Below are 55433 nucleotides of genomic sequence, written 5' to 3'. Positions count from 1 at the left end.
CAGTGGCACCACCACCGGCGATGTTCACCTGGCAACCCACGGTGTAACCCGGGAAAATCTTGCCCCCGGCCGCACCCGACAACTCGACCTGCGCACTACCCGACACCCACGCATTGCGATGCAACGGGGTCGAGCCCATGGACGGGTTGATGTTGGCCGACTCACCGACCAGACGGATGGTCACGACGGTGCCGTCCGACAGCGTCTTGGTCAGCTCCCCGCCCGGCAGCGGAACGAAGGTGTCGGCGTTGGCCGCACCGGTGGAGAACAGTCCCATGGCAATGGTGGCAGCGGCGCCGACGCCGGCCATCCGCGCCAGGTTCTTACGGTTGATCATGGTTGATATCCCTCGAGGGTTGAGTCCGCTTCAGCGGGAGGATGGTTCGTTGGATTCGACAGACGTCAGCCGATGCTGAACGGCATCCCGTAGAGGGTGGTCTTCGAGTAGTGATCGCCGATGATCTCGACGACCGTGTACGAACGCGCCTGCGCGTAACCCGCGCAGCCCTGGATCTGGATCTCCGCATCCTGGTACTCGACGGAGTACACACCCGGCTTCAGGATGTCCTTGTAATCGATCTGAACGAACTTGACCTCACCGGGACCGAGGTTGATACCGATCGAACCACCGGCGCTCGCGCCGCTGAGGTTCACGCTGCCGGACACACCGGCGGAGATCGCGTCATCGGCGATGCTGACCTGGCAGCCGACGATGTAGCCGGTGCTCAGCTGCGACGCGCCGTGCGTCGAGGAGTTGTTGGTTCCGGGGTTTCCGGTCGGACCGTTGTTCGGCCCGATCTCACCTTCCGGGGTGACGGTGACATCGGCGACCGCGTTGCCCGACACCCAGACCACGCGCCCGGCGCCGTTGGCGGCCAGCGACGGCGAGATCAGGGCCCGCTCTCCGTTCCGGGTGATCGTCACGCCGGGTCCCACCTTCTGGCCGTCCGGCAACGGCACGAAGGTGTCGGCGTTGGCAGCACCGGTCGAAAGCAGGCCCATGGCAACGGCCGCGGCAGCGCCGATGCCCGCGACGCGGGCACCGCGGCGCAGACCTTTGGTGCGGTTCTCGCTCATACTTCCCCTCATCAGGTTCAAACAGTCAACCTCGACCGTCGAGGCTGGACAGTGGTCCTCTCAGGCCCAGCTCAGTGTGTCGCTCCTTTGTTGCCGATGTGTAACCGGTTGTTATTTCGGCGCAACGGACTAGCTGACGACGGAACCGAGCCGGGTTCCGCCGAACGGCTTCGTACATGCCGTGTCCCGGGCCTGTGGGGTCCATTCGTCGATTGGCTCGATGGGGAGATTAAACGTTCCATAACGACGCACGCAACGCGGCGTTTCGTAAAGTTCAAGGTGACCTGCATCACAGTTGCGCACATTTGAATATGGCTTGACGTGCATAAATGCAGGCTCGCTACAGCCGAACCGGACGAATTGTCCGATCGATCGGCACAGGAGCGCCAGTGATCAGGTACGGGACACAGCCGTAAGGATCTCGTTCGGATTACTTTCACCCGGAAGCGGTCACCGGGAGATAACGAACCGGGGCCACGCCTAGTACGTAGCTACTACGTAGATAACGGTCTCAGCCGTGATGCGGGGGGACCTGGCGGCGCAGCCAGTCGTCGCCGGACCGGTTGTCGTCACGGTCGTCGCGTTCGTCGCCGGTGGTCTCGGGCAGCGTGTCACCGAAGATCTTCGCCAAGCGCGCGGCATCCCTCGCCCGGCGCGGGGCCGGGCGAGGGTTCTCGGCGGGGGTAGGGGCGGTGATTACTCGACCAATCCGGAGAGCTCGCCGATCACCCGGCTGGCGAGCGGGCCGAGAGTCGCCATGCCGTCCCGGATCGCGGACCGGGTGCCGGGCAGGTTGACCACCAGGGTGCTGCCGGACACGCCCGCGACACCGCGGGAAAGGCCCGCGTCCAGCGAGCCGGCCACCCGGCCGGAGGAACGAAGGGCCTCGCTGATTCCCGGCAACTCGCGGTCGAGCACCTGCGAGGTGGCCTCCGGCGTCACGTCACGCGGGGACATGCCCGTGCCGCCGACGGAGATCACCAGATCGACGCCGCCGATCACCGCGGTGTTGAGCGCATTGCGGATCTCCACCTCGTCGGCCTGCACCGACACCGACGCGTCCACGAGGAAACCCGCCTCGGTGAGCAGCTCGGTGACCAGCGGGCCGAGCGAGTCAATACCTCCATGCGCCGTTCGATCGTCGACGACCACCACCAGTGCACGCCCCGCCACAGGAGCATCGATTTCCATGGTGCTCACCGTAGCGCCTGCGTCGAGCAACTCGGCGGCCGCGCCGAGAACGTCGGCGTCGACATCGATCAGCCGGGCCCGGCCTGCCGGGACCGCGCGGATCACCGGCCGCCCTCCGCGGGCGCGCCGGAGAGGGTCACCTCGACGGTCTTGGCGTTGTTGCCTTGGTCATCTGTGTAGGTGACTTTCACCTTGTCTCCTGGCTGGTGTGAGCGGACCGCGGCGACGAGCGCGTTCCCCGAATCGATCGGGCGGTCGTCGAGCTTCGTCACCACCGCCCCTGGCGGAATGCCCGCGCGCGCCGCGGGCCCGTCCGCCGTCACGTCGCGGACCTTCGCGCCGGAAACCTGCTGCGCCGGGTCCTGCTGACGCGACACCGTGATCCCGATCTGGGCGTAGGTGGCCTTGCCGGTCTTGATCAGTTCGTCGGCCACCCGGCGCGCTTGATCCACCGGGATCGCGAACCCGAGTCCGATCGACCCGGTCTGCCCACCCGCCGTCTCGGTGGGCCCGAGCGTCGCGATGGCGGTGTTGATGCCGACGAGCTTGCCGTTGCCGTCCACCAGCGCACCGCCGGAGTTGCCCGGGTTGATCGCGGCGTCGGTCTGGATCGCGTCGATCACCGGGCTGACCGCGGGACCGGGCTCGCTTCCGTCGCCGGAGGTCACGACGGGACGGTTCAGCGCCGACACGATGCCCGTGGTGACGGTGCCTGCCAGGCCGAGCGGCGACCCGATCGCCACGACCGGCTGGCCGACCTGCAGACTCGCCGAGGTGCCCAGCTCGATCGGGGTCAGACCGGTTTTCCCGGACACCTTGATGACGGCCAGGTCGGAGACCGGATCGGCGCCGACCAGCGTCGCGGGCGCGCTGCTGCCGTCGGAGAAGACGACCTCCATCTTGGCGCTCGGCCCGCCGCCCGCGGCCACGTGGTTGTTGGTGAGAATCAGCCCGTCGGAGGACAGGACCACCCCGGAGCCCTCGCCCTCGGCCTTGCTGCTGGCCACCTTGATCATCACCACGCTGGGCAGCACCTTCTGGGCGACCGCCTGGGTGGAGCCGGCCGGAGCGTTGACCGCGTTGCTGACGTTCGGCTTCGGCGCGTCCAGCGCGTTCGTCACCGGGGCGCGCCCGTCGTCGGCGCGGGTGACCAGGGCGCCGACCGCACCTCCGACACCACCGCTGACCAGCGCGAGCGCGACGGCGCCCACGGCGAGACCGGTGCGGAACGGACGCCGGGCACCGGCGGGCGCGGCGCCGTAGGCCGGGCCGTGCGGTTGCGTGGCCTCCGCCGGACCGAACGACGCCGGATATCCCGGAAACGGCGGAGCCGGATCATGCTGCGGCGGATACTGCGGGGCCGTGTGCGGGCCGTAGCCGTACGCGGGCGCCGCGCCGGGCCCCGGCACGCCGCCGTGCGGCGCCTGGCCGGGCGCACCCGCCGCTCGCGCGTCGGGCCCCGCGCCGCGGATCTGCTCGGTCGGCCGGCGATCGGGTCCGCCGTCCACCGGACCCGGCTCCCGCCGATCCTTCGAATCCTCGGTCATGGACTCCTCGTTTCTGCTCACGTCTCGACCAGGTTGACCATGGCGGCTGAGAGCGGACTGAGACCGTGCTTTCAGTTTTCCGAGATCTGTCCCAGGCGCCGGTACGCGATAGAACCACCGGCAACTTGATGTCTCAAATCCTGCGGCAAACCGATCGGAGCAATGTGCGAAATACCCCGCCGACGATGAATATTCCGCACCGGACCGAACATTATGCGGAAAAGAACTTCGAGTCGCCCGTATTGCGTCAATCGGGCGCGGGCGCGCCCGGCTCGCCGGGCAACACGATGCGGACGACGGTGCCGCCGCGTTGCGAGGTATCGATGGCGATGGTGCCGCCGTGTTTCGTCACCACTTGCTTCACGATCGCCAGACCGAGACCGGAGCCGGGCATGGATCGCGAAGACATGACCCGATAGAAACGCTCGAACACCAGCTCGCGCTCGGCCGCGGGAATGCCGGGGCCCGCGTCGTCGATGGACAGTTCGAGCAAGCCGGGGCCGCTCTCCCGCATCAGGATCCGGACCTGCGCGGCCGCCGGGCTCCACTTCGCCGCGTTGTCGAGCACGTTCAGCACCGCGCGCTCCAGGCCTGCCTCGTGCCCGTAGACGAACCACGGGCGCAGGTCGGCGACGAACTCGATGCCGGTGCGCCTGCGCCGGGCGCGCTCGAGCGCGCGTTCCACGACCTCCCCGAGATCCACGCGCTCGTAGACGGTTTCCGGCGCGTCCTCGCGCGCCAGATCGACCAGATCGCCCACCAGCGTCGACAACTCTTCGATCTGGGCCATCACGTCGGCGCGCAGCCCGGCCATGTCCTCGTCCGGGAGGCGGGGAGCCCCGGGGCGACTCGACGCGATGAGCAACTCCATGTTGGTCCGCAGGGACGTCAGCGGTGTCCGCAGTTCGTGCCCTGCGTCCGCGACGAGCCTGCGCTGCCGATCGCGCGACTCGGTCAGCGCGCGCAGCATGGTGTTGAAACTTTCTGTGAGCCTTGCCAGTTCGTCGTCGCCCGTGACCGGGATCGGCGTCAGATCGTCGGTGCGGGCGATCCGCTCCGTTGCCGCCGTCAGCCGCGCGATGGGCCGCAGACCGGTCCGCCCGACCGCCGTACCAGCCGCGGCGGCGAGCACCACGCCGCAGCCGCCGACGACGAACAGCAGCCAGGCGAGCCGGTCGAGCACTTCCCTGGTGCGGTCCAGTCGCTGGGAGATGACCAGCGTGGCACCCGAGTCGGTGTTGACGGCCAGCACGCGCTGATTGCCGACCGTGCGCAGCGACGAACTCCGCTCGCCGCGCGCCACGGCCACCTCTTGGGCGCCGACCGGCGGATCGGTGGACTGCGGCGGCAGCCAGCGCCGCAGGTCGGGGTAGATCAGCGCGATGCCGGTGTCGTCGTAGAAGGCCGCGGCGACCATCAGATTCAGATTGTTGAACCCGTAGGGATTGCTCGCGATCACGGCCGTGGACCTGCTGCGCAACTGGGCGTCCACGTCGGCGTACAGCGCGCGCGCCACCAACGCGTAGGCCGCGATCGAGGTGACCGCCACCGCGATCGCCACCACGGAGGCGGCCAGCAGCGTCACCCGCCACCGCAGCGAGACCGATCGCGTCAGCGGCATGGGCGGCCGCATGTCCGCGGACTCGAGCGGTCGCTGGCCCAGCGCGGCGACCACGGGACGCTTGGGAACTGTCCGTGCCATGACCTGCGACCTACGGTGGTGTTTCACGCAGCACATAACCGACGCCGCGCACGGTGTGGATCAGCCGCGGCTCGCCCTCGGCCTCGGTCTTGCGGCGCAGATACCCGATGTAGACCTCGAGCGCGTTTCCCGAGGTTGGGAAATCGTAGCCCCAGACCTCTTCGAGAATGCGGCTGCGGGTGAGCACCCGACGCGGATTGGCCATCAGCATTTCCAGCAGTGAGAACTCGGTGCGGGTGAGACTGATCTGCCTGCCGCCGCGGGACACCTCGCGAGTCACCGGATCCAGCGACAAATCGGCGAACTTCATTGCCTCCGACGCGTCACCCGGATCGGCGGTCGTGCGGCGCAACAGCGCGCGCAGTCTGGCCAGCAGTTCCTCCAGCGCGAAAGGCTTCGGCAAATAGTCGTCGGCACCGGCATCGAGCCCCGCGACCCGCTCGGATACCGAATCTCGCGCGGTGAGAACCAGAATCGGCAAATCATCGCCGGTGCTGCGGAGACGACGGCAGACCTCGAGCCCGTCCAGCCGGGGCATCATCACGTCCAGCACGAGGGCATCGGGTCGCTGGACGGTTGCCTTCTCCAGTGCGTCCACACCATCCACTGCGAGATCGACGGAGTAGCCGTTGAAGGTGAGCGACCGGCGCAGCGATTCCCGGACCGCCCGATCGTCGTCGACCACCAGAATGCGCATGTCACCAGTTTGACCGCACCGACTGAGAGGTAACTGAGAGGGCGCTCCCGACACGCCGAGGTGAGCAGGGCCGACAACCCTCGGCGCGTCGCCCGTGTCAACCCCGGGTGACCAGCATCTTCCGTGGCCCAACCGAGAAGTTGACGCGTCCCTTACACATTCCACCGCGAATCTTGTTCTCTATAGCCATATTCGGTAATTTGCGGACGGGCTCCCCCGGATTGCCGATGACCCCTCTGCACGGTATGTTCCGTGCGGTAAAAAGAAGACCTCTAGTTGGTTCTTTGCGGGTTGAATCAATACCGAACAGCCACGCGCGCCCGAGGTCACTGGTGAAGCGGAGGCGACGGAAGCGGATGGAAGCTGCACCGCGGTCCTGGCAATTCAGCCTGTCGAACTGGTCGGTCACCCGCAAGGTTGGCGTGGTGCTGGTGCTTCCGGTGCTGCTGGCCACCGTCTTCGCCGTGCTCCGAATCAACAACGAACTGCGCACCATGGCGCAGTTGGACGCGGCGACCGAACAGGCGATCATCATCCGGCCGATCGTCAAGTTCGGTTCGGCCACCGAGCAACTCGGCGTCACCGCGACCGCCACCTGGGGCAACACCGCCGACCCGCAGACCGACGCGGCGCTGACGAAGTTCGACCAGGCGCTGGCCGAGCTGGAGGCCGCGTTGCAGACCACGAAGGTCAGCGGCCGGGTCACCTCCGAACTCGCCTCGGCCATCGCCACCGGAACCACGATGCGCAACAGCCTGCGCAACGGCTCGCCCGCCATGGTCGGCGAGCAGTCCGACGAGATCATGGTGCGGATCGGCAACGCGCTGGCGCTGTCGCCATCGGTGGACGACCTGGTCATCCAGCGGTACTTCCTGCAGCTGGCGTCGGTGCAGACCGCGCGGCGCGTGCTCACCCAGCAGCGCATGCTGATCGGCTCGCCGGACGCGGGCCGCAACCCGAGCGTGCGGCCCCGCGTGCTGGTCGCCGCAGGCGCCGAGATCACGATGATCTACCAGTACGCGCAGATCCTGCCGGACTACGCGGGCAATATGCGCCCGCTGCTGGACGCGGTGCAGACCCGTCTGGGCACCTTCAGCCAGAACGTCGCCGATCCGGCGAGCAACCCCGCCGTGCTCGACTCGCTCCTGGTCAGCTCGGACACCTACGAGAAGACCACCGCGCAGCTGATCGACACCATCGACGGCGCGCTGGCCCACCGCACCACCGAGGCGCAGACCGGTGCGCTGCGCGAGACGACGATCGTCATCGGCATGCTGCTCGCGGGCCTTGCCTTGGCCCTGTCGGTCGCGCGCACCCTGGTCGTCCCGGTCCGCAGGCTGCGCCGGGACGCGCTCGAGGTCGCGCACATCAAGCTGCCCGACGAGCTCGCCGTGGTGCGCGCGGGCGGCACCACACCGGAGATCACCCCGGTCGCGGTGCACACCACCGACGAGATCGGCCAGCTCGCCCGCGCCGTGGACGAGATCCACGAACAGGCGCTCAACCTGGCCGCCGATCAGGCCCGCCTGCGCCTGCAGATCGGGAACATGTTCGAGACCCTTTCGCGCCGCAGCCAATCGCTGGTCGAGCAGCAGCTGGCGCTGATCGAGGATCTCGAGCACGACGAGGACGACACCGACCGGTTGCAGAGCCTGTTCCGCCTCGATCACCTGGCCACCCGCATGCGCCGCAACGGCGACAACCTGCTGGTGCTCGCCGGTACCGCGCTGCGCCGCGGTCAGCTGCACCCGGTGCCGCTGTCGGACATGCTCTGGAGCGCGGTCTCCCAGGTCGAGGACTACCAGCGGGTGGAGATCGGCGCGGTGCCCGACGGCATCGTCGCGGGCGAACCCGCCGTCGACATCGAGCACCTGCTGGCCGAGCTGATCGACAACGCGCTGCGTTACTCACCGCCGACCACGCCGGTCACCGTGATGGTGTCGCGCGCGGTGGACGGCGGCTACCTGATCGAGATCACCGACCGCGGCCTCGGCATGTCCTTGGAAGACCTGCAGACGACCAACGACCGGCTCGCCTCCGGTGGTGAGGTCACCGTCGAGACCGCGCGCCGCATGGGTCTGTTCGTCGTCGGCCGCCTGGCCAAGCGCCACACCATCACGGTCAGCCTGCGCCGCACGTCCACGATGGCGCAGCAGCCGGGCATCACCGCCAGCGTGCACCTGCCCGGGACGCTGGTTGCGCCGCCGATGGACGTCACCGACCCCGCGGGCAAGCCGCTCGACCTCACCGCCGAGCATCAGCTGCCCTCGGCGGTCCCGCCGCCCACCGGTGCGCAACCGCGCAACCTGGTCCCGGTGCCGAGCTTGCCGCAGCGCGACACCGCGCGGTTCGGCGTGACCAGTTCCGGCCTGCCCCAGCGTCGTCCGGCCATCCGCGTCGCCGACGCTCCCGACCAGCCCACGGTCTCCACGCCGGTCGGCCGGGCGGTCAACCCGGCGGACCAGCCGCCCACCCAGCCGTGGCCGGTACTCACGCCGCGCTCGGACGACCGCACCCCGACCGGTCCGTTCGCACCGGTGACGCCCGCCACCGGTGAGCAGCCCGTCGAGCGGGACCAGCCGCGCACCGATCTGTGGGCCGAATTCAAGGACGACGAACCGACGACCGGTCCCGCTCCGGCCGTGCCGAGTCAGGCGCCAGCGCCGCAGACCACCGCCCGGTCCGGTCTTCCGATCCGGAAGCCGGCCGTCCCCGCCGACCCGCCGCAGGAGGCCGCACCGGAACCCGCGACGGTGACCTCCTCCCGGCTGCAGCCGGTCGCGGGCGCTTCCCCGACCCCGATCTATCAGCGCATGGTCTCGGAATGGCTGGTCGAGCCCTCGACCTCGCAATCGCCGGAGAGCACGTGGTCCTCGCCCGGTGACGCGGGCTGGCTGGCCGCGGAGGACGCCAGCCATCCGACCACGACCGCGCGCACCGTCGGCGGACTGCCGATTCGCAGGCCCGGCGCCCAGTTGGTACCCGGCGGTCTGGCGCAGGCCGAGGACGCGGGCACGCGTGATCCGGAAGAAATTCGCAACAACCTGACCAGGCATCTCAGTGGGGTCCGCAGCGGGCGGGCCAATGCGCAGTACAACGACGGAGGGCTTGCATGACCAACGCGAACAACAGCACCACGGACGAGAATCTGAACTGGCTGGTCGCCCGCTTCACCCGTGATGTGCCCGGCGTTTCCCATGCGGTGCTGGTATCGGCGGACGGCTTGTTGCAGGCCACCAGTCCGCATCTGCCCAGCGATCGCGCCGAACAGCTCGCCGCCGTCACCGCCGGGCTCGCCAGCCTCTCCATGGGCGCGGCCTCGCTGTTCGACGGCGGCAAGGTCATGCAGTCGATCGTGGAGATGCAGCGCGGCTATCTGCTGGTGATGAGCGTCGGCAACGGCTCGCATCTGGCGGTGCTCGCCAACAAGACGCACGATATCGGACGTATCGGCTACGAGATGGCGCTGCTGGTCGATCGGGTGGGTTCGGTGGTCACCGCGACCGCGCGCACCGCTGTTTGAGTGTGAGATGTCCAACCCATACGGCCCCGGACCACGACCGACTACGCGCGTCCGGCCCTACGCCCTGACCTCGGGGCGCACCGAACCCGCGATCGACCTGCCACTGGAGGCGGTCATCGAAACCTTGTCGTACACTGCACATCTCGACTGGCCGACCGGCGACATCCGCACCGAGATACTGCGACTCGGCACGCACCGGCTGTCGGTCGCGGAGATCGCGGCACATCTGGACCGGCCGCTCGGCATGGTCCGAGTGGTGATCGGCGACCTCGTCGTCGACGGCACCATGCGCGTGCATTCGACCCTGACCGAAGAGGCGAGCTATGACGAGCGCCGTTCCCTGATGGAGAGGACATTGCGTGGACTCCGCGCCCTATAGGAATCTGGGGCCCAGTGGACATCCCGGGCCAAGTGGAATTCCCGGACCGGGAAACGCCCCCGGGCCGGACGGCTTCGAAAACCGGGTCGCCTCGACGAAGATCGTCGTCGCGGGCGGCTTCGGCGCGGGCAAGACGACGTTCGTCGGCGCGGTGTCGGAGATCGTTCCGCTGCGCACCGAGGCGATGGTGACCCGTTACTCCGACGGCATCGATGATCTCGCCGAGACGCCGGAGAAGGAGACCACCACGGTCGCCATGGATTTCGGCCGGATCATCCTGCCGGGCAACCTGGTGCTCTATCTGTTCGGCACGCCGGGTCAGCGGCGGTTCTGGTTCATGTGGGACGACCTGATCCGCGGCGCGATCGGCGCCGTGGTGCTGATCGACACCCGGCGGCTGGAGGACAGCTTCGCCGCGGTCGACTTCTTCGAGGCGCGTAAGCTGCCGTTCCTGATCGCGGTCAACCGCTTCCCGGACGCGCCGCGCTTCCCCATCGCCGAGCTGCGCGAGGCGCTTTCGGTGCGCGAGGGCGTGCCGATCGTGGACATCGACGCGCGCAACGCGATCGAGGTGCGCCAAGCGCTCGCCGCGGTCACCGAGTACGCGATCGCCCAGCTGAAGGCGAGCGAACTGGAAGGAACAGCGCGGCATGCGTGAGGTCGCGGTGCAGGCCGCGGGTGGTGGCGCGGGAACGTCCGTCGACCAGTTCGCCCTCGGCTATTGGCTGGTCGGGCTGTCGCTGGGCATTTCGGTGCTGGGCGCGGTAGTCGGTCTCGCCTGCATCCTGCACGGTGCGCGCTCGGTCCAGTTCCGATTGGTGTGGCTGGTTTCGGCGGCGATATCGCTCGGCGGCGTCGGGGCGTGGCTGGCTACGTCGGTGGCCATGCTGGGCCTGAAAGTGCCCGGCAGCGCGATGCGTTACGACACGGGCAGACTGGTCTCGGCCCTGGTGGTGTCGATCGTCTCGGTCTTCGCCGCGCTGCTGATCATCGGGCGCACACCGCGGCTGACGCTGCTGCTGCCCGGCGGCGCGGTACTCGGCCTCGGCATCGGCCTCACGCACTACCTCGGCATCGGCTCGCTGGAGATCCAGGGTTCGGTCGGCGTGACGATGTGGCTGGCCGTGATCTCCGCCGTGATCGGGGTGATCACCGCGACCGCGACGCTGTGGCTGTTCCAGACGATGCGCTTCCCGTTGGCCCGCGCCGCGACAGTGCTGCTGTTCGGCGTCGGCGTGGCCGCGACCTACTACACGGCGCTCGCCGCGTTGCACTTCGACGTGAACCGGTCGGCGAAGGTGCCCGATGGCGTGGAGTTGTTCGACTTCGTGTTCCCGATGTTCGTCATTGGGTTGCTGGCGCTGACGGTGCCGATCTCCGCCGTGCTGATCGCTCCGGACCGCCGGGAGCTGGCCGGGCCGCCGAAGGCCCGCAGGCCGAAGCTGGAGCCCGCCCGCTGATCTCCGCGCTGATTCGAGGCCCCGTCAGGAAGACGGCGGACGGCACCCGAATCGCACGGCCGGCGATCCGGTTTCACGGGGTGCGTCGAGTCTCCTCGACCGTTTTCCGCTGAGCGATCCCCCCGCGCATCCCGGATTCGGCGATGGCCCGAATTCACCTGCCCGGCCGACTTACAGTGGAGGCCATGCGTTTCGGTCTGGACTACGCCGCTGGACGCCCCGGGGGCGCGGCGATTCGGGCGGCGGGGTTCGATTTCGTGGTGCGGTACCTGTCCGACGGTGGCCCGAGTCTGCCCGGCAAGCTGCTCACCCCGGCCGAGGCGAACGATCTGCGGACGCACGGCGTCTCGATCGTGTCGAATTGGGAGACCACGGCCGCGCGGATGCTGGACGGCTACGGTGCGGGCATCGTGGACGCACGCGCGGGCCTCGCCCAGGTGCTGCGCTGCGGCGGACGGGTGGACCGGCCGATTTATTTCTCCGTGGATTTCGACGCTTCACCCCAGGACCAACTACCCATCAACGCCTACCTGGACGGGGCGGCGACGGTGCTGGGGCGCGCGAACGTCGGTATCTACGGCGGGTACTGGCCGGTCAACCGCGCGCTGGACGCCGGATACGCGACGTGGGCGTGGCAGACCGACGCCTGGTCGGGCACGAACGTGGAGACCAGACGCGCCATCCATCAGACACGGCGCCAAGTGACGGTCGGCGGCGTGCGCTGTGACGTGAACGAGGCCGAGGCGACCGATTTCGGCCAGTGGGATTTCGTGGGACGGGAGGATCCGGACGTGACGCCGGAACAAGAGGCAGTGCTGCGCGACATCCAGATTCAGCTGCGCGGACCGGGCTTGTCGGGCTGGCCACAACTGGGCGCCGACGCGGACGGCCGGAACCGGACGCTGGTGGACGGGTTGGCCGCGGCGCTGGCGCGCATCTCCGCCTTGGAGCGCGAATCCGCCGAGTTGCGAACGCAAGTAGGCGAATTGCGCACCGAGATCAGCGAACTGGAGGCGACGACGGCCGAGCTGACCGAGCAGGTGCAGCGCTGGAACGGACGGCACTGGCCGTGGCCGCTGTCGCTGATCGAGGGGCCCGCGGCACTGGTCGGCGAGCAGCTGGCGCGTCTGGAGGCGCTGTTGCCGGACCTTCCCGGACTGCCGGGACACGACGGCGGCCAGCGGCGCGCGGCGAGCGACGACGGCGGACCGGCCGAGTTGACCTCGAAAAACTGAGCCGCACACCGGCGCGACCACCGGACGCGCGCAGTCCGGCAGGGCGAGAGGGAAATCAGGAGAGCGGCAATCGGCGTAACGCCCCGCAGAGTGGCGATGAGCGGGTTCTCCTGGAAACCAGGAGAACCCGCCCTCGAGCACGAGGGTACCTCCCTCCGGCCGCGAGCGCATCCTTTCCGGGGACTTTTCCGTAGTTCAAAAACCAACCGTCAGTGTGCAATTCACCATCTGGCTACCCGGTCGCAATCGCATCCGGCGCAATAGTGCGACGTGATGCAGAGCACATCGGTAGCTGAAAGATAGCTGTCATGGCCGTTGTTCGCGCGAATATTTTTCGCATAACGCCCTCGAGTGCGCGTTTCCGGACGATCGACCGACACCCGGCGCGTCCGGTCGCTCACCAGTATCCGGCGAGCTACCGCCAGTTGGCACAAGGTGGATCCAGCGGCGCTGGTGGTTCGCACAGAAGCGCCACAAGCAACTGCTCGACCCGCTGAAGATAGAGGCGATCGGCGTGGTCGCCGAATACGCAGGTCGACCGACACGCAACGCAGCGAAGCGGGGCCGATCCGGATCACACCGGCGGCCCCGCTTCCGTTTCGCGAGTTTCGGATTACCGGCTCAGAGCCGCTCGACGTCGATCAGTCCGCGCCGCACGGCCGCGACCAACCTGCGCGGCACCTTGTGCACGACGCCCCCGACGGTCACCGGCACCAGGTCCACCGGGGCGGCCTTCCAGTTCGACCGGCGGCTTCGGGTGTTCGACCGCGACATCTTCCGCTTCGGTACCGCCATCTCAGGACCCCTTCCGTGCGCGCTTGCCGTATTTGCGTTCGAACTTCTCCACGCGCCCCTGGGCGTCCAGCACGCGGTGCGCGCCGGTCCAGAACGGGTGCGAGTCGGCGGTGACGTCCACCGTCAGCAGCGGATAGGTGTTGCCGTCGGTCCACTCGACGCTGCGCGCGCCGGTGGCCGTGGACCGGGTGAGGAACCGCTTGCCGGTGCTCGCGTCCTCGAAGACCACCGGGTGATAGTCCGGATGGATTCCCTTCTTCATTTCGCCTCTCCTCTCGGGCTTTTCGCGTCTTCCACGGGCTGGCCGGGCGCCTCGTCGCTCGCGCACGGGTCGGCGTGCCAGTCGCCGAACGGGTCCTCCCACTGGGCCACTCGCTCCGGCGCGCGCTCGACCAGGCGCAGTTCGTCGTCCTCCACCAGGGCCCAGTGCAGCGCTTCGCGGATCTGCGCCGGATCGGCTTCGTGCACCAGGATCGACAGCGAGATGTCCCGGTCGCCGAACCGGTCGTCCCAACGCAGGGCCGCCATCGCGCGGCGCTCCGGATCCGCCTCGGCCAGTTCGGCTTCCGGCATCGCGGCCAGCCAGCGCCCCGCTCCGCCCACCCGCAGTCCACCACCGGCGGATTCGAGCCACACCACCTCGTCGGGTTGGGTGGCCAGCCAGATGCGCCCGCGCGCGGTCACCACGCCGTCGAGCAGCACGTCCAGCGCCTCGTGCAAGCGAGCGGGATGGAACGGCCGCGCCGCGGCGAACTCCACGAGCTCGACGCCGTAGTCGCCGGTCAAGGGCGGTCGGCCGCGCAGCAGCGGCGCGTGCGCGTCGAAGACCCGGCCGCGCCGCGAATCGGCGGGGATGCGGGTGAGCAGCGTCTCGACCAGCGCCGGGGTGAGCCGGGACAGCTCGTCCACCCAGGCGACCGGAGCGCCGGGCACGAGCCTGGCCAAGACCGCGGCCAGCTTGGCCCGTGCGTCGCCGAGCAGCGCTGCGGGAGCGTCGGCGGCGCCGAGGGCGATGACGGCATCGGCGAAATCGACCTGACCGACGGCGACCTGCGCCACCGTGCGGTCGTCGTCGGCGGTGGCGAGGCCGCGCTCGGCGAGCGTGTCGTCTCCCGTCGCGTCGGCGAACCAGGCGTCGGCGTCCAGGCAGGTCAGCACCGCGTCCACGCGCACATCACGCCCGGCGGGTCCGTCCACCCGGCCGTGCACGCCCGCGACCACGACGTTCTCGATGGCCTGGCACACCGCTTCGGCCTCGAACGCGGGGTCCAGCGCGAGGACGATGCGATCGACCGACTCACGCCGGGCGAGAGTGCACAGCAGTGGAAGCAGATCCATCCGCAGCGTGCAGGAGACGCAACCGTGCGCGAGCTCCAGCACGGCCGAGGTCTCCTGCGTAGCGGTGCGCACCGTGCGGTGCACGATGCCTTCCCGCAGCTGGGTCAGGTCGTGACGGACCACGACGGTGCCCGGCGCCATGCCCAGCACCGCGGCCGCGCGATCCACGCCCGCCGCGGCCGGTCCGGCGAAACCGGCGAGCGCCACCACGGGCGTTCGCCGGTCGGACTCGGGTGGGATCTGGGTGGAATCTGCCGAGGCCACCGGACACCCCTTTCAGTAACGATTTTCATTTGCTTTACGGCAACGGTACATTGTGCGGCAGCCATTGTCGAAAATGATTGTCATCTACTGGAGGGAGTCCGCATGTCGGCCCACTGCCAGGTCACCGGGCGCAAGCCCGGCTTCGGCAAGTCCGTGTCGCACTCGCACAAGCGGACCAGCCGTCGCTGGAACCCCAACGTTCAGCGCAAGACCTACTACCTGCCGAGCGAAGGCCGTCGCGTCACGCTGACCGTCTCGGCCAAAGGCATCAAGACCATCGACCGGGACGGCATCGAGGCCGTAGTCGCCCGGATCCGGGCCCGCGGCGACAAGATCTGAGGAGGGACCCATGGCGTCGAAATCGACCGACATCCGCCCGATCGTCAAACTGAAGTCCACCGCGGGCACCGGCTACACCTACGTCACCCGCAAGAACCGCCGCAACGACCCCGACCGCCTGGTCCTGCGCAAGTACGACCCGGTCGTGCGCAAGCACGTCGACTTCCGCGAGGAGCGCTGAGATGGCCAAGAAATCGAAGATCGCGCGCGACCAGCAGCGCAGGGCGATCGTGGCGCGCTACGCCGCTCGCCGCGCCGAGCTCAAGGAGCTCATCAGGAAGCCGGGCACGCCGGAGGGCGAGCGCGCGGCCGCGGAGGCTGAACTGCGACGCCAGCCACGCGACGCCAGTCCGGTACGATTGCGCAATCGGGACGCCGCCGACGGACGACCGCGCGGTCATCTCCGGAAGTTCGGGCTCTCCCGTGTGCGTGTGCGCGAGATGGCCCACCGTGGCGAGTTGCCCGGTGTGCACAAATCGAGCTGGTAGACAACCACTGTTCTCGTGAGAAGGAACTCGTCATATGGCAGTCAAGCGAGCACCGTCGAAGAAGGTTCGCGCCGAGCAGGCCCGCCGTCCGAAGAAGAACCCGCTCATCGCCGCCGGCATCGAGACGGTCGACTACAAAGACGTGAACCTGCTGCGTACGTTCATCTCCGATCGCGGCAAGATCCGCAGCCGCAGGGTCACCGGGCTCACCCCGCAGCAGCAGCGCCAGGTCGCTGTCGCGGTGAAGAACGCCCGTGAGATGGCGCTGCTGCCGTTCACCAGCCGCTAGGCGCACTTCGCGACACCAGCGAGACGAAGAAGACCCCCGAGGCCAGAGCACCGGGGGTCTTTGTCGTCGTCGCTACCGAGCCGACCGGCTCACGGGATGGTCAGCACCTGGCCGGGGTTGATCGCGTCCGGGTTCGGGATGCCACTGGCGTCCGCGATCTCCTGGTAACGGTTGCCGTCGCCGTAGAAGCGCTCGGCGATCGCCCACAGGGTGTCGCCCGGCTCGACGGTGTAGGTGCGCGGCTCGGGGGCGGGCGGCGGAGGCGGCACCTCCTCGGCGGCCGGAGCCGCGACCTGCTCCTGCTCGTGGACCGCTTCCGGCTCCGGGGCAGGCAGCGGGCTGTCGGTATGAGTGCCGGAAGCCCACAGCGCGCTGCCGTCGGCGCCGTACAGCACGACGTTGCGATCGGCCTGCACGACCAGCCGGTCGGCCGCCTGGCCGTTGGTCTCGGTCGCCCACGCGGCGCCGTCGCCCTTGTAGAGGACGAAGTTGCCGTCGTCCTGCAGCACGGCGCGCTCCACGCCCTGATCATGAGTTTGCGTGGCCCACACCACATTTCCGCCCGGCTCGGACAGCACCAGATTGCCGTCCTCCTGCAGGGTGAGGGTGTAAGCACCACCCTGGAGGGACTGGCCCCGTCCGAGTTCTTCGCCTACGCGCAGCGTGTCGACCACGTTGATTCCTTTCCGGAAAAGCTGGTAGAGCATCCGACTGGATGAGCGCCACAACTCCCCTGGCGCGCACCCCCGCCGAACTTACTGCCCCCGAAGGGTTTACGGAGCGATTACGCGCACGGTTCGCGGAACGTTCACTGTGGGGTTCGCCCTAGTGCACGATGCGCCCGGCGTGTGCCGTGCGCAGGGGTGCCGGGACTAGGGTGTCGGTATGGATCGGATCCGGGCCGGACGCGCCGCCACAGCTGTCGCCGTAGTGCTCGCCTGTCTCACCGCAACGGGCTGCGGCGACTCGGACGACAAGGGGGCGGCGCCGGACGCGAGCACCACATCGACCGCCGCGCCCCGCACGCCGACCGAGGACCCACGCGGAAACGAGGGCAAGCCGTTCATCGCCGACCCGACCATCGTCGGCGCGCACCCGATCCCGTTCCAGTCGTGGACTCGGTTGGCGGACAACAAGATAGCGGTCAATTTCGAAACCGGGTCGCCGGAGTGCTACGGCGCGGATGCCACGGTCACCGAATCCGCGTCGACGGTCACCGTCGAACTGCGTTCGGGCAGCCGAGCCGAGGCGGTCGGCCGGATGTGCACGATGATCGCGGTCTTCGGGACCCTGGAGGTACCGCTGAAGGAACCGCTCGGCAACCGCACGGTGCTCAGCGCGGTCTAGAGCGCCACGCAGCACGGTCCGGTGCGGCGCACGGCACGGACCGCCCTGGGCCGCCCACACCGTCGCTCGGGTAGCTGTCAGCTTGCGAAAAGCCGCTATTCGATCTGGGAAAACGAACCGTACTGCGCCACAACGTAGTTCATGGTCCGGATCCGCGAGCATACACCGAATCTCTTGCCTCACTGGGCGATACGGCTTCCGAACATCGTCGCGACAACGCGGAGACGCCGCGCCGGATCATCGATCCGACGCGGCGTTTCGAGCTACCGGTCTCAGTGGGCGAAGTGGCGGGCCCCGGTGAGATAGAGCGTGACGCCCGCCTCGCGCGCGAGGTCGATGGTCTCCTGGTCGCGCACCGAACCGCCGGGCTGCACGATGGCGCGGACACCGGCTTGGATCAGGGTCTGCGGCCCGTCCGGGAACGGGAAGTAGGCGTCCGAGGCCGCCACCGAGCCCTTGGCGCGGTCACCCGCCCGCTGCACCGCGAGACCGACCGCGTCCACCCGGTTGACCTGCCCCATGCCGACACCGACGGAAGCGCCGTCGTGCGCGAGCAGGATCGCGTTGGACTTCACTGCCCGACAAGCGCGCCAGGCGAACGCCAGATCGGCGAGCGTCTCCGCGTCGGCGGCCTCGCCCGCGGCGAGGGTCCAGCTGGCCGGGTCGTCGCCCGGGGCGTCGAGCACGTCGCGCTGCTGCAACAGGGCGCCGCCGCTGATCGGCCGCAGCTCGGCGCCCGCGCGCCGGGGCGGTTCGGCGACGAGGATGCGCACGTTCTTCTTGCGCTGCAACACTTCCACCGCGCCGTCGGCGTAGGACGGTGCGACGATCACCTCGGTGAAGATCTCGGCGACCTGCTCGGCCATCTCCACGGTGACCTCGCGGTTCGCGGCGATCACCCCACCGAACGCGCTGACCGGGTCGCAAGCGTGCGCCTTGCGGTGCGCTGCGGCGATGTCGGCGCCGAGGGCGATGCCGCACGGGTTGGCGTGCTTGATGATCGCGACGGCCGGGGCCTCGTGGTCGAAGGCGGCACGCCAGGCCGCGTCGGCGTCGACGTAGTTGTTGTACGACATCTCCTTGCCGTGCAACTGCCGCGCCTGCGCCAGCCCGAGGCTGCCGTCGCCGTTGGTGTACAGGGCGGCGGACTGATGCGGATTCTCGCCGTAGCGCAGCACCGCCGACCGCTCCCAGGTTCCGCCGAGCCATTCGGGGAACCGGATCGCCGTGTCATCGGCCGCGCCGTCGCCGGTCAGCACGTTGGTCATCCAGCTGGCGACCGCCACGTCATAACTCGCGGTGTGCTGGAACGCCTTGGCGGCCAAGGCAGTGCGCTCGGCCAGGGTGAAGCCGCCGGACTTCACCGCGGCCAGCACGTCGTCGTAGTCGCCGCTGTCGACGACCACGGCCACCGAGGGATGGTTCTTCGCCGCGGCGCGCACCATCGACGGCCCGCCGATATCGATCTGCTCCACGCACTCGTCGGGGGTGGCGCCGCCGGCCACGGTCTGAGTAAAGGGGTAGAGGTTCACCACAACCAGCTGGAACGCCTCGACGCCGAGCTCGACCAGCTGGTCGACGTGCTCCTGCTTGCGCGAGTCGGCCAGGATGCCCGCGTGCACCCGGGGGTGCAGCGTCTTGACCCGGCCGTCGAGGGTCTCCGGGAACCCGGTCAGGTCTTCGACCTTGGTCACCGGGATGCCCGCGTCGGCGATCCTGCCCGCGGTGGACCCGGTCGAGACCAGCTCGATGCCCGCGGCGTGCAGACCGGTCGCGAGTTCCACGAGACCCGTCTTGTCGTAGACGCTCACCAGCGCCCTGCTGATCGGCTTGCGTTCACTCACCGGAGAACTCGCTCATCTGGGATAACTGCCTTTCGTCCGTCGGAGACAATGCCTCGCGTCGCGACGGCGGCGACGACCTCCGCCAGCAACCGTCGCTCGACAATCTTGATGCGCTCGTGCAGGGTGGCCTCGTCGTCACCCGGCAGCACCGTCACCGCCTCCTGCGCGAGGATCGGGCCGGTGTCCACGCCCTCGTCGACCAGGTGCACGGTGCAGCCGGTGACCCGCGCTCCGTAGGCGAGCGCGTCACGCACACCGTGCGCGCCGGGGAAGGCGGGCAGCAGGGCGGGGTGGGTGTTGATGATCCGGCCGCCGAACCGGTCCAGGAAGGCCGGGCCGAGCAGCTTCATGAAGCCCGCCGACACTACGAGATCCGGCTGGTGCGCGGCGACCGCCTCGGTGAGCTCGACATCCCACGCGGCGCGGTCGGGAAAGTCCTTCAGCGACACCCGGAAGTGCGGTACGCCCGCGGCGTCGGCATGGGTCGTGGCGGCGCAGAGCCGGTCGACGCCGACGGCGACGACCTTCGCCGGGTAGCCGGGTGCGGAGGCGGCCTCCAGCAGGGCGCGCAGCAGCGAACCGGTGCCCGACGCCAGCACGACGACGGTGGCCGGCGTCGCTGCGGGCTTCCACGGGGCATGCGGGGACGTCAGCGCTCTACTCCTGCGATCGATCGGATGGCGGACGGATGCGGCACCGCCGGGTTAGAGCCTAACGACCGTCCATCCGGTCACTGTCCGGCAGGTCCGCCTCGACCACCTCGGCGTCGACGATGTCCGGGGTGGCGTGGTGGTGGTATCCGCCGCCGGTCTCGATCGCGGGCTGCTCGTCCACGAGCTCGGCGTCCAGCGGAGCCTCCAGCTCGCGCCGGTCGTAATCGTCGTAGGGGTCGTCGCGGTAGTCGTAGTAGTCGTCGTCTTCGTAGTAGTCGCGGTCGTCCGCCTCGTAGTAGGCGTCGTCCTCGTCGTCGTAATCGTCGTCGTCGTAATCGTCGTACGGATCGGTGTAATCGACCGGCGGGATGCCGACGGGCACGAGGAACCAGCGCGCGAACGCCAGCCCCGCGTAGCCGGGAATCGCGAGCCAGGCGAACGTGATCAGGGGGAAGATCGGCAGGTCCAGGCCCACCCGGCCGACCTCGCCGAGTTCGCCGCCCGCGACCACGCCTGCCACCGTCGTCGCGAGCGCCGCGAGCGCGGCGGAGGTGAGCGTGGCCCACGGCGCGGTGATCCGGTCGGTGGAGGTGCGGGCGAGATCCAGCCCACCGAGCACGCCGACCACCGCGGGGACCAGCAGCAACACCGGCCACCATCCCGCCGCGGGACCGGTCGGTACCGCGGTGAGCAACGGAAAGGCCGGGATCGGACCGCCGACCACGGAGAACACCCCGAAGGAGGCAGCGCCGATCTGCACACTGGAACCGACCAGCACACCGACGGTCTGGATCGCCAGATTCGGCAGATACGCCAGCGAGAGCACCGTCAGCCCGAGGACGCCACCGGCGTTTCCCGCCGCCTGGTACATGTCGCCGAGCCGAGAAATGTGCGCCAGGAACGAGATCACCACCACCGCCGCCGCACAACCCAGCAGCCGAGCCACGGACCGGCCCGCGCCGTAGAGGCCGGAAACCGCCCAATCGGGCAGGCGCAGCAGCACGAACAGCTGCCGCCGCAGACGGACGGCGATACCGATCGCGGCGGCGAGCAGGTACAGGACCGTGACCCACGCGAACGCGGCGAGGGTGTTCGGCGGTTGCAGCGGGAGCACACCGGAGGCGTCTTCGGTGACCGCGAGGCAGACGGAGGTGACCAGCAGCGGACCACCCACCGCGGCGCCCGCGATCCACCCGAGATCCGCCCTCGTGCACCGCGGTTCCACGGCGCGGGCGCATTCCCGCGCGGCCAGCCAGACCAGCAGCGCGGTCGGCAGCAGCGGAAGCAGCCCGAGCGACGTCTTGCCGATCACCAGCGGAACCTGGTGCACGCCGAGCCAGGAGGCGGCGATCGCCCCCGACGTGCCCGCGAGATCACTGCCCGAGGCGAGCAGCGCGCCGAACACGAGGACGACGAGGGTGGTCAGCCCGAAGGCCGACGGACGGCCCGCGACCGCGATGAGAACCCTGGACCGCTCCGGAGTGAGGGACAGAAACCCGGCTTCGTCCGCTTCGGGGTGCGGCTGCGACGCGCGCGACCCGCCGATCCGGCGGGTCGAAGAGTTTCTGGAGGAGCTCATGGCAATTCAGCGTGGCACTCTCCCCGGCGCGAGCGGGTCAGGCGCGCCGCAGGCGCCTGGCCGCCGCGCCGGGGAGGATGCCGCTGAGTTCTTACTTGTTGTTGTCGTCCGAGGGACGGAATGCCTGGGTGGCGTCCGACGAGGGATCGCCACTCTGCTCGCCGCCGAACGGCTTGTTCTGCTGACTCGGCTGGGCCTGCTGCTGCCCGTAGCCCGGCGAACCGTAGGGCGCCTGCTGGCCCGCTTGCTGCTGCTGCCCGCCGAAGTGCTGGGTCACGCTCTCGTCCGGGCGCGGCTGCGCGCCGTACGGCGAACCCGGCTGCTGGGCCGCGCCGTAGGCGGTCGTCGGCTGGCTCTGCCCGTAGGGCGACTGCTGCTGCCCGTACGACTGGCCCTGCTGGCTCTGGCCGTAACCCGGCTGGCTCTGCCCGTAGGGCGACTGCTGCTGCGCCTGGGACGGGAACTGCGGCGGAGCGGACTGAGCGCCGTAGCCGGACTGCCCGTACGGGCTCGCGCCGTAGCCGGGCTGCCCCGGCTGGCCCTGTCCGTAGGACTGCTGTCCGTACGACGGCTGCTGCTGGCCGAAGCCTGCCTGGCCGAAGCCGCTCGGCGCGGTGGCCGGGCGCGGCGCGGGCGCCTTGAGGATGCCCGTCTCGAACAGCGTCGCGGCGATCGCCACCGCGGCCTGCACGAAGGCCAGCGCGAGCAGGATGAACGCACCCGCCTTCAGCTCGCTGCCCTCACCGAAGTTGAACGACTGGAACAGCAGCGCGAGGAAACCCGCGGTCGACGCCGCGGCGGCCGCACCGGTCCAGTTCTGCTTCGGCAGCAGCGACAGCCCGGCGAGCAGACCGCCGAGCAGCAGCAAGCCCAACAGCGGCGAGCCGGAGGCCACCTGGAAGAGGTTGGACGACTCCGGGGTGCCGACCGTGCGGCCGCCGAAATCGATCGGCTTGGTGCCGAGGAACGGCAGGAAGCCGAGCAGGAAGTTGATCACGCCGAGCGCCGCTACGCCGACCACCAGGAAGAACGGCAGACCTTTGGCATCGGAACCGGTAGCGCTCGAACCTGCACTGGCACCACCGGTCGCCGGGCTCTGGCTGGATGGCGCTGAGGGCGAGGGTGTGTTGTACCCGGAGCCCCCGGTCGGGTAGGACATGTCGTCGTCTCCTAAATCGAGTCGTACATGGTCTTCACGGCTGGATTACTTCTGACGCTACTGCACTCCCACGCCCAGGTCACCCCGCCGCGACGGCCGGGACGAGCGAGTTCGCCCATATCCCGGCAGGTCGCGGGGCGTGTCCGGCGCCGAGCCGTCAGCGAGACCACCTACCGCTCATTGAACTGTTGCCCGCGATGGCGCTTTTCACACCACGCGGGTTCTCAACAGCGGGGAATTCCCGGTGACGAGTCGATGAACCATCCGTCCGGCTGTCTCGTGTGGACAGATAAGGGGACGACGAAACCCCGCACACCTTCGATTCCGCACGTGGCTGGTCCGGACGCTCCGCTACTGCCCGAGCCGGAGCCCACCGCCACACATGACGAAGGCCGCCTCCCGAATTCGGAGGCGGCCTTCGTGCGCGGTGGAGATCAGGCGCTGATGCTGGCCTTCTCCAGGATCTCGCGAGCCAGCGCGGCGGTCTCGGACGGAGTCTTGCCGACCTTCACGCCCGCGGCCTCCAGCGCGTCCTTCTTCGCCTGGGCGGTGCCCGACGAGCCGGACACGATGGCGCCCGCGTGGCCCATCGTCTTGCCCTCGGGGGCGGTGAAACCCGCCACGTAGCCGACGACCGGCTTGGTGACGTTGGCCTTGATGTAGGCCGCGGCGCGCTCCTCGGCGTCGCCGCCGATCTCGCCGATCATCACGATCAGCTTGGTCTCCGGGTCCTTCTCGAACGCCTCGATGGCGTCGATGTGGGTGGTGCCGATGACCGGGTCGCCGCCGATGCCGATGGAGGTCGAGAAGCCGAAGTCACGCAGCTCGTACATCATCTGGTAGGTCAGCGTGCCGGACTTGGAGACCAGGCCGATCGGGCCCTTGCCGGTGATGTTGGCCGGGGTGATGCCGACCAGCGACTCGCCGGGGGTGATGATGCCGGGGCAGTTCGGGCCGATGATCCGGGTCTTGGCGCCCTTCTCCACGTTGTAGGCCCACGCGTACGCGGTGTCCTGCACCGGGATGCCCTCGGTGATGACCACGAGCAGCGGGATCTCCGCGTCGATGGCCTCGATGATGGCGTCCTTGGCGAACTTCGGCGGCACGAACGCGATGGACACGTCGGCGCCGGTCTCCTTGATGGCCTCCGCGACGGTGCCGAACACCGGCAGCTCGACCGCGTTGCCGTCCTTGTCGGTGTGCGCGACGGTGGTGCCCGCCTTACGCGCGTTCACACCGCCGACGATCTGGGTGCCCGCCTTCAGCATCAGCGCGGTGTGCTTGGTGCCCTCGCCGCCGGTGATGCCCTGGACGATGACCTTGGAGTCCTTGTTCAGGAAGATAGACATTTCTTTTCGTCCTTACTCGGCCGTCGTTATCGGGCGGCTGCCAGTTCGGCGGCCTTGTCGGCGCCTTCGTCCATTGTCTGCGCCAGCGTCACCAACGGGTGCGCGGCATCGACGAGAATCTTGCGGCCCTCGTCCACCCGGTTGCCGTCGAGCCGGACCACCAGCGGCTTGTTCGCGTTGTCACCCAGGATCTCCAGCGCCTTCACGATGCCGTTGGCGACCGCGTCACAGGCGGTGATACCGCCGAACACGTTGACGAACACGCTCTTGACCTGCTCGTCGTTCAGGATGACGTCGAGACCGGCGGCCATCACCTCGGCCGAGGCGCCACCGCCGATGTCGAGGAAGTTGGCCGGCTTCACGCCGCCGTGGCCCTCGCCCGCGTAGGCGACCACGTCCAGGGTCGACATGACCAGACCGGCGCCGTTGCCGATGATGCCGACCTCACCGTCGAGCTTGACGTAGTTGAGGTCGTTCTCCTTGGCCTTGAGCTCGAGCGGGTCGGTCGCGTCCCGGTCCGCGAACGCCTCGTGCTCCGGGTGGCGGAATCCGGCGTTCTCGTCGAGTGTGACCTTGCCGTCGAGCGCGAGGATCTCGTCCTGCGGGGTGCGCACCAGCGGGTTGACCTCCACCAGGGTGGCGTCCTCGGCGACGAACACCTCCCACAGCTTCTGGATGGTCACAGCCGCGGCGTCCAGCACGTCGGCGGGCAGATGGCCCTGCTCGGCGATCGAGCGCGCGAACGCCAGGTCGACACCCTTGACCGCGTCGACCGGAACCTTCGCCAGCCGCTCCGGCTTGGTGGCGGCGACCTCTTCGATCTCCATGCCGCCCTCGACCGAGCACATCGCCAGGTAGGTCCGGTTGGCCCGATCCAGCAGGAAGGAGATGTAGTACTCCTCCGCGATGTCCTTCGCCTCGGCGACCAGGATCTTCTTGGTGATGTGACCCTTGATGTCCAGGCCGATGATGTTCTGCGCGTGCGTGAGCGCGTCGTCCGGGGTGGCGGCGTACTTCACGCCACCGGCCTTACCGCGGCCACCGGCCTTCACCTGGGCCTTGATCATCACCGGCTTGCCGATTTCCGCCGCGATGGCGCGGGCGTCCTCGGCCGTGTCCGTGACGCGGCCCTCGGACGAAGGCACTCCGTGCTTAACGAAGAGCTCCTTCGCCTGATATTCGAAGAGATCCATGTACTCACCGTCTCGTCTGCGTTGTGATGACAACGTCTTTGTTGGCGGCCCGACGTCGGAAGCGGGTCGGGTCGGACTCTAACCAGTCACATGGAGGGCCAATCGGCCACGTTCATCCTAAGTGGCGCAGGTCACCCGGCGCTGCCGGGAGCGGTAAAACCGCTGGCCACCGCTACTGGCGAGTAGGTTGCCGGCACCGCGCCAGGTAGAGCGGGCGAAGCCGGGAGCGCGCCGCGAACTACTACAATTCGTCGTTGAACGACCTCTCCGGAGTGCCCATACAGCAGTGAGATATTCCGGGGGCTAAGCGTGATCAATCTCACATGTTTGTTACGGACCCGTCGCAGCGCTTGTGGGCACGACATCGTTTCGTTACCGTCATTGCGGTCGATGTCACAACACGGTCACGACTAGGAGGACGGCAAGCTTGACGCAGCACAGCACTCCGCAGCAGGAGAGCCGCTCCGCATTCGACCGATCGACGCCGCTGGTCAGGCGGCATTCGAGTTCCATCCGCTTCACGATGTGGCACCGCCGATGAACCACAGTTCCACCTTCGCTTCCGATGATCGGGTCCGCTCGGGACATCGTTACCGCTCCGACGACGAGCCCTTCGATCCGGTTGGCAGCCACGCCGATCCGTCGTTCGACCAGCACCACGCCGGATACGATGCGCCGCCGCAGGCGCACTACGACTTCCACCCCGCGAGCGGTGGGTACGACTACGCGGCCGATGCGCCCGTCGACCCGAGCTACGCCCAGCCCGCCTACCAGAACGAGTCTTACGCCGCCCCCGCCGCGGCCTACGACAAAGCTTGGGACACGAACAACTCGTGGGCGCAACAGGATTGGGCTCAGCAGGGCACCTGGTCCGATGGCGGCGCCTGGAACGCGGGCGACGCGTGGGCAGAGAACTCCGGCGACGCGTGGGCCGAGAACTCCGGCGACGCATGGGCCGAAGAGGGTTCCTGGACGCCCGACGAGACATCGTGGGTTTCCGACACCGGTTGCTGGGCACCCGAAGAAGCCTGGGCGACCGACACCACCGAGCCCGTCGAGCCCGAGGCCGTCGATCCCGAGCCCAGCGCTCCCGCCTTACCGACCGTGATCCCGGCCCGCCGCGCCACGAACAAGCGTGGCGGCGCGCACCGCGTGCCCGCCCCGCCCGCAGCCCTCAAGGGTCGCGCCGCGGTCGCGGCCGTCGCCGCAGGCGCGGTGGTCGCCGCCGGGCAGGCCGCGTTCGCCTCGCCCGAGCAGCCGTCGCAGGCCGTCGACTACGAAGCCGCGGGGCAGATCCACGAGATCGCCGCGCAGTCGATGAACGTGGCCGACCCCACGGCTTCGCCGGAATCGCCTCAGGTGCTGAATGTCTCGGCCCCGGCCCATCTCGATCAGTTCAACGACATGCTGCAGAAGGGCCAGAAGTACGCGGAGGACCTCGCGGCTCAGGAGTCCGCGAAGCTGCGCCCGCTCTTCCACAAGTTCTTCGCCGCGGGCACCTTCACCTCCGGGTTCGGCGCCCGCTGGGGTGTGCAGCATCTCGGCATCGACATCGCGGGCCCGATCGGCACCCCGATCTACGCCGTCGCCGACGGCACCGTGATCGAGGCCGGTCCCGCGTCGGGTTTCGGCATGTGGGTCCGCCTGCTGCACGACGACGGCACCGTCACCATCTACGGCCACATCGATACCGCCACGGTGTCGCAGGGCCAGCGCGTGATGGCCGGAGACCAGATCGCCACGATCGGCAACCGCGGATTCTCCACCGGTCCGCACTGCCACTTCGAGGTCTGGCTGAACGGCGTCGACAAGGTAGACCCGCTCCCCTGGCTGGCGACCCGCGGCATCAGCCTCGGCCCGCAGCGCGACTGAACGACGCTGCCGCGTCACCGGGTCCGACCGCTTCCACACCCGCGCCGCCTCAGCAGAAGCGCCCAACCGCCTCGGCACGGTGATCACGCAGGTGACCCACCCCGGTTCGGCATCGAGCCCAGGTGTCCCGCCGCGCACGGCTGCGCGACTATCGAGGCGGCCTCGCCGACCAGCTGTTGCGCACGGTGATTCGTCCGTCCGGGCCAGAGCGCATTCTCGCTCAGCGGTCACAGCGGCGGTACATGACGATGCGCACGTTTCCACGACGACGGACGACGGATTAGCGTCGGCTCATGGCTCGACGTACAACGACGTACACGCAGTTCATCGCATTACCCGCCGAACGCATCTGGCAAGTGCTCGCCGACCCGGCGCGGTGGCCGGAATGGAACCCGGATATCACCGCCGTGCGGCTGAGCGGTCCGGTCACGGTCGGCAGCACGGGAACGTACGTGCCGAGCGGGCGCACTTACCGCGTTCTGCACGCGCGCACCGCCCTGCCCTTCCTCGTCGCCGCCGCGCGGACCGGGCGAGAATTCCGGATCGAGCAGCCCGAACCGCTCGGCCGAATGCGACTGTCCTGGACGCTGACCCCGCGTGACGGCGGCACCGAACTCAGTCAGCACCTGACGTTCCTGGGCGCCTCCGCGGGCGTGGCCCGCCCGCTCGCCGCGTTCCCGGAGTCCGAGGTGCGCGTGCGCTTTGCCCGTCTGGCCCGAGTGGCCGGTCTGACGCCCGGTCCCGACGCGCTCACGGTGGTCATCCCGGGCGGCAGTGGAGGACTCGGCAGACACGTCGCCGCCGACCTGACCTGTCGCGGCCATCGCGCGATCATCCTCACCCGCCACCGCGATCCCGAGCTGCCGTTCGATCAAGTGGAATGGGACGGCAAGACGGTCGGCGAATGGGTTGCGGCACTGCGCGATCCAGGGAAAACCGCGATCGTCAATCTCGCGGGAAAGCTGGTCGATTGCCGCCCCACCCAGCAGAACATCGCCGAATTGCGCGACAGCCGAGTGGATTCCACCCGCGCGCTGGTCGCGGCCGCAGCGGCACTCGACGCGCCGGTCGACTACTGGGTGCAGGCGAGCACCACGGCGATCTGGTCCGATGCGGGCGAAACCCGTTGCATCGAAAGCACTCCGCTGCCCATAGGGCTGCCGCAGATGACCGGCGTAGCCGAACCGTGGGAGCGCGCGTTCGACCCGGCCCGCGCCGCGCGCTGGACCGTTCTGCGCACCTCGATCGTGCTCGACGCGCACGCGCCCGCCCTGAAGCGTCTCGGCCAGCTCACCAAAGTGGGGCTCGGTGGACGGGTCGGATCCGGCGAGCAGTGGTTCAGCTGGATTCACATCGAGGACTGGCTCGCGATCGTCCGCGCCGCACTCGGCCTCGATCCGGCAGTCGAGCTGCCGAACGGAGTCCTGGTGGCCGCCACCGACGCCCCGGTTCGCAACCGTGAACTGATGCGCGTCCTGCGCAAGCTCCTGCACCGGCCACCGGCACCGCCGACACCGAAGTTCCTGCTGTCGCTCGGTGCGGTCCTACTCCGCTCCGATCCCGCCCTCGGCCTCACCGGTCGTCACGCCACCTCGGAGGTGTTGCAGAAGGCCGGCTTCACTTTCCGTTATCCCACCCTCGACAAGGCGCTGGCTGACCTGCTACCTCACTGACCGTTCTCTATGGTGGACGGATTCGAGGTGCGAAAGTGCCTGTGCTGCGGGGCATGATGAGGCCATGACAGAACCGATGCCGCCCCTGGAACCGATGCGGCCCGTGGAATCGATGCAGCGCCTGGCGCCAGCCGGATCACGAAGACCCGCATTCGGTTGGCCGTCGGCGTTGGGGATGGCGCTCGGTCTTTTTCTCGGCGCGCTTGTGACCATCGTGGCGGCAGTGGGACTGTTCATGCATCGAACAGACACGGTCCAGACGTATCCGGCGCTGAACAACACGTATGCCGCCGCCGTGAAGCGCTCACACAGCCCCATGGACATCGACTCGTACGAGGTATGGCTCGGACCGATGATCGACGGCGGGGTGCCGCGCGGTCACGTCATCACGATCCCACTCGGCTGGAGTACCGAGCCGCTGATCGACTGGAACAAGGACATGGTCGTCCTGCGTTTCACCCCCGGCGGCGAAATCCGTGTTCCCATGGCGATGGTGCTGGATAACCGCTAGGGAGTGTTTGATGAACAGCGACGATGCCCCCGCCCTCCTGCGCGAACGCTTCGTCGTTGAAATCGGCATTCGACAAGCGTGGCCGTACGTGACATTCGCCGATAGCCGTGACGGAGCATCTCCGCAGGAAGTCCGCCTCTACATCGACAGCAGTTTTACCGTGATACCGGACCCCGCTGTCCTGGGCTCAGGGGAAGAGGACGACGAAAAACTCAGGCTGCTACGCCTGGCCGAAGTACTCGACCTGACCGTTCACGAGGTAACCATCGATGACGACGGAAGCTTGATGGTGAGTTTTCACGACAACGTCTGCTTGCGTGTGTCTGGGCACGGTTCACTCTGGACTACACACGACGTATGGTGGCTCGACTCGTATCCTGCTGGATAACAGCCAAGACGGTCAATGGCGGCGGCATCGGCCGGACCGCTGTCGCCGTGGCATCCGCTGAGCGTTTCCGAAGCGCATCGACACATGCAGCAGCACAGGGCATGCCGCGCGCCGATCAATGCCGCGAAAGGCGGCGGTCCAGCAGACGCGCATTCGGGCGCATGAAGCCGGACACCTCGCGGGAGCCGCATTGACGTATGTACACGGCCGCCCTGCCTGTCCGATCGATTCGGTCGCAGTGGGCAACGCCTTCGAATGGGGGCGGTTACAGACTTCACGAGATGAGACCGGACTGCGTGAAAGGTTGCGGCTGACCGGCCGGTGACGGTTCAGTTCCTTATTCTCACGGGCACATTGGTCCAGCCCGCGACGCTGGTTTGTTTCGCTCTCCGCAGACCCGTGCGATCGAGTTCGTATTCGGGCATGAAGTCGAGCATCGCGTCGAGGGCGATGCGGCCTTCCAGGCGCGCGAGGGCGGCGCCGAGGCAGCTGTGGATGCCGTAGCCGAAACCGAGGTTGTGACCGGAGTGCGGTCGGTCGATGTCGAAGCGGTCCGCGTCGCGGAATGCCCGCTCGTCGCGGTTCGCGGAGGCGAGCAACATGAGCACGGGACTGTGCGCCGGGATGGTTTGTCCGTGCAGATGTACATCGCGCTGGGTGTAGCGCAGGTCGTATTGCACCGGCCCCTGATAACGCAGCAGTTCCTCGAAAGCGCCGGGGATTTTGGAGCGGTTGGCGCGCAGGTCCTGCCATTGCCCGGGGTGGTCGGCGAAGATCACCGCGGCGTTGCCCAGGAGTTTGGCCACGGTCTCGGCTCCGGCGCCGGCCAACAGGGAGGCGAAGCCGAGGATTTCGCGGTCGGTGAGCCGGGTGGGAGTGCCGTCTTCGCGCTCCACCTCGACTTGGGTGAGACTGCTGATCATGTCGTCTCGCGGGTCGGCGCGGCGTTCCAGAATCAGCTGGTAGTAGAACTTCGCGGTCGCCTCTACAGCCAGTCGCCCCTCCGCGGTCGGGCCGATGTGTCCGGGCTTGCGTTCCATCGGCGCCGCGAGCCACAGACGGAGCTGCTGGCGATGTTCGGGCGGTACGCCGAGCATCGTGGTGATGACCTCGATCGGGAACAGCGCCGAGAAGTCCTCGACCACATCGAAATCGGTCGGATCGAGTTGCTCGGCGAAGCGGTGGACGGTGTCGCGGATCATCGACTCGAGTCCGGCGATGGCGCGCGGGGTGAACACCTTGCTCACCAGCTTGCGCATCCGGGTGTGCTCGGGCGGGTCCATCATGATGATCATCGGCGTCGTCCGGTCCGGCGGATCGGGATCCAGAACCATCTCCAGCGTGACCCCTCGCGCCGAGGAATACGTCTGGAAGTCCTTCATCGCCGGTGCGACGTCTTCGTATCGCGACAGTGCCCAGAAGCCGTACGCCGGGTTGTGATAGACGGGGGCGTGGTCGCGCAGCCGCCGGAAGGTCTCGTCCGGGTCGGCGAGGAATTTTTCGGAGTAAGGGTCGAAATCGATCGTGTCGTCCGGGACAAGTGTGTCTGTCATGGGTATCTCTACTGTTCCGGGGAAGGGACCGCACCGCACCGAGTCCGCCGGTGGTATGCCTGGGATTCGGCTGGGAAGCGGCTGGTATGAGAATCTCATTCTCACAAGGAGATGTTACAGTTTTCACGAAAGTTGTAAAGGACGAACGTTGGATGCCGACGGCGGCACGAACTCGGACACCACTACCCGCACGCGGATTCTGCGGGCGACCTTCGAGGTGCTCGGCCGCCGAGGGCACAGCAAGCTGAGCCTGTCGGATGTCGCCGCCCAGGCCAAGGTGTCGCGGCCGACGCTGTATCGGCTGTTCTCCTCGAAGGAGGAACTGCTCGCCGCGTTCGGCAGTTACGAGCAGCGCAACATCGAAGACGGGCTGCGCGCCGCGACCGAGGGACTGACCGGCCCCGACCGGCTGGACGCCGTCCTGCGCTTCATCGTCGATTTCCAGGACTCGTACTCGCTGAGCCACCTGGTCGGCGTCGAGCCCGATCACGTGCTGTCGCAGATCACGCGGGTGCTGCCGATCATGCGCGGGCTCATCGCGCCGATGGTCGACGGCGACGACGCGGAGCTCGTCGCGGGCACGATCGTGCGCCTGGCGGTGTCGCACTACCTCGTCGCGGGCGACGACAAGGCGACGTTCCTCGCCCAGCTACGACATGCGGCGGGCATCGGCACGACCGGCCCGCCGAGGCTGCGGCCGGATCGGTGAGACGAGCGAGCCTACGGCGTCGCCACGATCGCGAGACCCAGCAGCGCGACGACCTTCGCGACCTCGAGGCCGATGTACCAGAAGTGCGCGTGCGAGCGCGGTAGCTCCTCGCCCGCCAGCACCCGATCGGCGCGGCGGGACAGCGGCGGGCGCACCGCGAGGATCTGAACGGCCAGCAGCGCCACTGCGGCGCCCAGCCACAGCCAGGTCGCCGTGCCCGGCGCCGCAATCAGTGCGGCGAGCACCAGCAGTACCGCGAGCACCGCCTCGACGGTGTTCAACGCCCGGAACACGAGACGGCCGATACCGAGACCCAGCGGCAGGGTCACTCCGGGCGCGCGGAACTTCAGTGGCGCTTCCAGGAACGAGATGGCCAGCACCATGCCGAGCCACAGCATGGGCAGAAACCACAGGATGTGCTGCGCAACCGTGTCCATATCGCGGACGTTACCGGCGCGAAGCGACCGCGCGGCAGGGTCGGAAGCCCTCCCGCGCGGACCGACCGCCGCGCAGGCTCAGAGCTTGACCAACGTCCGGCTGTACTGCGGAATCAACCGGATCTTGCCCGCGGTGCCGAAGTCGATGGTCACCGTGGCCAGTGGGCCGAAGCCCTCGGCGGCGATCACGCGGCCCAGACCGTACTTGTCGTCGCTGACCCGATCGCCCACGGCGAGCACCAAGTTCGTGTTGTTGCGGGTCGCGCCGCCGGGAGCGGGCCTGCGCGGTCCACGATCACGCAAGCCGGGCCGCTGCTGCGACCACCCGTCGCCGCGCGTCCAGTCCCGCTCCAGGCCGTCGTCGTCGCCACGCCGCCGGATACCTCTCGTTCCGGGCGATCCGGCCGGCTCGAGCCGCCGCCAATCGATGAGGTGGCCGGGGATCTCTTGCAGGAACCGCGATTCCGGGTTGGACACCGGTTGCCCCCACCCGGATCGCACCACCGCCCGCGTCAGGTACAGGCGGCGGCGAGCCCTGGTGATGCCGACGTAAGCGAGGCGGCGTTCCTCGGCCAGTTCGGTGGGATCACCGAGCGCCCGCATGTGCGGGAACTGCCCGTCCTCCCAACCGGTGACGAACACCACCGGGAATTCCAGCCCCTTGGCGGTGTGCAGCGTCATCATCGTGACCACGCCGGAGCCCTCGTCCGGGATCTGGTCGGTGTCGGCCACCAGCGAGACGCGCTCCAGGAACGCGGCGAGCGAACCGGGATCCGGCTCGCCTTCACCGACTTCGGGCAGCAGGCCCTCCTGCCGGGCCGCCTCCGCGTTGTTGTGCGCCTCGGAGCTGAACTCCCGCGCGACGCTGACCAATTCGTTGAGGTTGTCCAGGCGGGCGCCGTCCTGCGGGTCGTCGGAGGCCTCCAGCTCGGCGCGATAACCGGTGCGCTCGAGCACCGCTTCGACGACGTTGCCCACGTCGGGGAAATCGGATTCCGCGCGTTCGCCCGCGGCGCGGACGTCGTCGAGCAGGTCGAGGAAGCTCGCGATGGCGCGCTGGGCGCGCGTGTTCAGCAGCGCCACCTTGCCTTCGGCGGCGTCGCGCAGCGCGGCGGCGAAACCGATCCCGCGCTGTTCGGCATGGACCGCCACGCAGGCTTCGGCGCGGTCGCCGATGCCGCGGCGGGGGGTGTTCAGGATGCGGCGCATGCTCACCGCGTCCTCCGGGTTCTCCAGCACCCGCAGGTAGGCGACGATGTCGCGCACCTCTTTGCGCTCGTAGAAGCGGACGCCGCCGACCACCTTGTAGGGCAGGCCCATCCGGATGAAGATCTCTTCCAGCGCGCGGGAGTTGTTGTTGGTGCGGTAGAACACCGCGACGTCGGCGTAGTTGGCCTCGCCCTGGTCGACCAGCCGGTCGATCTCGCGCGCCACGAACGACGCCTCGTCGTGCTCGTTGTCGGCGACATAGCCGGTGATCAGATCGCCCTCACCGGAATCGGTCCACAGCTTCTTCTCCCGCCGGTTCTCGTTGCGCGAGATCACCGCGTTGGCGGCGGAGAGGATGTGCTGGGTGGAGCGGTAGTTCTGCTCCAGCAGAATGGTTTCGGCGTCGGGGAAGTCGCGCTCGAACTCCTCGATATTGCGGATCGTCGCGCCGCGGAAGGCGTAAATGGACTGGTCGGCGTCACCCACCACGCACAGTTCGCTCGGCGGGACCCGATCCTCGGCCGCCTCGTCCACGTGGTGGCCGACCAGCTCGCGGACCAGGACGTACTGCGCGTGGTTGGTGTCCTGGTACTCGTCCACCAGCACGTGCCGGAACCGGCGGCGGTAGTACTCGGCGACCTGCGGATGGTTCTGCAGCAGCGCCACCGTCTCGCCGATCAGGTCGTCGAAGTCCAGCGCGTTCGCCGAGCGCAGCCTGCGCTGATACTCGGTGTAGACCCTGGCCACCAGGGCGGGCAGCTCGGTGTCGTCCGATTCCGCGTCCGCGGTGGCCCGGGCCGGATCGATGAGCTCGTTCTTCAGGTTCGAGATCGCGGTGGCGAGCAAGCGCGCCGTGTACTTCTTGGTGTCGATGTCCAGGTCGCGGCTGATCATGGTGAGCAGGCGCCGCGAATCGTCCGCGTCGTAGATGGAGAAGTTCGAGTTCAGGCCGGGCAGCAGCGCCGCCTGGGTACGCAGAATGCGGACGCAACTGGAGTGGAACGTCGACACCCACATGGTGTTCGCGCGCGGTCCGACCAGCCCCGTCACCCGCTCCCGCATCTCCGCGGCGGCCTTGTTGGTGAACGTGATGGCGAGCACTTGGCCCGGCGTGACGCCACGGGCGGCCAGCAGATAGGCGATGCGGCGGGTGAGCACGGCGGTCTTTCCCGAGCCCGCGCCCGCCACGATGAGCAGGGGGGATCCGGTGTGCACCACCGCTGCCCGCTGCTGCGGGTTCAGGCCGTCGAGCAGGCGCTCGGCTTCCTCGGCGCGCCGCTTTTCGCGCTCGACACGCTGCCGCTCGCGTTCGGCGTCCGTCGGCGGCGCCTCGGGCACGGCGGCAGGCCGCGACCCCTCCGCTGCGTCACCGCCGGGAAACGGCGGTTTCGGTGTCGGGTCCGGGTGCGCGATCCGACCGGCCTGCGTCTGGGGAGCCTGTGTCTGGGGAGCCACCGTGATGTCCATCGTCCATCCACGCTACCGGCGGCCACCGACACAGATGAAGCCCCGGGGGACATCGGTATCGGTTCGGCGCCGGATGTCTGAACGCCGCGTTAACTCCCGCTGGTGGGAAGCCGGGGTGAAACGACCTGCGTCTGTCCCGCGATTTTCAAACGTATCCGTTTTGCATACCCCCCAGCCCGTGGCACACTGGCGACATGCTCAGCGCTTTCGCAAGACATCCGATTCGGCTGCCTGCCGGACACCGGGATCGCGGAGCCTGTACCTGAGCACACCTTTCTGGGGGGACAATACAAGGCCCCACCAGGTCTGTTTCACGGTGAAAGAACTGATCGGTAACGAGCCCCGCGCACGCGCCGATCGATGTTCTGACACGAGGAGATGAATGATGAGCACCCCTGCCACGACGACCGGGTCCGAATCCGCGTTGCCGCAGACCGAGGCCGAGATCGACAAGCTCCGTAAGGAGATCGACCGTCTCGACGCCGAGATCCTGGCCGCGATCAAGCGGCGGACGGAGATTTCCCGGATCATCGGCCGGACGCGCATGGCGTCGGGCGGGCCGCGCCTGGTGCACAGTCGCGAAATGAAGGTGCTGGAGCGGTTCAGCGAGCTCGGCCAGGAAGGCCACACCCTCGCCATGCTGCTGCTGCGCCTCGGGCGCGGTCGCCTCGGCCACTGACCTGACAACCACGCGGCGCGCTCGCGAGACCGCCGCTTCCACCAGGCCGCCCCGGGTGTGCGCACCCCGGGGCGGTCGTTTCATGTCCGCGGTCGGATGCGCGAGCGCTCCCCGCCCGGGGCAGAGCGTTCAGGTGAGCGCGATGTACTTGGTGGACAAGTACTCTTCGATCCCCTCGGTGCCACCCTCCCGGCCGAAACCGGACTGTTTGACGCCGCCGAAGGGGGCCGCGGGGTCGGAGATGACGCCGCGGTTGACGCCCACCATGCCGGATTCCAGGCCCTCGGCGATCCGCAGGGCGCGATCGAGGTCGCGGGTGTAGACGTAGCTGACCAAGCCGAATTCGGTGTCGTTGGCGGCGGCGAGCCCTTCCTCCTCGGTGCTGAATCCCACGATCGGCGCGACCGGGCCGAAGACCTCCTCGCGCAGAATCCTGGCTTGCGGCGGGACGTCCCGCAGGACGGTCGCCGGGTAGAACCAGCCGGGCCCGCCGGGCGCCTTGCCGCCGATCAGCACCCGCGCACCGGCCGCGACGGCGTCGTCCACCAGTTCGCTCACCGTACGCAGTTGCTCCTCGTTGATCAGCGGGCCCAGCGTGGTGTCCGGGTCGGCGCCCGGTCCGAGCCGCACGCTGCTCGACATCGCCTCCACCAGCTTGGTGGAGAACTCCTCGAGCACGCTCTCGTGCACGTGGAAGCGGTTGGCCGCGGTGCACGCCTCGCCGCCGTTGCGCAGCTTCGCCAGCATCGCGCCCTGCACGGCGGCATCCACATCGGCGTCCTCGAACACCACGAACGGCGCGTTCCCGCCGAGTTCCATGGAGGTGCGCAGCAGCCGGTTCGCGGACTTCTCCACCAGCTTCTTGCCCACCTCGGTGGAGCCGGTGAAGGTGAGCTTGCGCAGCCGGGGATCGTCGAGCAGCGGCTGGGTCACCGCGCCGGAGCGGCTGGAGGTGACCACCGAGAGCACGCCGTCGGGCAAGCCTGCCGCGCTGCACAGCTGAGCCAGCAGAAGCATGGTCAGCGGTGTCGCCGAGGCGGGTTTGACGATCATCGTGCAGCCCGCCGCCAGCGCGGGGCCGATCTTGCGCGTGCCCATCGCGAGCGGGAAGTTCCACGGCGTGATCGCCAGGCAGGGGCCGACCGGTTGCTTGTGCACCATGATCCGGCCGGTACCGGAAGGCGCGTGCAGGTAGCGCCCGTGCACCCGGGCGGCCTCCTCGCTGAACCAGCGGAAGAACTCGGCGCCGTAACGCACCTCGTTGCGGCTCTCCGGCAGCGCCTTGCCCATTTCCAGGGTCATCAGCAGGGCGAACTCCTCCGCGCGGGCGGTGATCTGCTCGAACACCTCGCGCAGGATCTCCCCCCGCTCGCGCGCGGCCGTGGCCGCCCATTCGTCCTGTGCCGCTACGGCCGCGTCGAGCGCGCGCACCGCGTCCTCCGGGGTCGCGTCCGCGACGTGCGTCAGCACCTCCCCGGTCGCGGGGTTGTGCACCGGGAAGGTGCCCGCCCCGATGGCGTCGACGGGCCGGCCCGCGATCCACAGCTGCTTCGGTACGGATTCGAGAAGTTCACGTTCGGAGCCCATGAGGCCAGACTATGCCTCGCGAGACCCGACTCTCCGCGAACGCACCCGTGCGCGCGACCGTGCCTGCTTGTACTCTCGGCGAACGTGAGCAGCGACATCACCGCGACGGCGGCATGGCGGAAACTGCACGATCATCACGGCACTGTCGCCGATCGACACCTCAGGGAGTTCTTCGCGGACGATCCGGCGCGGGGCAGCGAGCTGACCGTCGGGGTGGGCGATCTGCACATCGACTACAGCAAGCACCGCGTCAACCGGGAAACCTTGCATCTGCTGGTGGAATTGGCGCGCGAGGCGGGTGTGCCCGAGCGGCGTGCGGCGATGTTCCGGGGCGAGCACATCAACACCTCGGAGAACCGCGCGGTCGGCCATGTCGCGCTGCGGCTGCCCGCGGGCGAGACCGTGATCATCGACGGCGTCGACGCGGGCGACGATGTGCACGAGGTGCTGCGGCGGATGGGCGAGTTCACCGACGCGCTGCGCTCCGGCGCGTGGCGCGGGGCGACGGGCGAGCGCATCACGACGGTGGTCAACATCGGCATCGGCGGCTCGGACCTCGGGCCGGTCATGGTGCACCAGGCGCTGCGGCACTACGCCGACGCCGGGATCGGCGCCCGGTTCGTCTCGAATGTCGACCCGGCCGACCTGATCGCGAAGCTGGACGGCCTGGATCCGGCCACCACGCTGTTCATCGTCGCCTCGAAGACGTTCTCCACCTTGGAGACGCTGACCAACGCGACCGCGGCCCGGCGCTGGCTGGTCGCCGCGCTCGGCGAGGACGCGGTGGCCAAGCACTTCGTGGCGGTGTCCACCAACGCCGAACGAGTCGCGGACTTCGGTATCGACACCGCGAACATGTTCGGTTTCTGGGATTGGGTCGGTGGCCGATACTCGGTGGCCTCGGCGATCGGGCTGTCGGTGATGGCGACCATCGGCAAGGAACGCTTCGCCGAGTTCCTCGCCGGTATGCACGCGGTGGATCGGCACTTCGCCACCGCGCCGCTGGAGGCGAACGCCCCGGTGCTGCTCGGCCTGCTGGGGGTCTGGTATTCGAACTTCTTCGGCGCGGCCTCCCGCGCGGTGCTGCCGTATTCGAACGATCTGGCCCGCTTCCCGGCCTACCTGCAGCAGTTGACCATGGAGTCCAACGGCAAGTCGGTGCGCGCCGACGGAACCCCCGTCACCACCTCCACGGGCGAGATCTTCTGGGGCGAGCCGGGCACCAACGGCCAGCACGCCTTCTACCAACTGCTGCACCAGGGCACCCGGCTCATCCCCGCCGACTTCATCGGATTCGCCCAGCCCACAGCGGATCTGGCGACCATCGACGGCACCGGCAGCATGCACGACATCCTGATGAGCAACCTGTTCGCCCAAACCAAGGTGCTCGCCTTCGGCAAGACCGCCGAGGAGATCGCCGCCGAGGGCACCGATCCCGCACTCGTGCCGCACAAGGTGATGCCGGGCAACCGTCCCTCCACCACCATCCTCGCGCCCCGGCTCACCCCGTCGGTCGTCGGTCAGCTCATCGCGCTCTACGAGCACCAGGTCTTCGTGGAGGGCACCATCTGGGGCATCGACAGCTTCGACCAGTGGGGCGTCGAGCTCGGCAAGCAGCAGGCACTCGCCCTGGCCCCGCTGCTCACCGACGCGCAAGAGCCACCGCCACAGGATGATTCGTCGACCGACTCGCTCATCCGCTGGTACCGCGCGCACCGCTGATCGGTCCGCGACGCTAGACAGTCCCGTCGGGCGGGCTTTTGCGCTGCGCCTCGTCGAGTCGACGGATGATGAGCGAAGTGCCGATCGCGATCAAGGTGCCGATGACGCCGAGATCGAAGACGACTTGCACCATGGTGGCCACTTTCGCCGCCGGCCCGACCGCGTGCACGTCGCCGTAGCCGACGGTGCCGAGAGTGACGATCGTGTAGTAGAGCGCGTCGGTTCGCGTGTGCAATCCGTCGAACTGGCCGGGCGCGCGCTGTTCGAGCACGTAGTAGTAGATGGCGAAAAACGTCACCACTACGCAGACCACGAGCAGCACGTCGTTGATCCGCCCGCTGCTCGCCCGCGGATCGCGGAAGTAGCGGCGCACACGCCACCGGGCCAGCCAGATCAAGCCGGCGACTCCGACGACGAAGGCGACCAGCCCGAGCACCGCGGCGGGGCGACCGAGCGGCACGCTCTCCAGCGGCAGAAAGTAGTAGAACAGCAGTGCGCACACCACGGCCGGCACATTGTGCACAACGCGCGATGACCTGCCGACTGCGCGATTCTCCGTCATCGCTCCATCATCTGCCCAGGTAGAGCGCATGAGCCGCCGCACGCGCCGGGACGCGATGCGCGGTCGGCTCGTCGGATGCCGCGGGGCCATGTCTCGGCGTCCCATGGACGTGACCTGGCTCACCAGGCGTCACAACGATCGTTCACGCGGTGTCTTGTGTGCGAAGCCCTCGAACGAAGGAGACGCCATGACTGGAAACATCGATGTGGTCGTGGTCGGCGGCGGATACGCCGGCGTCTTGGCCGCCAATCGCCTGACGCAGCGTGACGACGTGGCAGTGACTCTGATCAACCCGCGCCCGACCTTCGTCGAGCGCGTCCGTCTGCACCAACTGGTCGGCGGTTCGCATCAGGCGGTGGTCGACTACCGGGAGATCCTGGGCGGGCGTGTCCGGCTGATGGTCGACACCGTGACCCGGATCGACGCGGCCGAGCGCAGCGTGGGGTTGTCGAGCGGCGGCACGGCGAGCTACGACTATCTGGTGTACGCGGTGGGCAGTGGCAGCGCCGATCCGGGCGTGCCTGGCGCGGCCGAGTTCGCCTATCCGGTCGCCACTCTGGAGGAGGCGCAGCGGCTGCGGCCGGTCTTGGACGCAACGCCCGTGACGGCCGCGGTGACCATCGTGGGAGCCGGTGCGACCGGCCTCGAGATCGCCGCCGAGCTGGCGGAGCAGGGTCGCCGGGTGACCGTGGCGTGCGGCGGGGCGCTCGGCCCGTACCTGCATCCCCGAGGTCGGCGCTCGGTGGCCAGGCGGCTGGCCGCACTAGGGGTGACCGTCCTCGAAGGCCCCGACTCGAAGGTGACGGGCGTGACGCCGGATTCCGTGCGGCTCAGTGGCGGCCACAAGCTGCGGAGCACGGTGACCATCTGGACCGCCGGTTTCGGCGTGCCGGATCTGGCCGCCCGCAGTGGGCTGAGCACCGACGCGCTCGGCCGCCTGCTCACCGACGAGACGTTGACGAGCGTGGACGACTCGCGCATCGTCGCTGCGGGGGATTCGGCGGCGCCGTCGAACCTGCCGTTGCGAATGAGCTGCCAGACCGCGCGTCCGCTGGGCGCTCACGCCGCGGACACGGTGCTGGCCCGGATCGCGGGCACCCAGCCCGCGGCCATCGACGTGGGTTACTTCGGCCAGTGCATCGCCCTTGGCCGTCGCGCCGCCACCCTCCAGGTCGCCTCCAGGGACGACACCGCGAACAGGTTCTACATCGGCGGTCGCCTGGCAGCGAAGATCAAGGAATTCGCTTGCAAGAACGTCGTCGCGGAACTGGCGGACGAGGCGCGTAAGCCCGGTTCGTTCACCTGGGGATTCAAGAACGACAAGCGCAGGCAGCTGCTGCGGGAGCGCGGCGAGGTGCGCGCCGTCGTGCCTCAGCGGTCGAGGACCGCGTAACCTCCCGCATGCCGGCGCAGCACGAGGTCGGCGCGCTCCCTTGTGGTCGCGACGAGATCCGCGTTGCGTAAGTCGCTGTCGTGCACTTTGGCGCGGGCCGCCGCGGGGGGTGCGACCGCCGCGGATGTGCCTGTCCAGCAGGCGTTTCTCGATTTCGTCGCGCGCCGCGTCCAAGTACCAGCATTCGTCGAGCAGGACGCGGACCGCCGACCATCGCCGCCCTTCGAAGTCGTCGAGCAGCAGGTAGTTGCCCTCGGTCAGGACGATGGACTGCCTATCGAGCACCACGCCGCCGGGCACCGGCGCATCGATGGACCGATCGAACGTCGGCCATGGCACCGGGTCACCCACCGGCGTGGTGCGCAGGCGTCGCAGCCCCGCGACGTAGCCGTCGACGTCGAAGGTGTCGGGCTCGCCTTTGCGTGGAAGGCTTTCCATCGCGCGCAGCACGTCGTTGCCCAGGTGATACCCGTCCATGGGTGCGATCTCGGCGACCATGCCGCCCGCCTCGGCATTGATCGCATCGCGCAACGCGGCCGACAAGGTGGACTTGCCCGCGCCCGGCGGCCCCGCGATACCGAGCAGATACCGCCCCCGCGCGGCCCGGTCGAGCACCCGCCGGGCCAACCAGCTCACCGGTCGCTGCACGAACTCCCCTGCCATCGCCGCCACACTACCGCCGTGGGGCGTCTCATGGCTCACCCGCGAACTCGCGCGGACGATCGCGCCGCACGGCGGTCTTTCGCCGCGCGCGACATGACCGATATCGGCGACGTTCACCCGCCATCGCGAAGACGCCGGCGCACCTGGGCGGACAACTCCGCCGCCTGGTCGCGCAGCGCCTCGGCGAATACACCGCGGGGTTCGGCGGCGCGGTGGTCACCACGATGCGCGAGGACAGTTCGACGCACCGCGGCCGGGTGATCGATCCGGAGCAGCGCGATGGTCGGCGGCAGGACGGGAACGGCGATGCCGGGGACCACGGTGATGCCGAGTCCAGCCGCGACCAAGCCGAGTTTGGCGAACCAGTCGCGGGCGACGAAGGCGATCTCCGGCTCCCACCCGGGATCGCGCCACGCACCGAGGAGGGTGTCGGCCGGTTCCTGACTGCCCGCGATCCAGCGTTCGGCGCGCAGCAGATCGGGCGGCGCGCTGGTGGCTCCCGCGAGCGGATGCGTGGACGCGACCGCGACGAGCAGCGGATCGTCCAGCAGCGGTTCGATCTCTACGCCGCTGGGCAGGGTGTCCGGCGCGGTCACCACGGCGAGGTCGAGGCGTTCACGCGCGACGGCGGTGAGCAGCCGGGGACTCAGCCCCTCCCGCAACGAGATCCGTAGCTGCCGATCGCGGACGGCCGTGGCGGCGATGGCCCGGGGCACCAAGGCGGCGGTCGCGGTGGAGAACGCGCCGATGCGCAGGCGGCCTGCCGGGCGCGTCGCCAGATGCCGGATGTTGTGCCGGGCGTGCTCCAACTCGCCGAGAATCGCCTCCGCGTGCCGCAGCACGACGCGTCCCGCCTCGGTCGGCTGCACCCCGCGGGCGTGCCGCTCGAACAGTGGGCGACCTGCGGCCCGCTCCATCAGCGCGATCTGCCGGGACACCGCCGATTGGGTGTAGCCGAGGTTCTCCGCCGCGGTCGAGAACGATCCACAGGCAGCCGCCTCCCGTACCACGCGCAGGCCCGCGACGGTGAATTCATCCATGCGTATTGCTCATACCAGATATGCCAGACAGTTGCTTGTCGCATGTGTCGGGCGACTTTAGCGTCGAGTCATGACCGCGATGGAGAACAAGAAGCTGCTCGCCGACATCTTCGAGCAGATGTCCCTCGGCAACACCCGCGCGCTGAGCGACGCCATGGCCGACGACTTCCGCTGGGTGTTCCCCGGCGACTGGTCCTGGAGCGGCGCCTGGGCACCGAAGTCCGCGGTGCTGGACCGCCTCCTTCGTCCGCTCATGGCGCAGTTCACCGAGTACCGCAGCGCCGCGGAGCTGATCCTCGCCGTGGACGACCGCGTCGTCGTGCGGGCCCGCGCCCAGGCCGTGACCATCCGCGGCGAAACCTACGACCAGATCTATTGCTTCCTCTTCCGGGTCACCGACGGGAAGCTGCGCGAGGTGGTCGAGTACTGCGACACGGCATTGGTCGAGCGCGTGCTGACCCGCCCTGTCTGATCCTCCGCCCGCACCGGATACGCGGCGAGCCGAGCCTCGCGCCGCTCGCCGCCACCTCCGGTCCGGCACCTGATGCCGAGCCGCCGCTCGCCACCACCCGCACGACCTCCGACACCGAGCCGCCACTCGCCACCACCCGCACGACCTCCGACACCGAGCCGCCACTCGCCACCACCGGTCCGGCACCCGACACCGAGCAACCACTCGCTACCACCCGACAACGAGCAACCGTCCCATGTCCCGGCGGCCTTTGTCTCGGGCCGAGACACGACGTTCACGGAGACCGGTTGCACACGAACCGGTCTCCGGGGACGCGAGCGGGTCAGATGAAGGCGCGGTCGATGATCGCGCCGGTGTCCACTCCCGTGGGCAGCGTGCCGAAGGCGATGCCCCAGTCGTCGCCGAGCCGGGTGGCGCAGAACGCGTCGGCGACCGCGGGGTGACCGTGGCGAACCAGTTGCGCGCCCTGGAGCACGAGCGCCATCAGCTCCACCACGCGCCGGGCGCGGTACTCGATGTCGTCGAGATCCGACAACTCCTTGCCGACCAGGGCGATCGCGTCGTCCAGGCGCGGGTTCGCGCCCTTGGCCAGCGAAACCTCGTTGAAGTACGCCTCGACCGTCTCCGGTTGGCGTCCCATGGCGCGCAAGGCGTCCAGCGCCGCGACGTTGCCCGACCCCTCCCAGATGGACATCAGCGGCGCTTCCCGGTACAGCCGCGGCATGCCGGATTCCTCGGCATATCCGTTGCCGCCCAGGCATTCCAGCGCCTCGGCCGCGTGCGCCGGGGCTCGCTTGCACACCCAGTACTTGGTGACGGCCAGCGCGATGCGCCGCAGCGCCGCCTCGGCCGGATCCTGCCCGGCCCGGTCGGTGGCCCCGGCCAACCGCATCATCACGGTGGTCGCGGCGTCGGATTCGATCACCAGGTCGGCCAGCACGTTGCGCATGGCGGGCTGGTCGATCAGCTCGGCGCCGAACGCCTTCCGGTGCCTGGCGTGATGCACCGCGTACACGGTGCCCGCCCGCATGCCGGTGGCCGAGCCGATCACGCAGTCCAGCCGGGTCATGTTCACCATCTCGATGATGGTCTTGACGCCCGCGCCCTCCGCGCCGACCAGCCAGCCGACGGCGTTCTCGTACTCGATCTCCGAGGAAGCGTTGGACTTGTTGCCCAGCTTGTCCTTGAGCCGCTGGATGCGGATGGGGTTGCGGGCGCCGTCCGGCAGCACCCGGGGCAGCAGGAAGCAGGACAGGCCGCCGGGCGCCTGCGCCAGGGTGAGGAACATGTCCGACATCGGCGCGGAGGTGAACCATTTGTGCCCGACGATCCGGTAGGTGCCGTCCGGCTGCGGCGTCGCGGCGGTGGTGTTGGCGCGCACGTCCGAGCCCCCCTGCTTCTCGGTCATCGACATGCCCGCGATGAGCCCCGCCTTGGTGGACGGTTCCCGCAGCCCGAAGTCGTAGACGCGGGAGCCGAGCAAAGGTTCGAACCTCGCCGCCAGTTCCGGGTTGTGCCGCAACGCGGGGACCACCGCGTAGGTCATCGAGATCGGGCACATGTGGCCCGCGTCGGCGATGCCCCAGGTGTAGAACTTCGCCGCGCGCGCCACGTGCGCGCCCGGGCGGTCGTCCAGCCACGGGGCGCCGTGCAGGCCGTGCTCGACGGCCACGCGCATCAAGTCGTGCCAACGCGGATGGAACTCCACCTCATCGATGCGGTGACCGTAGCGATCGTGGGTGCGCAGGACCGGCGGATATTCGTTGGCCAGCCTGCCCCACTCCTGCGCCTGCGCGCCACCGGCGAGCGCGCCCAGCTCTCGCACCTCGGATTCGGCCCAGCCCGCGCCTTCCCGGCGCAAGCCCTCGAGCAGCGCCGGATTGCGCGCGGCATCGAAGGGGACGATGTCGGGTACCTGGTTGAAGACTTCATGCGTCTGCATCGGACACTCCTGATTCCAGCCGGGCGCGGCCGGCGCCCGGGTCGTCGCGCACGCCCAGCGCGCGGATCGCGAAAGCGATGAGTTCGGGGACGACGGATTCGCCGTGCGGCGCGTCGGCGAGCGGGCCGACGAGCACCTCGCCGATCGCGCCGACCAGCGCGGCCGCGCTGATCCTCGGGTCCTGCGGTGGCAGTTCGGCCCGCGCGATCCCTTCGGCCACCGCCGATTCGAAGGTCTCGGCGAATGCGCGCCGGAAGCGCAGGCGTTCGCTGTCCACGGCCGCGTCGACCGGCTCGGCGAGCAGCACGTAGGCCAGATTCGGATTCTTCAGCGCACGACCGGCGAAGGTCTCCACCGCGGCGGTCACCCGTTCGATCGCCGTCCCGTGCGCACCGGCCGCGGCCACCGCGGCGACCTCGCGGGCGACGACTTTCCGGAAGACCGCGCGCACCAGAGCGGTCTTGCCGTCGAAATTCTTGTAGACGGTGCCGGTGGCAACGCCCGCCTCGGCCGCGACCGCCGCCATGGACAGCGCGGCGTACCCGCCATCGGACAGCACCTTGGTCGCGGCGTGCACGATCAGCCCCGCCTGAGCGTCCAGGCGGGCCTGCACAGCGGGGGTTCTGCGGTAGGCCACCCAAGAAGTGAACCATGAATTCATTTCTTCCCACAAGGGTGCTTTTACGGCGTATGGTCGAGCTCGTGACCGTACTGATCGAACGCAACGGGCCCGTGACCACCGTGATCCTGCATCGCCCCGAGGCGCGCAACGCGGTGGACGGACCGACCGCCGCAGCGCTGGCCACCGCCTTCCGCGAGTTCGACGCCGATCCCGACGCGGCGGTCGCGGTGCTGTGGGGCGACGGCGGCACGTTCTGCGCGGGCGCCGACCTGAAGGCGCTCGGTACCGAGCGCTCCAACCAGGCCACCGAGGACGGCGACGGCCCGATGGGCCCGACCAGGATGCGATTGTCCAAGCCGGTGATCGCCGCGGTCTCCGGTTTCGCGGTGGCGGGCGGGCTCGAGCTCGCGCTGTGGTGCGACTTGCGGGTCGCCGAGCGCGACAGCACCTTCGGCGTCTTCTGCCGCCGCTGGGGCGTTCCGCTGATCGACGGCGGCACCATCCGGCTGCCGCGCATCGTCGGCGCGGGCCGCGCCATGGATCTGGTGCTCACCGGACGCGCGGTCGGCGCGGACGAGGCGCTGCAAATGGGGTTGGTGAACCGCGTGGTGCCCACCGGCGAAGCCCGCGCCGCGGCGGAGGCGCTCGCCGCGGAACTGGCCGCGCTGCCGCAGACCTGCCTGCGCTCGGACCGGATGTCGATGCTCGAGCAGGACGGGATGACCGAGGAGGCCGCGCTGCGCAACGAATTCCGGCACGGACTGACGGCACTGGCCGATGGCGCGCTGGACGGCGCCGAGCGCTTCGCGGCGGGTGCGGGCCGGCACGGCGCTCGCGCCTGAGCCCGATGGGCCGACTGAGCGTCGTCGACGAGATCTTTCTGCGCACCCATCGCGGGCTGGGCACCCCGATCGCACTGCAGGGGCTGTGGCGAACGGCGGACCGGGTCGACCCCGCGCTGCTGACGCGGGTGCACGAAGCGCTGCGCTCGGGACCGCTGGGCCGCAGAGTGGTTCCAGCGCGGGTGCCGGGCGCTCGCCGGGCCTGGCGACCGAACGTCCGCGCCTATCCGATCGACCACGCCGATGGCGTGCTCCCGGTCGCGGAGCTGCTCGACTGGGCAGACGCGCAAGGCGCCGGGCTCGATCCGGAATACGGTCCCGGATGGCGGCTTTCGACCGCAGCGCTGGACGACGGCGGATCGGTCGTCTCCCTCACCTGCTCGCACGCGCTGGCCGACGGGCGGGCGCTGGTGCTCGCGGTAGACGACGCTCTGGGCGGCGCTCGGGTGCCGCTAACGAAACTTGCTACGCGAGAGTCGGATTGGTCCGATGCCAGGCGCCAGTGGTCGATCGTCCTACGCGGGACCGCGGCGGCACTGCGGCACGGGATACCGCGACAGCCCGCCGCACCGATCCGCGACGAGCAGTCGCGCGGGGCCCGGAAGACGACGCACAGCGCGATCCTGCAATGCCCGGCCGCGCAGTGGGACCGCGTCGCCGCGCGAGACGGCGGCACGGCCAACAGCCTGTTCATCCACCTCGTCGCGAACATACTGTGGGACAGCGGATTTCCCCGCGAGACGATCGAGGCGAGCCTGCCCGTCGACACCCGCGACGAACCCCGCGTCGACAACGACCTCGCCATGACCCGCATCGCGATCACCCGCGCCGACACACCCGCGACGATTCGCACGCTGGCCCGCTGCGCCTACGACCAGCGCATGTCCGCGCCGAGCGGCATGCCCGAACAGCTCCTGCAGGTGATCCCGGACCGCTTGGCCTACGCGCTGTCCAAGGGGGCGGGCGAGCGGGACATCCTGTGCTCCAACATCGGAACGCTCCCGGCGTCGTTGCGCACGCTCGGCCCGCACCACTGCACCGGCGTCGCCGCCCGCGCCATCCATCCGGGCCTCGGCGCCGCGCGACTGCCCCGCACCCGCCTCTCGGGCTACCTGTGCCGCATCGGTGACGACTACGTACTGAGCCTGGTCGGCCTCGACCCTGCGCGGATCGCGACGGCCGACGCGTTGCGCGAACTGGCGGCGCGCGCGGTCGGCTCCGCGGGCTTGCGCGCCTTCGCGTGGTGATTTCGCACGCGGGGCCTCTCGCTCCATCGTGCAGCGACGCGCAAAACAACGGCGAACTTCTGGCGAATTTTTGGCAATCTGGTATTAAGTCCAATTGTTCCTTCGCCGATCCCGGTGGTCGGCGCGATGCCGACGACGACCGTCCACCGGTCGCGCCGGCCGACTCGCCGTGTCGGCGCCTCACCGCCGCGAGCCGCGCCGCCGGATAGAGTCTCACTGCCGCGCACGCCGAATGGAGTCCGCGACGACCCATTTGCCGTGCGAGTCCGTTCGCGTACGAAGTTCCGATTCGATCGATACTCGACTGGAGCATGATGAACCGCAAGCATTCGCGTACTCTCGCCGCGATCATCGCGGTAATCGTCGCCGCTACCGGCTCTTTCGCCGTGTCCGATACCGTGGCGGGGGCCGAGCCGGGGGAGGTCGGCACCCGCGGGCTACATCTGATCGCGTCGGTGGACTACAACAACGTCGTACCCGGCGGTGACGTCGCGTTGGGAGTTCCGTTCGCGCACGCGGTCAAGGTATCCGGAGACTTTTCGGTCGTTTCCGACGGCGCCGCGGCGATGCGTGGCGGACAGATCGTCGCCGGATATCTGATCGGCTGTGCGGTGGACATTTCCGACGGCATCTCGGTGTCCATCGCCGGGGCCGTCGGCGCCGGTGTCGAATTCACGCCCGGCATCGTCATCGAATTGGGTGGAATCGATTTCGGCGGATTCAACGAACACGGAATGCTCGAGGAGTTGCCGGTGATCGTCGCTCCCGTCATCGCCCTCGGCGCGGACACCACCTTCGGCGTCAACGGCGAACTCGGCGGTGAGATCACCGTGAATCTGGCGCCCGGCAGCGTGACCGCGGCGGTGATCGCCGAGGCGGACCTCGACGAGGAGTCGACGTTCCCCTTCACCTTCGCGCACAGCAATACCCCGCTGAACGTCAACGGATGCCTTTCCCCCGCCTCCGCGATGCCATTCATCACCGTCCGCGCCGAGGCCCGCAACGGTATTGCGCAAACGACGGGCTACGGTCCCCAATTCGTCTTCTGAACCCGCGCCGCACAGCACAGGAGATTCAGCACAACGCATTTCGAAACTTCGGAACCGGGCGCGGTGTGATTCCGCGCTCGTCTACGACCGCCGATTCGTACTTCGCACCGCCGCTCGGCCTCCCGCGCCCGCTCTGGCCGGTACGGAGGATCGAGCCGGACGGTGCGAAGTACGTGAGAGGTGCTCAGGAGTCGGCGCGCTGGAGCACGTCGGCGGGGACGCGGATGCCAGGCGCGAGGTCCGGGGAGTCGATGGCGGAGTCCCATACCTGGCGCAGGGGAAGGACGCCCGCCCAGACGCCGCCCGCCTCGATGTCGGCCTCGTCGTCCCTGGGGCCGCCTTCGCGGATCTTCACCGATGCCTCGGTGAGATCCAGGGCGAGCACTTCGGTCGCGGCGAGCTCCTTCTTGCTGGGCGGCCGCACCCGCGACCACGAGCCGGGTGCGGCGTGCTCGACGATCACGCGCAGTCCGTGCACGCGTTCTTCGTGGTCGGTCACCTCGCGAGCGCGCCCGAGCACGACCGCCGAGCGGTAGTTCATCGAGAAGTGCATGGCCGAACGCGCGTAGACCACGCCGTCCACCAGAGTCACCGCTACCGAGATGTCGGCGGCGAGTGCCGCGCGCATGTTTCCCGCGCCGGTGGAACCGTGCAGGTAGAGCGTGTCACCGTCGCGGCCGTATGCGGTGGGCAGCACGACCGGCGTGCCGCCGAGCAGCACACCGAGGTGGCAGATCAGCCCGGCGTCGAGTACCGCGTCCAGGTCGGCGCGATCGGTCCTGGCGCGGTCGGTCAACCTGGTCGGCGTGCTGCGCGATGTCGGCGAGAGTGGAGTCCGTGGGCTGACTGTCTCGGTCATGGACCCAGCATCGGGCCGCGAATGGCATTATCAAAGTGCCAATTCAAGCAAATTTCGGCGGTCCACTTCGAGGAGAAACCGTGCTGGAGGACCTTCCCCTCGCCCTCGATCGTGAGCTGACGCAACCGCTGTCGGTGCAGATCGCCGACCAAGTGCGCCGTGCCGCGACCACCGGACCGCTGCGCAGCGGCGACCGCCTGCCGTCCACCCGCGCGCTGGCCGAGCGGCTCGGCGTGAGCCGCACCGTGGTCGCCGCCGCCTACGACCAACTGCACGCGGAAGGCTGGATCACCGGCAGACGCGGCTCCGGCACCTATCTGACGACCGCGCCTGCCGCGGCGCCCGCCCGCGCCGATGCCCGCCACGACACCGCCCCCGCGCCGCGGCTGTTCGACCTGTCCCCGGGAGCTCCCTGCATCGATGCCATCGACCCGGCCGCGTGGCGTCGCGCCTGGCGTGCCGCCGCGGATCATCCGCCGCTCGTGCGCAAGGACCGCGCGGGCGAGCCGGAATTCCGGACGGCGGTCACCGAGCATCTGCTGCGCCACCGCGGGATCGGGGCGGGCAGCGACACACTGCTGCTCGCCACCGCCGGAACCAGTTCCGCCGTAGGCGAATTGGCTGCGGCGCTGCTGCGCCCGGGCGCTGCCGTGGCCATGGAGGACCCGGGCTACCAGCGCGCCGCGGGCGCCTTCGCGGCGGCAGGAGTCGACGTCCTTCCCGTCCCGGTGGACGAGAAGGGCCTGCGCGTCGATCTGCTGCCGCCCCGGATCGAAGCGGTGTACTGCACGCCTGCGCATCAGTTCCCGCTCGGCGCGCGCATGCCCGCGGCGCGGCGGGTCGAGCTGGTCGAGCATGCGCGGCGATCCGGGATCTTTGTCATCGAAGACGACTACGACGGGGAATTGCGCTACGACACCGCCCCGCTGCCGTTGCTCGTCACCATGGCTCCCGATGTCGTCGTTCACTTGGGCACGACGAGCAAGATCCTCTCCCCCGCCCTCGGGGTCGGCTGGCTGCTGGCCGCTCCGGCCGTCGCCGAGGCGGTGCTGGCCCACCGGGAGCGCACCGGCACCGGCCCGAGCCCGGCGGGCCAGCGGGTGCTGCTCGCCTTGGCCGCACACGGTGACCTGGCCAGGCACCTTCGCAGGCTGCGCCGCGCGCTGCCACCGCGCCGGATGCTGGTGGTGACCGAATTGCGCCGCCGCGGGCTCGGCGTGCTCGGCGACGACGCGGGTTCGCATGTCGTCGTGCCGGTGGAGTCGGCCGAGGCCGAGCGGCGCGTGGTCGCCGCGGGGCAGACGCGCGGTGTCGCGCTCGACGGTTTGGCCAGGTATCACCTCGGATCGCGCCGCGCGCACTTCGGCGTCGCGCTCGGCTACACGGCCCTGTCGTGGCCGGAGCTCACCGCGGCCGTTCCTTTGGCCGCCGAGTGCCTCGCCCGGCCGTAGCATGGTCCGCATGAGCGAACAGGACATCTTGGCCCGCATCAAGGAACTGGTCGACCAGGAACATCAGCTGCGCTCGCAGGCCACCCACGGCGAGTTGGACCCGAAGACCGAACGCCAGCGGCTGGCCGAACTCGAAGTGATGCTGGATCAGGCCTGGGACCTGCTCCGCCATCGCCGGGCGCGGATCGACCTGGGCGAATCCCCGGACGGGGTACAGGCGAATTCGGTCTCGCAGGTCGAAGGCTACCTGCAGTAGGCGCGGCGATGTCGAGCACAGCGACCGACTACGACGTCATCGTGATCGGTGGCGGACCCGCCGGTGAGAACGCCGCCGCCTACGCCATCGCGGGCAGCGACCGCACGGCCGCCATCGTGGAGCGTGAACTCGTGGGCGGCGAATGCTCCTATTGGGCCTGCGTTCCGAGCAAAGCGCTGTTGCGTCCGGGCCATGTCCTTGCGGCCGCGCGGGCGATGCCGGGTGTTTCGGCCACCGGCCTCGACATCGAGGCGGTGCTGCGGCGCCGCGACGCCTTCGTGCACGAACACGACGATTCCGCGCAGGTCGACTGGGCCCGCGGCAGTGGCATCGACGTCGTGCGCGGCACCGGCCGCCTGACCGGTGCGCGCTCGGTGGAGGTCGACGGGCGGCAGCTGCGCGCCGGGCATGCGGTCGTGCTGGCCACCGGCACCACCGCGAACATCCCCGACGTACCGGGCCTGCGTTCCGCGCTGCCGTGGACGTCGCGCGATGTCACCAATCTGCACGAGGTACCGCGCCGGGTCGCCGTGGTCGGCGGCGGCGTGGTGGCCGCCGAGGCGGCGACCTGGCTGGCCTCGCTCGGGGCCGAGGTCACCCTGCTGGTGCGCGGCTCGGCGCTGCTGGCCGCGGCCGAACCGTTCGCGCGCGATCGGGTGGCGGCGGCGCTGACCGACGCCGGCGTGCGGGTGCGCTTCGGTACCGCGCCCGCCGCCGTCGAGCGCCCGGCCACGAAGGACACCGGTGAAGGCCGGATCCACGGCGGTCCGGTCATGATCCGGCTGCGCGGTCCCGAAGGCGAGTCGGCTCTCGAGGTGGACGAGCTCGTGGTGGCGGCCGGACGCGCGCCCGCCGTGGCGGGCCTCGGCCTGGACACGGTCGGGCTGTCGGACGGGTATGTCGCGGTGGACGACCACCTCACCGCGCGCGACGTCGAGGGCGAGTGGCTGTATGTGGTCGGCGACCTCAACCACCGCGCCGCGCTCACGCATATGGGCAAGTACCAGGGCCGGGTTTGCGGCGACGTGATCGCGGCGCGGGCCGAGGGCAGGCCGCTGGACGACCCGCGGTTCGTCGCGAGTTCCGACCACGGCAAAGTGCCGCAGGTGGTGTTCACCGCACCCGAGGTCGCCTCCGTCGGTCTGACCGAAGCCGCGGCCAGGGACGCCGGCCATCCGGTCGAGACCGTCGAACTCGACATCGCCGTGGCCGGGTCGTCGCTGTCCCGCGACGACTACGCAGGCCGCGCGAAGCTGGTGATCGACAGCGCGACCGACACGCTGCTGGGCGCGACCTTCGTCGGCCCCGAGGTGGGCGAGCAATTGCACGCGGCGACGATCGCGGTGGTCGGCGGGGTGCCACTGGCCACGCTCTGGCACGCGGTGCCAGCCTTCCCTGCGGTCAGCGAGTTCTGGCTGCGACTGTTGGAGGCGCGCCGCTCATAGCTACCATTTGAAAATGGTGGCAACAACGGATATCGCGACCGCCGACGGAATCGTCCGCGGCCGCAGGGGCCGCCGCGTACTGCGCTGGCGGTCCATTCCCTACGCGGCTCCTCCGATCGGGGACCTGCGATTTCGCGCTCCACAGCCGGTCGAACCGTGGTCCGGCGTGCGGGCGGCGACGGAATTCACCTCCGCGGCGATGCAGCACCGCTCCGGGGCGCGGATCGGGCCGCGCGCCTACCAGCCGACCAGCGAGGACGCTCTGACACTGAATGTCACCGCGCCCGCGACCGCGGCGGCGGGCCCGCGACCGGTGCTGGTCTTCATCCACGGCGGCGGCTACCTGATCGGGACCTCGGCGCTCGGGCTGTATTCCGGCGCGCGGCTGGCGGTGCGCGGTGACGTGGTGGTGGTGTCGCTGAACTACCGGTTGGGCGCGTTCGGCTATGTCGACTTCAGTGAGTTCGGCACCGCCGAGCATCCGTTCGACGCGAACCTCGGATTGCGCGATCAACTCGCCGCCCTGAAGTGGGTGCAGACCAACATCGCGGCCTTCGGCGGCGACCCCGGCAACGTGACGATCTTCGGCGAGTCCGCGGGTGCGCACGCCGTGCTCGGTCTCCTGGCCACCCCAGCGGCCGAGGGCCTGTTCCATCGGGCGATTTCGCAGAGCCCGCCCGCCGACTGGGCGATGACCGCCGAGGAGGCGCGCGGCTTCGCGCGCCGTTGTGTCGCCGCGCTGGGCGCCACGCCGGACACCGCGCACACCGCGCTGCGCACCGCGGCCCCCAACGACATCCGCCGCGCCGTCGACCGCACCATCGCCCAGGTGCTGCGGGAACAGCCGGGCGTCTTCCCCGCCTGTCCGGTCGTGGACGGCGAGTTCCTGCCGCGCTCCCCCGTCGACGCGATCAGCGACGGCTCCGCCCACAAGGTTCCGCTGATCATCGGCACGAACCGGGACGAAGGCACGCTCTTCGCCAGGTTCGCCGACGAACTGCCCACCACGCCGCAGCGGCTGCGCTCCGCGCTCGGCCGCTCCGCCGAGGCCGAATCCCGGATCGCCGCGGCCTATCCCGGGTATCCCATGCCGAAGGCCGCGGTGCAGGCGGGCGGCGACTACACCTTCTGGCGTCCTTCGCTGACCGTCATGGAAGGCCACAGCAGGCACGCGCCGACCTACGCCTACCGATACGACTACGCCCCGCGCGCGCTGCACCTGGCCGGGCTCGGTGCCACGCACGCCACCGATCTCATCGCGGTCTTCGGCGTCGGCGACACCCCGATCGGCCGGGCCGTCACCGCCGCGGGCGGACGGCGCGGACTGCGCGCGGTCACCGACCAGTTCCAGGACAATTGGCTGGCTTTCGCGCGCACCGGAGCCCCGCTGCCGTCCTGGCCCGCCTACACCGAGGCCCGCAGGTCCACGCTGATCATCGACTACCCCACCCGGGTGGAACACGATCCGGACCGGGCCAAGCGACTCGCGTGGCAAGGCGTGCGGGTACCCACGGTGACCTGAGCCGGGCGGCTACTTCAGCAACCGCGACATCCGCCGGTCCGCGAGGATCTTGCCGCCGGTCTGACAGGTGGGGCAGTACTGGAACGACCGCTCGGCGTAGGCGACCTCGCGGACGGTGTCGCCGCAGACCGGGCAGGCCAGCCCGGTCCGGGCGTGCACCCGCATGCCGGAGCGCTTCTCGCCCTTGAGGCGGGCGGCGTCCTGGCCGACCGAGCGGCCTACCGCGTCGGTGAGCACGTCACGCATGGCGGTGTAGAGCTCGGCAACCTTGTCGGCGGGCAAGGTCTTCGTGTTCGCGAACGGCGAGATCCGCGCGGTGTGCAGGATCTCGTCGGAGTACGCGTTGCCGACGCCTGCCAGCAGCGTCTGGTCGACGAGCGCGGTTTTGATCCGTTGCGAAGTGCCGCCCAGGATGTCGGCGAACTGCGCCTCCGTCACTTCCAGCGCGTCGGGACCGAGCCGGGCGATGCCGGGCACCGCCTTCGGATCCTCCACGACGTACACCGCCAGCCGCTTCTTGGTGCCCGCCTCGGTCAGGTCGAACGCGGGCGTCGCCCCTTCGGGCGTGAAGAAATGCACCCGCAACGCCAGCGGGCTCTTGCCGCCCGGCTTGGGCGGCGTCGGGCTCGGTTCATCGATCCAGCGCAGCCATCCGCCGCGCGACAGATGCGTGACGAGCCACAGCCCGTCGCATTCCATCCCGAGGAATTTCCCCCAGCGCCCCGCACCGGTGACGTCTCGGCCGGACAGCGCGGTGACGGCAGGCTCGAAGGTCTTGACGGCGCTCAGCGCGGCCACGTCGACACGGCCGAC

General features: G+C 69.2%; 53 protein-coding genes and 1 pseudogene (1 of these 54 cut by a window edge). 28 read left to right on the top strand and 26 right to left on the bottom strand.

What is annotated here, in order from left to right; all coding sequences use genetic code 11:
* From IU450_RS31720 to IU450_RS31690, 6 genes are all read right to left on the bottom strand, one after another.
* Nucleotides 1-337, bottom strand: a 337-nt coding sequence (locus IU450_RS31720) for an MspA family porin (RefSeq protein WP_195153396.1), incomplete at its 3' end; no start/stop codon positions are given.
* A 65-nt stretch (nt 338-402) separates the two neighbouring features.
* Nucleotides 403-1077 carry an MspA family porin gene (locus IU450_RS31715; RefSeq protein ID WP_195153395.1) on the bottom strand — a complete coding sequence of 225 codons (675 nt, stop codon included), beginning with the start codon at nt 1075-1077 and terminating at the stop codon, nt 403-405.
* A gap of 696 nt (nt 1078-1773) precedes the next feature.
* Nucleotides 1774-2268, bottom strand: a complete 495-nt coding sequence (locus IU450_RS31705; RefSeq protein ID WP_181719529.1) for a MogA/MoaB family molybdenum cofactor biosynthesis protein — start codon at nt 2266-2268, stop codon at nt 1774-1776.
* 101 nt (nt 2269-2369) lie between these two features.
* On the bottom strand, nt 2370-3815 hold the full coding sequence (locus IU450_RS31700) for a S1C family serine protease (protein WP_195153394.1): 1446 nt from the start codon (nt 3813-3815) through the stop codon (nt 2370-2372).
* A gap of 247 nt (nt 3816-4062) precedes the next feature.
* Complete coding sequence (locus IU450_RS31695) at nt 4063-5448, bottom strand: HAMP domain-containing sensor histidine kinase (protein WP_227954975.1); 1386 nt, start codon at nt 5446-5448, stop codon at nt 4063-4065.
* A gap of 79 nt (nt 5449-5527) precedes the next feature.
* Nucleotides 5528-6214 (bottom strand): response regulator transcription factor, encoded by a 687-nt coding sequence (locus IU450_RS31690; protein WP_043732050.1) that lies wholly within the window; start codon nt 6212-6214, stop codon nt 5528-5530.
* 356 nt (nt 6215-6570) lie between these two features.
* Here IU450_RS31690 and IU450_RS31685 point away from each other — a divergent pair, with 356 nt between their 5' ends.
* The 6 genes from IU450_RS31685 to IU450_RS31660 all read left to right on the top strand — a co-directional run bounded on the left by IU450_RS31685 (nt 6571) and on the right by IU450_RS31660 (nt 12811).
* Nucleotides 6571-9330: a sensor histidine kinase gene (locus IU450_RS31685; protein ID WP_195153393.1), complete on the top strand. Its 2760-nt coding sequence runs from the start codon at nt 6571-6573 to the stop codon at nt 9328-9330.
* A complete protein-coding gene (locus IU450_RS31680) occupies nt 9327-9737 on the top strand; it encodes a roadblock/LC7 domain-containing protein (RefSeq protein WP_043697982.1) in 411 nt (136 codons plus the stop codon). The genes IU450_RS31685 and IU450_RS31680 overlap by 4 nt, the downstream gene beginning before the upstream one ends.
* 7 nt (nt 9738-9744) lie before the next feature.
* Nucleotides 9745-10116, top strand: a complete 372-nt coding sequence (locus IU450_RS31675) for a DUF742 domain-containing protein (RefSeq protein WP_040782732.1) — start codon at nt 9745-9747, stop codon at nt 10114-10116.
* A 37-nt stretch (nt 10117-10153) separates the two neighbouring features.
* Nucleotides 10154-10774: a GTP-binding protein gene (locus IU450_RS31670; RefSeq protein ID WP_051169312.1), complete on the top strand. Its 621-nt coding sequence runs from the start codon at nt 10154-10156 to the stop codon at nt 10772-10774.
* On the top strand, nt 10767-11576 hold the full coding sequence (locus tag IU450_RS31665; RefSeq protein WP_195153392.1) for an MHYT domain-containing protein: 810 nt from the start codon (nt 10767-10769) through the stop codon (nt 11574-11576). Before IU450_RS31670 ends, IU450_RS31665 begins: the two co-directional genes overlap by 8 nt.
* 185 nt (nt 11577-11761) lie before the next feature.
* Nucleotides 11762-12811 carry a DUF1906 domain-containing protein gene (locus IU450_RS31660; protein ID WP_195153391.1) on the top strand — a complete coding sequence of 350 codons (1050 nt, stop codon included), beginning with the start codon at nt 11762-11764 and terminating at the stop codon, nt 12809-12811.
* Nucleotides 12812-13432: 621 nt separating this feature from the next.
* Here the strand turns inward: IU450_RS31660 and rpmF are convergent.
* Genes rpmF through mrf form a run of 3 tightly spaced genes read right to left on the bottom strand, consistent with a single transcriptional unit; the run spans nt 13433 to nt 15208 of the window.
* A complete protein-coding gene (gene rpmF, locus IU450_RS31655; protein ID WP_195153390.1) occupies nt 13433-13606 on the bottom strand; it encodes a 50S ribosomal protein L32 in 174 nt (57 codons plus the stop codon).
* 1 nt (nt 13607) lies between these two features.
* The gene (locus tag IU450_RS31650; protein ID WP_181719450.1) at nt 13608-13868 is read right to left on the bottom strand and encodes a type B 50S ribosomal protein L31; all 261 of its coding nucleotides are present in this window, start codon (nt 13866-13868) and stop codon (nt 13608-13610) included.
* On the bottom strand, nt 13865-15208 hold the full coding sequence (mrf, locus tag IU450_RS31645; RefSeq protein WP_324197898.1) for a ribosome hibernation factor-recruiting GTPase MRF: 1344 nt from the start codon (nt 15206-15208) through the stop codon (nt 13865-13867). The genes IU450_RS31650 and mrf overlap by 4 nt, the downstream gene beginning before the upstream one ends.
* Nucleotides 15209-15310: 102 nt before the next feature.
* Here mrf and rpmB point away from each other — a divergent pair, with 102 nt between their 5' ends.
* The 4 genes from rpmB to rpsR are packed head-to-tail and all read left to right on the top strand — an operon-like array spanning nt 15311 to nt 16324.
* Nucleotides 15311-15547, top strand: a complete 237-nt coding sequence (gene rpmB / locus IU450_RS31640) for a 50S ribosomal protein L28 (protein ID WP_043697994.1) — start codon at nt 15311-15313, stop codon at nt 15545-15547.
* A gap of 10 nt (nt 15548-15557) precedes the next feature.
* On the top strand, nt 15558-15728 hold the full coding sequence (gene rpmG / locus IU450_RS31635) for a 50S ribosomal protein L33 (RefSeq protein WP_019049259.1): 171 nt from the start codon (nt 15558-15560) through the stop codon (nt 15726-15728).
* Between the two features lies 1 nt (nt 15729).
* The gene (rpsN, locus tag IU450_RS31630) at nt 15730-16035 is read left to right on the top strand and encodes a 30S ribosomal protein S14 (protein ID WP_043732067.1); all 306 of its coding nucleotides are present in this window, start codon (nt 15730-15732) and stop codon (nt 16033-16035) included.
* Between the two features lie 34 nt (nt 16036-16069).
* A complete protein-coding gene (gene rpsR, locus IU450_RS31625) occupies nt 16070-16324 on the top strand; it encodes a 30S ribosomal protein S18 (protein WP_011211513.1) in 255 nt (84 codons plus the stop codon).
* Between the two features lie 89 nt (nt 16325-16413).
* Here rpsR and IU450_RS31620 read toward each other — a convergent pair whose 3' ends face one another.
* Nucleotides 16414-16998, bottom strand: a complete 585-nt coding sequence (locus tag IU450_RS31620; RefSeq protein ID WP_195153389.1) for a LysM peptidoglycan-binding domain-containing protein — start codon at nt 16996-16998, stop codon at nt 16414-16416.
* Nucleotides 16999-17209: 211 nt separating this feature from the next.
* Between IU450_RS31620 and IU450_RS31615 the strand changes: the two genes are divergently transcribed.
* Entirely contained in the window at nt 17210-17671 is a 462-nt protein-coding gene (locus tag IU450_RS31615; RefSeq protein ID WP_195153388.1) for a hypothetical protein, read from the top strand.
* 272 nt (nt 17672-17943) lie between these two features.
* On the opposite strand, the gene purH is transcribed toward IU450_RS31615, so the two are convergent.
* The 6 genes from purH to sucC form a co-directional block, all read right to left on the bottom strand.
* Nucleotides 17944-19515, bottom strand: coding sequence for a bifunctional phosphoribosylaminoimidazolecarboxamide formyltransferase/IMP cyclohydrolase (gene purH, locus IU450_RS31610; protein ID WP_195153387.1), 1572 nt, complete (start codon nt 19513-19515; stop codon nt 17944-17946).
* Nucleotides 19512-20168 (bottom strand): phosphoribosylglycinamide formyltransferase, encoded by a 657-nt coding sequence (gene purN / locus IU450_RS31605; protein WP_228835413.1) that lies wholly within the window; start codon nt 20166-20168, stop codon nt 19512-19514. Before purN ends, purH begins: the two co-directional genes overlap by 4 nt.
* A gap of 58 nt (nt 20169-20226) precedes the next feature.
* The gene (locus IU450_RS31600) at nt 20227-21747 is read right to left on the bottom strand and encodes a DUF6350 family protein (protein WP_195153386.1); all 1521 of its coding nucleotides are present in this window, start codon (nt 21745-21747) and stop codon (nt 20227-20229) included.
* A gap of 91 nt (nt 21748-21838) precedes the next feature.
* Complete coding sequence (locus tag IU450_RS31595; RefSeq protein ID WP_195153385.1) at nt 21839-22906, bottom strand: DUF5336 domain-containing protein; 1068 nt, start codon at nt 22904-22906, stop codon at nt 21839-21841.
* Between the two features lie 434 nt (nt 22907-23340).
* A complete protein-coding gene (gene sucD / locus IU450_RS31590) occupies nt 23341-24255 on the bottom strand; it encodes a succinate--CoA ligase subunit alpha (protein WP_040782761.1) in 915 nt (304 codons plus the stop codon).
* A gap of 26 nt (nt 24256-24281) precedes the next feature.
* Complete coding sequence (sucC, locus tag IU450_RS31585) at nt 24282-25448, bottom strand: ADP-forming succinate--CoA ligase subunit beta (RefSeq protein ID WP_195153384.1); 1167 nt, start codon at nt 25446-25448, stop codon at nt 24282-24284.
* Nucleotides 25449-26489: 1041 nt separating this feature from the next.
* Here sucC and IU450_RS41425 point away from each other — a divergent pair.
* The 4 genes and pseudogenes from IU450_RS41425 to IU450_RS31565 form a co-directional block, all read left to right on the top strand.
* Nucleotides 26490-27320 (top strand): annotated as a pseudogene (locus IU450_RS41425) (M23 family metallopeptidase); the annotation flags it as partial.
* Between the two features lie 293 nt (nt 27321-27613).
* Nucleotides 27614-28993: a DUF1731 domain-containing protein gene (locus IU450_RS31575; protein WP_195153382.1), complete on the top strand. Its 1380-nt coding sequence runs from the start codon at nt 27614-27616 to the stop codon at nt 28991-28993.
* A 64-nt stretch (nt 28994-29057) separates the two neighbouring features.
* Nucleotides 29058-29504: a hypothetical protein gene (locus IU450_RS31570; RefSeq protein WP_195153381.1), complete on the top strand. Its 447-nt coding sequence runs from the start codon at nt 29058-29060 to the stop codon at nt 29502-29504.
* Between the two features lie 10 nt (nt 29505-29514).
* Nucleotides 29515-29892, top strand: a complete 378-nt coding sequence (locus IU450_RS31565; RefSeq protein ID WP_195153380.1) for a hypothetical protein — start codon at nt 29515-29517, stop codon at nt 29890-29892.
* 329 nt (nt 29893-30221) lie between these two features.
* On the opposite strand, the gene IU450_RS31560 is transcribed toward IU450_RS31565, so the two are convergent.
* On the bottom strand, nt 30222-31445 hold the full coding sequence (locus IU450_RS31560) for a cytochrome P450 (protein WP_195153379.1): 1224 nt from the start codon (nt 31443-31445) through the stop codon (nt 30222-30224).
* A 148-nt stretch (nt 31446-31593) separates the two neighbouring features.
* Between IU450_RS31560 and IU450_RS31555 the strand changes: the two genes are divergently transcribed.
* Complete coding sequence (locus IU450_RS31555) at nt 31594-32154, top strand: TetR/AcrR family transcriptional regulator (RefSeq protein ID WP_228835389.1); 561 nt, start codon at nt 31594-31596, stop codon at nt 32152-32154.
* 11 nt (nt 32155-32165) lie between these two features.
* On the opposite strand, the gene IU450_RS31550 is transcribed toward IU450_RS31555, so the two are convergent.
* Nucleotides 32166-32591: a hypothetical protein gene (locus IU450_RS31550; protein WP_174187038.1), complete on the bottom strand. Its 426-nt coding sequence runs from the start codon at nt 32589-32591 to the stop codon at nt 32166-32168.
* 78 nt (nt 32592-32669) lie between these two features.
* Entirely contained in the window at nt 32670-35267 is a 2598-nt protein-coding gene (gene pcrA, locus IU450_RS31545) for a DNA helicase PcrA (RefSeq protein WP_195153378.1), read from the bottom strand.
* 385 nt (nt 35268-35652) lie between these two features.
* Here pcrA and IU450_RS31540 point away from each other — a divergent pair, with 385 nt between their 5' ends.
* Nucleotides 35653-35946: a chorismate mutase gene (locus IU450_RS31540; protein WP_062977356.1), complete on the top strand. Its 294-nt coding sequence runs from the start codon at nt 35653-35655 to the stop codon at nt 35944-35946.
* Between the two features lie 129 nt (nt 35947-36075).
* Here IU450_RS31540 and IU450_RS31535 read toward each other — a convergent pair whose 3' ends face one another.
* Nucleotides 36076-37533, bottom strand: a complete 1458-nt coding sequence (locus IU450_RS31535) for an NAD-dependent succinate-semialdehyde dehydrogenase (RefSeq protein WP_195153377.1) — start codon at nt 37531-37533, stop codon at nt 36076-36078.
* Nucleotides 37534-37617: 84 nt separating this feature from the next.
* On the opposite strand from IU450_RS31535, the gene pgi reads away from it, so the two are divergent.
* Nucleotides 37618-39255: a glucose-6-phosphate isomerase gene (pgi, locus tag IU450_RS31530; RefSeq protein ID WP_195153376.1), complete on the top strand. Its 1638-nt coding sequence runs from the start codon at nt 37618-37620 to the stop codon at nt 39253-39255.
* Between the two features lie 13 nt (nt 39256-39268).
* Here the strand turns inward: pgi and IU450_RS31525 are convergent, their stop codons facing one another.
* Nucleotides 39269-39817 carry a potassium channel family protein gene (locus IU450_RS31525; RefSeq protein WP_195153375.1) on the bottom strand — a complete coding sequence of 183 codons (549 nt, stop codon included), beginning with the start codon at nt 39815-39817 and terminating at the stop codon, nt 39269-39271.
* A gap of 187 nt (nt 39818-40004) precedes the next feature.
* Here IU450_RS31525 and IU450_RS31520 point away from each other — a divergent pair, with 187 nt between their 5' ends.
* Both IU450_RS31520 and IU450_RS31515 read left to right on the top strand, forming a co-directional pair.
* Complete coding sequence (locus tag IU450_RS31520; RefSeq protein WP_195153374.1) at nt 40005-41210, top strand: NAD(P)/FAD-dependent oxidoreductase; 1206 nt, start codon at nt 40005-40007, stop codon at nt 41208-41210.
* Between the two features lie 475 nt (nt 41211-41685).
* The gene (locus tag IU450_RS31515; RefSeq protein WP_195153373.1) at nt 41686-41970 is read left to right on the top strand and encodes a hypothetical protein; all 285 of its coding nucleotides are present in this window, start codon (nt 41686-41688) and stop codon (nt 41968-41970) included.
* Nucleotides 41971-41986: 16 nt separating this feature from the next.
* Here the strand turns inward: IU450_RS31515 and IU450_RS31510 are convergent, their stop codons facing one another.
* Complete coding sequence (locus tag IU450_RS31510; RefSeq protein WP_195153372.1) at nt 41987-42913, bottom strand: LysR family transcriptional regulator; 927 nt, start codon at nt 42911-42913, stop codon at nt 41987-41989.
* Between the two features lie 70 nt (nt 42914-42983).
* Here IU450_RS31510 and IU450_RS31505 point away from each other — a divergent pair, with 70 nt between their 5' ends.
* Nucleotides 42984-43385: a nuclear transport factor 2 family protein gene (locus IU450_RS31505; protein ID WP_195153371.1), complete on the top strand. Its 402-nt coding sequence runs from the start codon at nt 42984-42986 to the stop codon at nt 43383-43385.
* Between the two features lie 322 nt (nt 43386-43707).
* Here IU450_RS31505 and IU450_RS31500 read toward each other — a convergent pair whose 3' ends face one another.
* Both IU450_RS31500 and IU450_RS31495 read right to left on the bottom strand, forming a co-directional pair.
* Nucleotides 43708-45327, bottom strand: a complete 1620-nt coding sequence (locus IU450_RS31500) for an acyl-CoA dehydrogenase family protein (RefSeq protein WP_195153370.1) — start codon at nt 45325-45327, stop codon at nt 43708-43710.
* On the bottom strand, nt 45314-45964 hold the full coding sequence (locus IU450_RS31495) for a TetR/AcrR family transcriptional regulator (RefSeq protein ID WP_195153369.1): 651 nt from the start codon (nt 45962-45964) through the stop codon (nt 45314-45316). The genes IU450_RS31500 and IU450_RS31495 overlap by 14 nt, the downstream gene beginning before the upstream one ends.
* A gap of 65 nt (nt 45965-46029) precedes the next feature.
* Here IU450_RS31495 and IU450_RS31490 point away from each other — a divergent pair, with 65 nt between their 5' ends.
* From IU450_RS31490 to IU450_RS31480, 3 genes are all read left to right on the top strand, one after another.
* Nucleotides 46030-46791 (top strand): crotonase/enoyl-CoA hydratase family protein, encoded by a 762-nt coding sequence (locus tag IU450_RS31490; protein ID WP_195153368.1) that lies wholly within the window; start codon nt 46030-46032, stop codon nt 46789-46791.
* Between the two features lie 5 nt (nt 46792-46796).
* Complete coding sequence (locus tag IU450_RS31485) at nt 46797-48038, top strand: hypothetical protein (RefSeq protein ID WP_228835387.1); 1242 nt, start codon at nt 46797-46799, stop codon at nt 48036-48038.
* A gap of 314 nt (nt 48039-48352) precedes the next feature.
* A complete protein-coding gene (locus IU450_RS31480; protein ID WP_195153367.1) occupies nt 48353-49087 on the top strand; it encodes an MspA family porin in 735 nt (244 codons plus the stop codon).
* Nucleotides 49088-49271: 184 nt separating this feature from the next.
* Here the strand turns inward: IU450_RS31480 and IU450_RS31475 are convergent, their stop codons facing one another.
* Nucleotides 49272-49946, bottom strand: a complete 675-nt coding sequence (locus tag IU450_RS31475) for a pyridoxamine 5'-phosphate oxidase family protein (RefSeq protein WP_195153366.1) — start codon at nt 49944-49946, stop codon at nt 49272-49274.
* 80 nt (nt 49947-50026) lie between these two features.
* Here IU450_RS31475 and IU450_RS31470 point away from each other — a divergent pair, with 80 nt between their 5' ends.
* Genes IU450_RS31470 through IU450_RS31455 form a run of 4 tightly spaced genes read left to right on the top strand, consistent with a single transcriptional unit; the run spans nt 50027 to nt 54620 of the window.
* Nucleotides 50027-51397 carry a PLP-dependent aminotransferase family protein gene (locus tag IU450_RS31470; protein ID WP_195153365.1) on the top strand — a complete coding sequence of 457 codons (1371 nt, stop codon included), beginning with the start codon at nt 50027-50029 and terminating at the stop codon, nt 51395-51397.
* Nucleotides 51398-51407: 10 nt separating this feature from the next.
* Nucleotides 51408-51653, top strand: a complete 246-nt coding sequence (locus IU450_RS31465; protein WP_195035458.1) for a DUF2630 family protein — start codon at nt 51408-51410, stop codon at nt 51651-51653.
* An 8-nt stretch (nt 51654-51661) separates the two neighbouring features.
* Nucleotides 51662-53098, top strand: a complete 1437-nt coding sequence (locus tag IU450_RS31460) for a dihydrolipoyl dehydrogenase family protein (protein ID WP_195153364.1) — start codon at nt 51662-51664, stop codon at nt 53096-53098.
* Between the two features lie 13 nt (nt 53099-53111).
* On the top strand, nt 53112-54620 hold the full coding sequence (locus tag IU450_RS31455; protein WP_195153363.1) for a carboxylesterase/lipase family protein: 1509 nt from the start codon (nt 53112-53114) through the stop codon (nt 54618-54620).
* Between the two features lie 9 nt (nt 54621-54629).
* Here IU450_RS31455 and IU450_RS31450 read toward each other — a convergent pair whose 3' ends face one another.
* Nucleotides 54630-55433, bottom strand: the 3' portion of a protein-coding gene (locus tag IU450_RS31450; protein WP_195153362.1) for an Fpg/Nei family DNA glycosylase. 66 nt of this gene lie beyond the right edge of the window; the window shows 804 of its 870 coding nt (coding positions 67-870); its start codon lies beyond the right edge, outside the window; the stop codon is at nt 54630-54632.

Origin of the sequence: Nocardia abscessus, from assembly GCF_015477775.1 — a bacterium.
GTDB classification, from domain to species: Bacteria; Actinomycetota; Actinomycetes; order Mycobacteriales; family Mycobacteriaceae; genus Nocardia; species Nocardia abscessus_A.
The sequence above is the reverse complement of the archived record's forward strand: the minus strand, read 5'-3'. Positions and strand labels throughout refer to the sequence as shown.

What these genes read in the sequence shown, in the direction of transcription:
- IU450_RS31715 (WP_195153395.1), bottom strand. Translation starts at nt 1,077, where the DNA reads ATGAGCGAGAACCGCACCAAAGGTCTGCGCCGCGGTGCCCGCGTCGCG.
- IU450_RS31705 (WP_181719529.1), bottom strand. Translation starts at nt 2,268, where the DNA reads ATGGAAATCGATGCTCCTGTGGCGGGGCGTGCACTGGTGGTGGTCGTC.
- IU450_RS31700 (WP_195153394.1), bottom strand. Translation starts at nt 3,815, where the DNA reads ATGACCGAGGATTCGAAGGATCGGCGGGAGCCGGGTCCGGTGGACGGC.
- IU450_RS31695 (WP_227954975.1), bottom strand. Translation starts at nt 5,448, where the DNA reads ATGCGGCCGCCCATGCCGCTGACGCGATCGGTCTCGCTGCGGTGGCGG.
- IU450_RS31690 (WP_043732050.1), bottom strand. Translation starts at nt 6,214, where the DNA reads ATGCGCATTCTGGTGGTCGACGACGATCGGGCGGTCCGGGAATCGCTG.
- IU450_RS31685 (WP_195153393.1), top strand. Translation starts at nt 6,571, where the DNA reads ATGGAAGCTGCACCGCGGTCCTGGCAATTCAGCCTGTCGAACTGGTCG.
- IU450_RS31680 (WP_043697982.1), top strand. Translation starts at nt 9,327, where the DNA reads ATGACCAACGCGAACAACAGCACCACGGACGAGAATCTGAACTGGCTG.
- IU450_RS31675 (WP_040782732.1), top strand. Translation starts at nt 9,745, where the DNA reads ATGTCCAACCCATACGGCCCCGGACCACGACCGACTACGCGCGTCCGG.
- IU450_RS31665 (WP_195153392.1), top strand. Translation starts at nt 10,767, where the DNA reads ATGCGTGAGGTCGCGGTGCAGGCCGCGGGTGGTGGCGCGGGAACGTCC.
- IU450_RS31660 (WP_195153391.1), top strand. Translation starts at nt 11,762, where the DNA reads ATGCGTTTCGGTCTGGACTACGCCGCTGGACGCCCCGGGGGCGCGGCG.
- rpmF (WP_195153390.1), bottom strand. Translation starts at nt 13,606, where the DNA reads ATGGCGGTACCGAAGCGGAAGATGTCGCGGTCGAACACCCGAAGCCGC.
- IU450_RS31650 (WP_181719450.1), bottom strand. Translation starts at nt 13,868, where the DNA reads ATGAAGAAGGGAATCCATCCGGACTATCACCCGGTGGTCTTCGAGGAC.
- rpmB (WP_043697994.1), top strand. Translation starts at nt 15,311, where the DNA reads ATGTCGGCCCACTGCCAGGTCACCGGGCGCAAGCCCGGCTTCGGCAAG.
- rpmG (WP_019049259.1), top strand. Translation starts at nt 15,558, where the DNA reads ATGGCGTCGAAATCGACCGACATCCGCCCGATCGTCAAACTGAAGTCC.
- rpsN (WP_043732067.1), top strand. Translation starts at nt 15,730, where the DNA reads ATGGCCAAGAAATCGAAGATCGCGCGCGACCAGCAGCGCAGGGCGATC.
- rpsR (WP_011211513.1), top strand. Translation starts at nt 16,070, where the DNA reads ATGGCAGTCAAGCGAGCACCGTCGAAGAAGGTTCGCGCCGAGCAGGCC.
- IU450_RS31615 (WP_195153388.1), top strand. Translation starts at nt 17,210, where the DNA reads ATGGATCGGATCCGGGCCGGACGCGCCGCCACAGCTGTCGCCGTAGTG.
- IU450_RS31600 (WP_195153386.1), bottom strand. Translation starts at nt 21,747, where the DNA reads ATGAGCTCCTCCAGAAACTCTTCGACCCGCCGGATCGGCGGGTCGCGC.
- IU450_RS31595 (WP_195153385.1), bottom strand. Translation starts at nt 22,906, where the DNA reads ATGTCCTACCCGACCGGGGGCTCCGGGTACAACACACCCTCGCCCTCA.
- sucD (WP_040782761.1), bottom strand. Translation starts at nt 24,255, where the DNA reads ATGTCTATCTTCCTGAACAAGGACTCCAAGGTCATCGTCCAGGGCATC.
- sucC (WP_195153384.1), bottom strand. Translation starts at nt 25,448, where the DNA reads ATGGATCTCTTCGAATATCAGGCGAAGGAGCTCTTCGTTAAGCACGGA.
- IU450_RS31575 (WP_195153382.1), top strand. Translation starts at nt 27,614, where the DNA reads ATGGCTCGACGTACAACGACGTACACGCAGTTCATCGCATTACCCGCC.
- IU450_RS31570 (WP_195153381.1), top strand. Translation starts at nt 29,058, where the DNA reads ATGACAGAACCGATGCCGCCCCTGGAACCGATGCGGCCCGTGGAATCG.
- IU450_RS31565 (WP_195153380.1), top strand. Translation starts at nt 29,515, where the DNA reads ATGAACAGCGACGATGCCCCCGCCCTCCTGCGCGAACGCTTCGTCGTT.
- IU450_RS31560 (WP_195153379.1), bottom strand. Translation starts at nt 31,445, where the DNA reads ATGACAGACACACTTGTCCCGGACGACACGATCGATTTCGACCCTTAC.
- IU450_RS31550 (WP_174187038.1), bottom strand. Translation starts at nt 32,591, where the DNA reads ATGGACACGGTTGCGCAGCACATCCTGTGGTTTCTGCCCATGCTGTGG.
- pcrA (WP_195153378.1), bottom strand. Translation starts at nt 35,267, where the DNA reads ATGGACATCACGGTGGCTCCCCAGACACAGGCTCCCCAGACGCAGGCC.
- IU450_RS31540 (WP_062977356.1), top strand. Translation starts at nt 35,653, where the DNA reads ATGAGCACCCCTGCCACGACGACCGGGTCCGAATCCGCGTTGCCGCAG.
- IU450_RS31535 (WP_195153377.1), bottom strand. Translation starts at nt 37,533, where the DNA reads ATGGGCTCCGAACGTGAACTTCTCGAATCCGTACCGAAGCAGCTGTGG.
- IU450_RS31525 (WP_195153375.1), bottom strand. Translation starts at nt 39,817, where the DNA reads ATGACGGAGAATCGCGCAGTCGGCAGGTCATCGCGCGTTGTGCACAAT.
- IU450_RS31520 (WP_195153374.1), top strand. Translation starts at nt 40,005, where the DNA reads ATGACTGGAAACATCGATGTGGTCGTGGTCGGCGGCGGATACGCCGGC.
- IU450_RS31515 (WP_195153373.1), top strand. Translation starts at nt 41,686, where the DNA reads ATGGGTGCGATCTCGGCGACCATGCCGCCCGCCTCGGCATTGATCGCA.
- IU450_RS31510 (WP_195153372.1), bottom strand. Translation starts at nt 42,913, where the DNA reads ATGGATGAATTCACCGTCGCGGGCCTGCGCGTGGTACGGGAGGCGGCT.
- IU450_RS31505 (WP_195153371.1), top strand. Translation starts at nt 42,984, where the DNA reads ATGACCGCGATGGAGAACAAGAAGCTGCTCGCCGACATCTTCGAGCAG.
- IU450_RS31500 (WP_195153370.1), bottom strand. Translation starts at nt 45,327, where the DNA reads ATGCAGACGCATGAAGTCTTCAACCAGGTACCCGACATCGTCCCCTTC.
- IU450_RS31485 (WP_228835387.1), top strand. Translation starts at nt 46,797, where the DNA reads ATGGGCCGACTGAGCGTCGTCGACGAGATCTTTCTGCGCACCCATCGC.
- IU450_RS31480 (WP_195153367.1), top strand. Translation starts at nt 48,353, where the DNA reads ATGAACCGCAAGCATTCGCGTACTCTCGCCGCGATCATCGCGGTAATC.
- IU450_RS31475 (WP_195153366.1), bottom strand. Translation starts at nt 49,946, where the DNA reads ATGACCGAGACAGTCAGCCCACGGACTCCACTCTCGCCGACATCGCGC.
- IU450_RS31465 (WP_195035458.1), top strand. Translation starts at nt 51,408, where the DNA reads ATGAGCGAACAGGACATCTTGGCCCGCATCAAGGAACTGGTCGACCAG.
- IU450_RS31460 (WP_195153364.1), top strand. Translation starts at nt 51,662, where the DNA reads ATGTCGAGCACAGCGACCGACTACGACGTCATCGTGATCGGTGGCGGA.
- IU450_RS31455 (WP_195153363.1), top strand. Translation starts at nt 53,112, where the DNA reads ATGGTGGCAACAACGGATATCGCGACCGCCGACGGAATCGTCCGCGGC.